Below are 56,547 nucleotides of genomic sequence, written 5' to 3' on the forward strand. Positions count from 1 at the left end.
CTCGCTAGTCTCGTCCTCGCCGGCCGGCCGCTTAAGCCGGCGCGCAACGTAGCGATCGGCATGGACGCAGACTCGGACGCGCCGATTTTGATCTTCGACGGCGACTGTCCGTACTGCTCGGTCGCGGCGCTCGCGCTCCGCCGACTGGAGGGCGTCGTCGCGGTGCCGTGGAGCGCCGATCCGGTCGGTCCCTTCCTCGACGCTCAGTTCGGCTCGCGCCCGTTCGCCATGGTGTTCGTCGATCCCGCCGAGCGCCGCGTGTACGCCGGGCGCTCGGCGGCGGAGGAGCTGGCCGAGCGCGCGGGCACGCCGGGGATCGTCGGCGGGCTCGTCCGCGACAACTACGACCGGATCGCCGACGCGGTCGGATCGCTGTCGGGGCGCGAACGCGACCCCGACGAGTTCCACGAGGCCTACCGGCTGACGGACGACGCTCGCGATCTCGTCGATGCCCTTCGACCGGCCGCGAGCGACCCGCCGGAGGCGCGTTCGTGAGCGGTGGCGGGAGCGACACAGGCGGTGGCGGGAGCGACACAGGCGGTGGCGGGAGCGACGCGATCGGAACCTACACCCTCCTCGTCGATCTCCGCGTCTCCGCGACGATCGAGGTCGGCGCGCTCGGGGAGCGGCGGTTCGAGCCGGGCCCGTACGCCTATACCGGCAGCGCGCTCGGCGCGGGCGGCTTCTCGCGAGTCGATAGACATCGCCGGACCGCCCGCGGTGACCACGACGTCCGCCACTGGCACGTCGATCACCTGCTCGGCCATCCCGGCGCACGGATCGACCGCGTGGTGCGGAGCGTCGGCGTCGACGTCGAGTGCGCGGTCGCCGACCGGCTCCCGTCGGGCCCCGCGGACGGCTTTGGTGCGTCCGACTGCGACTGCCGGAGCCACCTTTCTGCGCTTTTGGGCGGCGGAGTGGACGGAGCTGGTCTCGACGGCCTCACGGAGCGGGTCCGAGCCGCGCACGAGGAGGTGACGACACCGCTCGGCGGTCGTGTCGAGGTCACCTCTGGATCCGACCGCAACGCCGGCGCGACGCGGTAGCGTTTGTTCGCCCCTTATCGTCGTGCGTCTCGGTTCGTCGGAGTTGCGGTCGCCGTCCGCAGTCGTGGCATTCGTCTGTCGTCGTACCGCTCCGCCTAGAGATCGTAGCGGTCGACGACCTCGGCGAGCTGTTCGCGCCGTCCCTCGATCGCGTCATCTCGCAGCGCCTTCTCCTCCGCGGTCGGCGCGGCAAGCTCCGGCACGCTCGCGGGACGGCCGTCATCGTCGAGCGCGACGAAGGTGAAATAGGAGGTGGTGGTGCGCCGCTCCTCACCCGTTCTGGGATTCTCGGCGCGCACGTCGACTTTCACGTCGAGACTGGTGTGACCGACGTTGAACACGTACCCCTCGATCACGGCTACTTCGCCCATCTCGATGGGGGAGATGAAGTCGACGTGATCCATCGAGGCGGTGACCACCTGTCGGTTGCAAAAGCGCATGCTGGCGATCGCGCCGCAGATGTCCATCCAGTGGAGGACCGCGCCCCCGAGCGCCCGCCCGAGGTTATTCGTGTCGTTCGGGAGCAGCATCTCGGTCATTTCAGTGTACGACTCGGCGACGGTTCCCGTCTCCGCCGCCGATTCCGTCTCCGTCTCGTCCATAATCGCGCATCCGTTTCGGGGCGACTTGAACCTCCGGACCGGCGGACGGTCGCAGCGGCCGGGCTCAGCGTCCGATCTCAACGACCCTCTCGCGAGCCGTCGTCGAACCGAACCGAGTCTGGCGAGCGACCGGTCTCGTCGATCACCTCGTCGGAGACGACGATCGGGCAGTCGATCCGAACCGCGAGCGCGAGGGCGTCTGACGGGCGCGCGTCGAAGACGAACCGCTCCGGCTCGCCGTCGTCGTACCGCTCGGCGTCGACCTTCGCGTAGAACGTCCCGTCGCGGAGGTCGTCGATCCGGACGCGGTCGATGGCACCGCCGAATTCGGTGAGGATATCGACGAGCAGGTCGTGAGTGAGCGGCCGGTCGAAGGGTTCGCCCTCCAGCGCCATCCCGATCGACTGCGCCTGATCCGCGCTGACGAAGATCGGCACGTACTCGCCGCGCGCGGAGAGGATGACCGCCGGTACGTCGCCGCCGGGCGCGGAGCCCGTCCCGACTCCAACGACCTCGGCTTCGTGGTCCATACCGGATCGTCGTGGCGACGACATGAATAGCTATCCCACGCGCGAGCGCTGACGGCGGGACGCCGTCACTCGCTGATCACCGACCTGCTCCCCAGTTGATCACCGACCTGCTCCCCAGTACCAGTACGCCCACGCGACGGTGAACGCCAGCGCGGCACCGAAGAAGAAAACGACGCCCGGTTCGAGGAGCGAGACGGCGTAGTCGGCGAGCGGATCGACGACGTACTCGACGGTGCCGTCGATCTCCGATCCGCCACCCTCGGCGTCCGAGGTGGTCTCGATCGACGGACTGTCGGTGGATTCGCCGCCCGCCGCGTCGTCTCCCCCCGCGCCGTCGCCGCTCTCGGCGTCTTCGGTTCCAACGTCTCCACCCGCCGTTCCCGCCTCCCCGCTGGTTTGCGTCACCCGATATCGCGTCGGGGCCGCCACCGAGAGGACGCGCTGTGCCCCGAGGGCGGCGAGCCCGATGAGCCCGTATCCGCCGAGCAGACGCATGAGCGCCGTCTTGATCCCGTGCGATTTCTCGGACCCGCCGGCGAACAACACGAGCGGCTCGTCCGCGGCCGCGTACACGTCCATCTCGCGGCCCTTCTCGGAGTACGTCGTGTCGACGACGTCGACGAGATCGGCACCGTCGAGCTTCGAGAGGTGGTACTGGACGTTCTGGAGCGACGTGTCGACGTCGGTCGCGAGCTCGGATTTCGTCGCCGGCTCGTCGTGGAGCCGCGTGAGGATCTCGCGGGCCGTCTCGGAGCCGAGCGCGGCGATGAGATCGTCCGCGTCTTCGTCGTCGACGCCGACCACGCGCGGCTCCCGATCGTCGGGGGTCGCATCCGGCAGGGAGGGCAACAGCCGGGACATACGACCACGTCTGACCCGTGAGGATACAAATTTGTTGGATCGGCGGGACGGGGGTCGCTCCGATACCGACTCACAAACCCTAAACACGGCGACGGAGTAGGTCGTGGCAATGACAGAGACGCCAGGGGGCCGCGGGGACGCGTCCTCGTCCCCGACGGCGAACGATTCAACGCCGGAGCCGACGCGGGGCTCCGCGTCGGGTTCGGACCCGAGTTCCGATTCGGACTCCGATCCGGCCTCGGAGTCGGCTCCCGATCCGGCCTCGGAGTCGGCTCCCGAGCCCGGAACGGTGACGGTCGTCGGCACCGCGCACGTCTCGGAGCGCTCCGTCGACGAGGTCGAGGAGGCGATAGAGCGGGAGCGCCCCGACGTCGTCGCCGTCGAGCTGGACGAGGGGCGGTACCGGCAGATGCAAGGCGAGACTCCCGACGACCTCGACGCCGGCGATCTCCTGACGGGGAACACCGTCTTCCAGTTCATCGCGTACTGGATGCTCTCGTACGTCCAGACCCAGCTCGGCGATCGGTTCGACATCGAGCCGGGGGCCGACATGCGTGCGGCCATCGACGTCGCAGAGGGACTGGGAATCGACGTCGCGTTGGTCGACCGCGACATCCAGACGACGATACAACGCTTCTGGGCGCGGATGTCGATCACAGAGAAGTTCAGGATGGCCGGCGGGCTTGCGTTCGGAGTCACCGATTCGCGGGTCGTCGGCGTGCTGGTCGGACTGTTCGCGGGTATCCTCGCCGGACCGGTGATCGGGTTGTTCGGCGGTGCCGTCGGTGTCACCGACGCGTTGCTGACGAGCGTCACCGGGGGCGTCCTCGCGGCGCTCGCCGTGGCGCTCGTCGTTGACCAGGTCGGGAAGGCCGGACTCTCGCCTGACGCGCGGCTCTACGCCGCGACCGCCCTCGGCGTCGGTTCGGGGATCACCGTCGCGGCGTTCGGCGTCGCCGACGGGCTGGTCTCGGCGTACCTCGGCGGATTCACCGTGACGGCGATCGGGAGTCTCGGACTCGGCATCTCCCTCGGGCTCACCCTCGGCGTCGTCGTGGCGGCGCTCCTCGGACTGGTCGGTCGGAGCGGAGAGCCCGAACACGGTGGTATCGAGGAGCTCGGCGTCGAAGAGCTCACCGACACCGACGTGGTAACGATGATGATGGAGGAGTTCCGCCAGTTCTCACCGGGTGGTGCCGAGGCGCTCATCGACGAGCGCGACGCCTTCATCGCGCACCGGCTCGTCGCGCTCCGGGACGCGGGACACGACGTCGTCGCCGTCGTCGGCGCGGGGCACCGGGCCGGGATCGAGCGATACCTCGCGAACCCGTCGACGCTCCCCCCGATCGAGGGACTCGTCGGCCGCGAGAGCGGCCGGGGGCTCCCGTGGAAGAAGCTGTTCGGCTACGCGATCACGGTCGGGTTCGTGGGTTTTTTCATCCTCCTCGCGCTCGCCGGAGTCGAGAACGCGTTCCTGTTCCGACTGTTCGGCGCGTGGTTCCTGATCAACGGGGTCTTCGCGTTCGCGTTCGCGAAGGTCGCCGGCGCGCGGTGGACCTCCGCGGGCGTCGGCGGCGCGGTGGCGTGGATGACCTCGATCAACCCGATGCTCGCTCCCGGCTGGTTCACCGGCTACGTCGAACTCCGGAGTCTGACGGTGAACGTCGGCGACATCGGGACGCTCAACGACCTGCTGTCCGACGAGACGCTGTCTCCCTCGGAGCTCATCTCCTCGATGCTCGACGTGCCACTTTTCAAGCTCATCGTCGTCGTCGCGATGACGAACGTCGGCAGCATCGTCGCGAGCTTCCTCTTCGCGGTGTACGTCATCCCCGCGATGTTCGGCGCTGAAGTCGGCGGCGTCGACGAGGTCGGCCGGCTGATGATCGAGGGGGCCCGCACCGGAGCCGAACTGATTCGGAACGCGGTCGTCGGCGGGGGTGGCGCGTGAGCGATAGCGGCACCTTCCGCGGTCGGCGTATCGCCGGGCTCTACTTCAGCGGGACCGAGCTCCGGGACCTACTCGTCGCGTGGCTCGCGCTCGGGGTGGCCTTCACGTTCTTCTTCGTCAACGGGACCGCCGGCTTCGATCGGTTGCTCGCTGCGGGCGTCGTCCTGCCGCTCCTCGTGGGGTTACTCACGGCCGGTATCGCGTTCCTCCTCCACGAAATCGCCCACAAGGTCGTCGCGGTCCGTTACGATCAGATCGCCGAGTTCCGCGCGGACAACGGCATGCTGTTCCTCGCGGTGATGAGTTCGCTCTTGGGGTTCATCTTCGCCGCGCCCGGCGCGGTCCACCACCGCGGGCGGCTGACGAACCGCGAGCACGGGCACATCGCGCTCGCCGGTCCGGTCGTCAACCTCCTCCTCACGCTCGTCTTCCTGCCGGCGCTCCTGCTCGGCCCCGTGGTCGGGAGCCCGGTGATCGAGCTGATCGGTTCCCGGGGAATCGCTATCAACGTCTTCCTCGCGGCGTTCAACCTGATCCCCTACGGGCCGCTCGACGGGAAGACCGTACTCGGGTGGAGCAAGCCGGTCTGGGCGGCCGTTTTCGTCCCGTCCGTGCTGCTCGCGGTCGGGCTCGTCTTCGTCGGCGGGCTCGGATTCGGCGGGCCGTTCTGAGCTGGCTTCCGTCTTTCGGGAGATCCGCGCGTTCCTGTCAAGACCGGCGTGAGTCCCGCGGGGAACGGTGCGCTTTTGCTTCGCGGGCGTCCCTCGACACACATGACCGAGGGCGACGGCGCGGACACCAGCCGCCATGACGGAGACGCGAGCGGGGGCGACGGGGACGACGAACTCACCTACGCGGACGCGGGCGTCGACATCGACGCCAGCGAGGCGGCCACCGCGGCCCTGATCGGCGCGGTCGGTGAGGGCGAGGGCGACTACGCCGGCCTGCTCGACATCGGCGACCGCTACCTCGCGCTCGCGACCGACGGCGTCGGGACGAAGCTGCTCGTCGCCGAGGCGCTCGGCGATTACTCGACGGTCGGGATCGACTGCATCGCGATGAACGTCAACGATCTGGTCGCCGCCGGTGTCCGCCCCGTCGCGTTCGTCGACTATCTCGCGGTCGACGAGCCGGACGAGCGCTTCGCCGAGCAGGTCGGAGAGGGACTCGCGCGGGGTGCCGAGCTCGCCGACATGGAGCTCGTCGGCGGCGAGACGGCGGTGATGCCCGACGTCATCCGCGGGCTCGATCTGGCCGGCACCTGCGCCGGACTCGCCGCGAAAGAGGCCGTCTTCGACGGAGCGGCGAAACCGGGCGACGCCCTCGTCGGGTGGCGCTCCTCCGGGATCCACTCGAACGGCCTCACGCTCGCTCGCGAGGCGGCCACGCGGGACCACGACTACGACGATCCGTGTCCGTTCGAGGGGTACGAGACGGTCGGCGAGGCGCTGCTTGAGCCCACCGAAATCTACACCGACCTGCTCGATCCGATGCGCGAGCACGGTGTCCGGGGCGCGGCCCACGTCACCGGCGGCGGCTGGACGAACCTGACGCGCCTCGGCGAGCACCGGTACGTCGTCGAGGACGCCTTCGATCCCCAGCCCGTCTTCGAGTTCCTGCAGTCCGAGGGGGGCGTCTCCAATGAGGAGATGCACCGGACGTTCAACATGGGGACCGGCTTCGTCGCCGCCGTCGACCCGGACGCGGCCGAGTCGCTGGCGGCCGAGACGGACGGCCGCGTGATCGGGCGCGTCGAAAACGCGGGCGACGGCGACGAGGGGAGCGTCGCGATCCGCGGAGTGGAGTTATAAGTCGGTGACTGCGGATCGACGGTGAACTCCTCCAAATCCCCAGCAGCCGTTGCGCTGCGCCGGCGACGCCACCGCACAGCACGACACCGCCCCGTTCAGTTATACAGAGTCGTCATCATTTTGCGCTGCCTCGACGCGGTCAGCCGTCGAATTCAGCGCGTCAGCGAGCGTGCGGGCTTGCGCCGGCGAGAGATCGATCTCGTCGGCGTGGGCTGGAAGCGCGTCGACCGCCGTGTCGTCGAGTTCGACCTGCAGGGTCACGTGCTCGGGATCTTCCCGGGGAGCGGTGACGTTCACGACGCCCGGAGCATCCGCGGCGAACTCGTGACCGCGGGCGCGGCCGTCGACCAGATCGAGCGTCGTGTACGCGTTGACGCGGAGCAGCCGGTCGGACATCTCAGTCGTCCGCCGGCGTCGGCGGCGCGTCGTCGAGCCCGTCGTTTTCGGCGTACGGGTACCACGTCCGCTTCGTGTTGTGCATCATGGGGTCCTCGTAGTCCGTCTCCTCGGGATCGACGAAGGCGTCGAGCTCGTCGTCGTCGTGGCGCGCGACGAACGACCGGAACGATTCGCCCTCGTCGCGTTCGGTGGCGAAGCGATCGACCAGGTTCGCGATCGCTCCCGGAACCTCGTCGGCTGGGACGCGCTGGGTCACCCACCGGGCGAACTGGGGCGTCTCGCCGAGACCCCCGCCGAGGCCGACGTCGAGCGCCTCGACCGGCTCGCCGTCCTTGCGGGTCTTCATCCCGCGCAGGCTCACGTCGGCGATCTGCGGCTGCGCGCACGACGCCGTGCAACCGGAGAGGTGGATGTGGAACTGCTCCACGTCCGTCGGGAGGTCGACGTTCTCCTTCAGCCACCGCGCGAAGCGAACCTGCCGGTTCTTCGTCTCGACGATCGACAGCGAGCAGTATTCGGTGCCGGTACAGGCGACCGAGCCGCGCATGAACGGCGACGGATCTGGCGAGTAGTGGTCGAGCAGCGGCTCGTCGAGGAAGTCGTTGAGGGCCTCGTCGGGCACGTCGGTGACGATGACGTTCTGCCGCTGGGAGAGCCGGACCTCTCCGGAGCCGTACTCCTCGGCGAGGTCCGCGAGGTCCAGCACGTCTGCCGCACCCATCCGTCCGACGAGCACGTTCAGGCCGACGAAGTTCGTTCCGTCCTTCTGCTCGTGGACGCCGATCAGGTCGTTGCGCTCGCCCGCACCGGCGTTGTACGTGTACTCCTCGCGGACGTCGCGACCGGCGGATTCGAGCTCGAAATCGACGTACTCCTCCTGGAGCGTCTCGCGGACCGCCTCCGCGCCCCACTCGTCGACGAGGAACTTGATCCGGGCGTTGTACCGGTCCTCGCGGTCGCCGTTGTCCCGAAAGAGCGCGGAGAGCCCGCCGGCGACGTCGGAGACGTTCTCCGGGCGAACCCAGACGTCGATGTCGCGGGCGAACCGCGGCTCGTTGCGGGCGAGCCCGCCGCCGACGCGAACGTTGAAGCCGACGACGTCCTCGCTCTCGTCGCCCTCTCCGCCTTTGCCTCCGCCGACCGCCTTGTAAGCGGGCTCGAAGGCGAGGTCGTTGATGTCCCCTTGTCCCGAGCCGTCCGCGGACCCGGTGACCGAGACCTTCCACTTCCGGGGGAGGTTCGAGTGGTCGTCGTTCCCCTTGAACGTCTCGTTGAGTTCGCGGATCACCGGCCACGCGTCGATCACCTCCTGAGCGTCCTTTCCGGCCACGGGGTTGCCGACGATGTTACGCCAGGAGTCGCCACATGCCTGCTGGGCCGAGAGCCCGTTCGCCTCCAGTTTCTCGAAGATAGCGGGCACGTCCGAGAGCTCGATCCAGTGCAGTTGGATCGCCTGGCGGGTGGTGAAGTCGGCGTAGGCGTCCCCGAATATCGGGTTCGTTCCCGGTCCGCGGGCGTACTCGTCGGCGATTTCGCCGACGACGCGGAGCTGCCCCGGCTCCAGCACGCCGTTCGGGGTTCCGATCCGCATCATGAAGTACCCTTCCTGTCCGTTCCGCTGATGGTACAGGCCCCACCATTTGAACCGCTCGAACCACGCGTCCCGCTCGTCGTCCGGGATCGAGTCGAACCCCTGTTCGGCGAACTCGAACAGGTGGTCACGGATCTCGTTCCCGTAGACCTCCGATTTCCAGTTCTCGACGTCGGTTGGCATCGAGTGCGTCTACTCTCGGAACCCACATAGCTGACAGCGTGGAGTCAACCTTCCCCGGTGCTTCACTAATCCGGTAAAATTCACCGGTTCGGTTCCGATCTCGGTCGCCTGACTGCGGATCGGTCGATTTCGGCGAACTCACCGCCGCGAACCCGGCCAACCGAGATCCATCCCGTTTCGCCGGTCGTGCCGCAGGCGATGCACTGACCGTACACGCGAGCCTCAATGGCCCCCTCGTCGACGCCGACGGTCTGGAAGTTCTCGACCAGCAGATCGACGAGTTCGCACCCGCAGAAATCGGGCGCGTCGAGCCGCCACAGTTCGCTAACACGCACTTCGCGACTGTCGTTGACCGAGATCCAAGCCCCGTCGTCGAGGACGCGCAAACGGATCGTCACACCCGACGTTGGTCCGCGTCAACCCAATACGTGACGGTGTGCGCAAGCGGCCACCGTTTCGGTGACACCGCTTTCGGGAAAAATCGGCAGACTGCGCGGATGTTTCGACGCTCCGCGCCGTCCGGAGTACCGGACAGGTGCTCCGGTAACCGGGAGTAGTGGTCCGAATTACTCGTGAACAGACCCTTATGACCCGAGAGGGCGAGGGATCGATCGATGACCGATCCGATCAACGGACCAGAGGCACCCTCCGATCTCCGGACGGGACCGGAGCACAGAGAGCACGCCTCGGCAGACGTCGCGCCCGAGCTGTTCGAACGCGGAACGGCTGGAAAGCGACCATGATCCCGAACACCGAACCGCCGTCGACCGACAAACCGGGAGCCGGAACCGAGAGCGAGTCAGTCGACAGCGAGTCAGTCGAGAGAGACGCCGTCGAGAAAGACGCCGGCGAGAGAAGCGTGGGTAAGGGGGACGAGGCCAAGAGAGACACCGACGAAAGCGACGAGGTGCGGTCGACGGACGGCGACGCGAGCCACCTCGACGACCTCGAGGACGGTGCGGGCTGTACGGAAATTTGGGAGAAGCTCTCAGAAAATCGAGAGTGAATTCCCCGCCGACTGCGAGTCAATACACCTTCATTGGCGCTGGTGATCGATTACGGGAGTATGGATCGCATTGTGTTGAGGTGACCGTTTATAAGTGAACGAGTGGTGTTGTTAGCGGCTGTTTATATGTCGTTGACGGCGCGGTGAATCGCTCAGTGTGTGGCGTCGATTGCTTATAAATGATTGTCGACAGCGCGGTGAACACTTCCAAAGCCCCACCCCGCACCGCTCCGCACCGCAGCCTCACACCTCCCCAGCCTCGCGGCTCCTTTCAGTCGCCGCGTCCCTCGCGGGCTCTTCGCGCTCGCTTAAAAGCGAGCACTCAGAGGCGCGCCACCGATTCACTATTTATAAATAGCCGTCGCCGCCACATTCGTCCGTTTAAGTACCACGTCGTCGACGGCGGTCTGCGATCCTCACTCCCGCAGTCGCTCACCGGCGACAGTACGTGCTACGACAGGTGCGCGGCGATGTCTGCCTCGGTGATGATCCCGACCGTCTCGCCGCCGTCGGTGACCATCACCGCCTTGTAGTGATCGAGCAGGTTCCGGACCTCGTCGACCGTCGCGCCCGGCGCGACCGTGGGGAACGATTCGCTCATCACCTCGCTGACCGGGTGATCGCCGACGTTCTCGCCGGCGTGGATCACGTCGCCCTGGCTGATCGAGCCGACCGGAACGCCGTTCTGAAGGACGGGAAGCTGCGAGTACGCCTCGTCTTCCATCAGATCGACAGCCTCGCGCACCGCGTCGTCGGGGGCGACGCTTATCACGGTCTGGTTCATCAAGTCCGTCGCGCGAACGACCTCGCCTTCCGCCTCCTGGAGCGCGTTGACGATCCGACGGAGCGTCGAAAGCCGGGGGTCGACGTCGCCGCCCTCGATCCTGGCGATGAGCGGCTGCGACACCTCGGCAGCGTCCGCGAGCTCGCTTTGAGTCAGTTCGAGCGTCGTCCGCCGCTCGCGGAGGTCCTGTGGCGTCGGGAGTTCCATACGACGGATAACTCGGGGTTATTAGAAAAGGTTTCGGCGGCGACGGATATCGCTGCGGAACGACCCGGGTGGTCCTTTTAAGAGTGTCCGCCGGGATCCCGGGATATGCGCATCGCGCTCATCGCTCACGACGAGCTGAAAGACGAGATGGTGGACTTCGTCACCGCTCACGCCGACGCGCTGGGCGGGTGCCAGCTGGTGACGACCGGCACCACGGGGAAACGCATCGCCGACGAGACGGGTCTCGCGGTGAACCGGCAGGCTTCGGGGCCGCTCGGCGGCGATCTCCAGATCGGGGCGATGATCGCGGACGGAGCGATCGACGGGGTCGTGTTCCTGCGGGATCCGCTCACCGCGCAGGCACACGAACCGGACATCTCCGCGCTCCTGCGCGTCTGCGACGTGAAAGACGTCCCGCTGGCGACGAACGTCGCCTCGGCGAACCTGCTCGTCGACGGCCTCCTCGACGAGGAGTGACCGACCCGACGACGGTGCTCCGTCTATCCGTATCGCTCTCACCGAAATCCGGATATCAGATCGGATAGCGAACCCCGCGTCGTTTTAACCGCGTCCGTCGTAGTCCCCGTCGATGGATCGCGCTCCACGGACCGCGCTCGTCGCCCTCGCGATCGCGCTGTTGCTCGTGTCGGCGACCGCCGCGAGCGGTGCGATCGTCGCAGGTTCGTCGGCCTCGCAGCCCGCGCAGGCTACGTCGACCGCGCCGTCCGTCGGTGGTGCGTCGAGCGTCGATGCGTCGAGCGTCGATGCGTCGAGCGAAGCGCCGGCTGAGAGCGACAGAGTCGATCCCCTCACGGAGTGTTTCGCTGGCGAGGGATACCCCCTCTCGATCGGCGAGACGGGCGCGGCGATCGAGGCGCTCGTCCACCTCTCGGTGCTGACCGATCCCGCCGTCGGCAACGAGTTCGGCATGGAGGCGGCCGGCACCCTCGACGGTGAGCCGATCGTGACGCTCGCGGCGGGGGTCAGACTGACCGCGCGCGAGGCGATCACCGACGGTGTCGATCCCTTCGCGGCGTTCGACGTGCTGTACACCTACGAACTTCGCCTGCCCATGTTCGACGGCTCTATCGGCGATTCCGAGTACCGTGACAGCGGATCGCCGTTCACATCGGGAGCGGGGATCGTCCCCTGTTGAGGTGAGCTATCCCGCGTCCTCGGGTTCGCCTTCCTCCGCGCTCTCGCTGTCTCCAACGTTCTCGCTGTTTCTCACCTTTTCGCTGTCCCCCACGTTCTTGCCGCCCCCTCCACTCCCGCCGGGCGACCGGATCCCGCGGACGATCCGCACCAGCTCACGACGGGCAGCCTCCGCACCGTCGCCGAGCGGGTACGCGCCGCCTCCGAGCAGGTATTCGCCGGCCTCCCAGACCGCGAGCAGCGCCTCGATCGGGATCAGCCCACCACCCTCGTCTCCACTCGGGGCGGCGAAGCGACCTTCGAACGTCGAGAGCGTCGCCCGCGAGGCGCTCGGATCGTCGACCGATAGCTCGCGATCTCCCCGGTGCTCGATGCCGTCAATGTCGCGCTCCGCGAGCCTATCACGAAAGCCGTCCCTCGCCCGGCGTTCGACGAGCCCCGTGAGGGCGGCGTTCGGAGCGGTAGCGGGGCGGATCCGCAGGCGACTCGCGAAGCAGAACGATCGGGGCTGGGGGCCCGTCGCTCGCTCGTACACGACTGTGCCCGCGATGACGGAGACGGGTCCGGCGGCGAACGGACGGTCCGTCGTCTCGGCGACGCGCCGCCAGCCGTCGAGACGGTCGCTCGGCACCACGGGCGGGTCCATGGTCGGGATTCGCAGCGGAGGCAATTAAAAAGAGCACCGCTGGCGATCGGGGGGTGTTTGGCGAGCGGCAGCGGAGGAGTGGCAGCGAACGAGCGGCAGCGGACGAGAGACGACCGCCGATCAGTGATCGTCTTCGCGCCACTTGTGCTCGCACTCGGTGCAGACGAAAAAGCGGGTTTCCGACTCGTCGGCGGAGCGGATCTGCTGCATGTACCAGTACGCCCGGTCGTTGCCGCACTCCGGGCAGTGCGCGGTCGTCTGCGGGAGGCCCTTGTCCTCGGCGTCGCTCACGTCGACGATCTCCGACTCGACTTGCGACTCGGTGGTCCACTCGCCGTCGCCGTCGTCGCGACCGATCTCGTGGCCGCAGGAGTCGCACACCCAGTGGTCCTCGCCCTCGCCGGACTTCATCATCGAGCCGCACTCGTCGCAGAACTTCATGGCGGTACCAACCGCGGATCGTATATAAGCGACGGGATCGCGGGCGAACGCGCTGTACGGGTTTGGATCGCTACCGCACCTCGCGCCGCCCTCACCGATCGCCGTCGACGTGGTCGGCGAGCGCAAACCGGACGCGCTCTTCGCCGCTTCCCTTCGTCTCGCGTCCGGTGACGACGATATCGCCGATCTCGGCGGTGTTTCCGACGTGCGTCCCCGCGCAGGCGGTTCGGTCGTACGGCTCCGCGTCGCCATCGTTGTCATCGCCCCTATCGCCTCCCTCTGTTCCCCCGGACGCGCCGATCTCGACGATCCGGAGCTCCGCGATCGAGTCGGGCAGCAGATCAATACGGGTGCGCTCGGTGTCGAGTGTCGCCTCGGCCTCCGCGCGGTCCATCGCGTAGCTCCGGACGGGTCGCTTGTCGTCCACGAGGTCGTTGAGCCGCTCCTCGATCCGCGCGAGGTCGCCGTCATCGAAACGCTCGTAGGCCGCGTCGAGGTGCGCGTGATCGTCGTAGAGCTGGTTGCCCGTCGTCGGCGCGTCGAACTCCGACAGAAGAAGCGCCGAGAGGAGGTGCTGGGCGGTGTGGTACCGGGAATGCGCCGAGCGGCGACCCGCGTCTATTTCGCCCACGACCGCGGTTCCGGGTTCCGGTGGCGCGACGGCGTCAACCGCTGCGTCGTCGGCCGCTGCGTCGTCGGCTGCTGCGTCGTCGGCTGCTGCGTCGGCGGCTGCTGCGTCGGCGACCGCGGAAATTTCGTTTCCCGCCGGTTCGAGGATGTGGTACACGGTGTCTTTCTTCTCGACGTCGACGACGCGCCAGTGCCGGTCGGCGGCACCGCCGTCCGCAACGTCGCCGTCGGTCGTCTCTGCGTCCGCGACCCGGATCGTCCCCGTGTCGTGCGGCTGCCCGCCGCCCGCGGGATAAAAGTGCGTCCGGTCGAGGACGATCCGGTCGTCGAGAGCGCGCTCGACGGTCGCCTCGAAAGTCGTCGCGTTGTCGTCGGCGAGATACAGCTCCTCTGTCATACCGTCTCGAAGCGCCGCCGCCGATATATATCGTGCGGCGTGCTCCCTATGTGCCAACAAATCTCGTGCATCGACGACTCTCGACGTCACCGATGGAGCGCGATGTCACCGACGACCCCATCGTCACCGACGCAGCGTGACGTCGATCGCGATCCGGGGAACGTAGACCACACGGTCCTCCGTGAGATCGACCACGACCGTTCGATCCGCCGCGTCGGTCGCGGTTTCGTTGACCGGAAATCCGTCCGTCCGATCGAAGTATCGCTCCCACGCGTCGGCGTAGTCGGACTCGATCCGGAGCTCGAACGGTCCCTCGTCGTCCGCGGCGTAATCGGGGCCGGTGTTCGACCGGCGGCTCGCCGCCACCTGCACCGTCCCGTCGCCGTCTACCCTTGGATCACCGTCTCGAATCAGCAGGACAAGCGGGATCGTCGTCCGATTGTCCGCGGCGACGAACCGCGGCTCCGAGCGCATGACTGCAGCTCCGCCGTCGCTCCGGAACCAGGCTCCCGTCTCGTAGGCGATCGTCGTGTCACCGTTCCGGTACGTCAGCGAACGGTACTCGCGTTCGAGCACCAAGCCGCCGGAGCCGTTGTACAGCTCGAACCGGGTCGTCTCCGCGAGCGACAGCGTACCGCCGCTGAGGCGAAGTTCGGTCGATCGGCTGGGGTCGTCGTACCGTTGGACGTCTCGCAGGTTGTCGTCGAGCACGTCGAACGCGCGCTCGACGTTCGCGACGCGCTCGGCCTCTCGTCTGTCCTCGACGCCGGTGATGCCGACCGCGAACACCGTTCCGATAGTCACGGTTACCAGCGAGAACACGAGCACGTATCCGACGACGTTGCTCACACCGCGGTCGTCGTCCCCGAGTGCGTCGAGCCCGCCGTCGCCCACCGCGACCGTCGGCGCGCGCCGTCCGCGTCCGCTCATCGCTCCGTCACCTCCAGCGTCCCCGGTCCGGCCTCCCCGTCATCGACGGCGTACGTGATCCGGAGCGGCCCCCCGGTCACGGTCGTCGACTCGACGTCTCTGGTCGCGGCGTACGGGATCTCGACCCGGGCGTCGGGACGGTCGGTCCGGACGACGACGGCCTCGGCGTCGTCGTCGATCTCGATCCGATACCCCGTTCCCGCGACCCGGTCCGGGACGTCGACCTCGACGGAGACCGTCACGTTCCCCTCGCTTTCCGGCCGATCCGCCGCCGCGGCGCGGGCGAGACGGTCGGCGCTCTCGAGGTTCGCGACCACCGTCTGGCCGGCGACGGAGAGGTCGCCCTCGACGGTCCGCTGCGTCTGCGCGTCGATGACGCCGCCGACGCCCATGACGACCCCCGAGAGCACGATCGCACCGATCGCGAGCGTCAGCACGTAGCCGACCGTGACGCTCACGGCTCGATCGTCGCCGGCGAAGCCGACGGGAGATCTGCCGCCGATCGATCGCCCGCCGGAACCGCCGTCGCCCTCACGCATCGGGCTCACCCGGGGCGACCCGAATCGTCGTCTCGAACCGGAGGTCCGCGGTCCGATAGCGGAGGTCGATCGTCGCGTCGTACACCGCCGGCGTCACTTGGAGAGCGGTGTCGCTCGTCACGCTGTCGGTCAGGACGGTCGTCGTCGCCTCGACGTCGCGACCGTCGGCGTTCGCGAACTCTATCGCGTACGGCTGATCCGTCGCATACGGCTGATCCGGGTCGATCAGTTCCGCGGGCCAGACCGCTGGACACGGCTCGCCGTCGATCTCCCCGCCGGTGAGATCGAGCGACAGGCGGTCCTTGTCGACGGATTCCAATCGACACGCCTCGATCGCGTCCGTTCCGTTCACACCGGTCGCGACCGCGACGGCCGACGAGTCGTCGTCCGGTTCGTACACGTAGATTTCGTGGGTCGTGTTCGCCTCGGAGCGATTCAACGCGACGGCGAGCGCCTCGTCGGTGGCCGTGGACTCACTCGCGTTTGGCAGGCCGTCGACTGCGACGTCGACGGAGAACGCCCGGGTTCGATCGGCCTCGGAGACGACCGTCGTGTCGTTCACCGGCCCGGTGAGATATCGACCCTCTCGAAGCCCCGGATCGTCGGTCTTTTCGAGGTGCGTGACGCCTCCGCGTCCGGCGTACGCCTCCGCGAGCCGCCCGTCGAGCGCATCGATGCCGGCGGAGACTCCGTCAGACGTCGCGGTGTAGTCGTCGAACTGCCGGCGGTTCGTCGCGTCGATCAGGGTTCCGGTTCCGTCCACCGCGGCCGCCCTGACCTCCAACGCCTCGCCGTCGGCGGACTCGATCCCACGAGTTGCGACGTTCTCGCTGTAGATGCTCGCGTTCAACAGGACCACGAGCGTCACCAGCGAGACGGCCATCACCAGCCCGGCGACCAGCAGGAGCTGGCCGCGATCCGCGTCGCGGAGCCGATCCTCGCCGCTAGAACGACCCACGCTCGGGAGGCGATCGTCGTCCGGCGGATCGACGCTCACATCCGCCATACGACGATGCGCACCTCCACGTGATCGTAGACCCCGCCTGCGGCGGTGTCGGACCGGACGTAGAACGCTCCCGGATGGGTCCCGTCCGCCAGCCTCCGAAGGGTCCTATTTTCGTAGTCCGGTGCGGTCAGGTTCGCGTCGTCCGCGAGCGTAACCGTCCGCGTCGCGGTCACCGCGTTGTCGCTCGGCGACCCCATGTACACCATCCGCGTCCGGTTCTCGTTCGACCGGCCGTGTCGAACCTCCACGTTCGCGGCGATCCTTCGGTCGGTGAACGTCCGGTTCAGCGCCTCGCCGAATCCGCCGAGCCCGCTGCCGAACCCCGTCGGTCCGTCGGCCCGCGTGTAGTATTCGAACTCCGGATGGCTCGACTCGAACGTCTCGTTTTCGGGGTTCCAGTAGAGCAGGGCCGCTTCCAGCTCGCCGTTCTCGGCGCTCGTCGCCAGCAGATCGGTCGCGACCGCGCGCTGTTGATTCTCGATGTGCTGGTTCGACGTGCTGGCCGAAAGCGGCGTCACCGCGGTCGCCTGCAGTGCGAACGTCAACCCGGCGACGAGCAGGATCGCCGCCGCGAACGCTTCGAGGGTGTGCGCCTGTCCGCGGTCGTCGGGTTCGAGCGCGGATCTGTCCGGTGGTCCTCGCATTATCACCACACCCGGACCGTGAGTCGGTACTGTTCGCCGTCGAGCGAAACGAGGCGCTGTGACACGGTGACGTCGTCGCCGTCGACGGTATCGGGGGAGGCGCTCGTCCGATTGAGTTTGATGTTCTCGAAGGTTCCGTGTCGCGTCGCGACGGTGACGTTCGCCGGGCTCTCGCTCGGGTTCGATTCATTCAGCGCGTGGATTACGATCAGTACCTCCTCGTCGAGCCCGAACTGCACCGCGGTGTCGTTTTCGATCCCGTCAGGGCAGCCGGCGGCGTCGGCGAGGGTAGCGTTGCCCTCGCCGTCCTCGAAGAACGCCACGGTACAGGCCGGGGACAACACGCCCGGCTCCGCGGGCGACGCGGCGAGGAGATCCCCGGCGACCCCGGCCGCGACGCGGTCGCTCACGATCGGAGACGCCGTCTCGGCGGCGGTGAACGGGTCGAACAGCGTCGGGACGAACGCGACGACGAACGCGAGTGTCAGGAGGAACACGCCCGCGCCGACAGCGAAGTCGATCGGGGTCTGTGCGCGTCGCTCCGCTCGCGGACGCCGGTCGCGACCGCGCTCACCCCACATAGATCCACACCCCCAGCGCGAGCGTCATCAGGATCACGGCGAACTTGACGCCGGAGACGATGTTGGCGTTCCGGATGTAGCCGCTGATGAACCCGGACAGTATCGCCTGCAGCGTGACGGCGTGGAAGAACAGCATCGAGAGGACATCGGGATCGACACCGCCGCCACCGCCGAAGCCGGCCCCGCTAGCCCCACCGGCCGCCGCCCCGCCGCCGTCCGACTGCGAAGAGAGGCCGCCCATCACGTCGATGAACTGGGTCTGGAGGATCGCCATCACGCCGAGCAGCGTGACGTACGTCATGACGATGATCGCCACCTGCATCCGGGTCCGGGAGATCCGCTCGCGCTCGATGTCGTCCTGGTTCTCCGAGGCCTGCGCCGCCGTCGTCAGCACGTCCGTGATCTGCGAGGACGCCTCCTGCGCCTCCGAGATGAGCTTCACGGTCCGAGCCAGCCGCGGAACCGCGTACTTGTTGTTGAACTCGACGAGCGCGTCCCGCAGGCTCATCCCGTAGTTTACCTTCGCGTGAACCACCTCGAACTCCTCCGCGAGCTTCCCGGTCGACGTCTCAGAGACCGTCTGCACCGATTCGAGCAGCGTCTGTCCGGTGTCGTTGGCGGAGGAGAGCTTCCGGAGGCTCTCCGAGAGCTTCCCCGTGATCGCCCGCTTCGAGCGCTGGTCCCACTCGTGGAACACCGCGAGCGGACCCATCACGAGGTACGCGGGGACGTAGATCCACACGAAGGCTGACCACACCGGACGATCGACCCAGCCGTCGAACGTCGTCGGGGCGCTGCCGGCGGCCGCGGCGACGACAACGACGACGATCGCCGTCGGGACCGTTAGCGCAAGGGTGTACAGGGGATTGTCCCGCAAGAACAGGTGCGGCGCGGCGACGATCTGTTTCGTCTTGTAGGTCCCCTCCCGGTTCCGAATCCGGTCGAAGACGCCGAACCGGCCGACGAACGCCTCAACGAGCCCGAAGTGGAACAGTCCTTCCTTGCTGGTCTGTTTGAGCCGTTCGCTGCCGCCGTTCGGCTGAAGGTAGCCGTCTCCCGGCTCGTCCTGTTTAACGGTGGAGACGAGCACGAGGAACCCCGCGCCGGTCAACGGGATGAGGAGGTACACGGTCGCGTACAGGAGCCGGTCGTCGGACTCGCCCATCATCCCCATGATGACGAGGATGATGATGAGGAGCAGGGGGAAAAGCGAGAGCGTCATGTACATCTCGCCGAACAGCTCCAGCGTCTCCAGGGTCATCTCGCGCTCCTGTTTCGACGTGCGGAGGTGCTTTTCCTTCTTGTCTTTCAGGAAGCTCTCCATGTCGCCCCCGGAGTTGACGATGGAGAGCATGTCCGCGAGGAACTGCGAGAGCTCGTCCGACGGCGTTTCCATCGACTGCTGGCGGATCGCGTTCCGGTAGTCGGTGCCGAAGTACTCCGTCTCGTTGACGATGCTCTGGAACTCGCGGGACACCTCGCCGTAGGTGTCCTCGGCGGTCGCCATCGCGCGGAGGATCTCGAGCTGGTTGAGCCCCCCGACCGACAGCGCGTACATGAACGAGACCGAGTCGGCGAGCAGGAGGTTGATCTCGCGCTCCCGGGCGGACGCCCGCGAGTAGGGAACCGCGATGATGCCGCCGAACCCGACCGCGAACCCCACCGACCCGAAGACGAGCCCGCTGACGAGGATCGCGGTCGGCACGACGAGCGACCGCAACAGGTCCTGGATCGCCGGGGTCGGCGCTGGAACCCCGAGCGAGAGGGCGGTGGGATCGACGAGCCCGAGCGAGAAGACGCCGTAGCCGATCAGCGTGCCCAGCGCCCACAGGAGCCCGCCCGCAAGGAGGCCCGCGCCGAGCGACCGCGAGACGTACATTTCGACCTGATCCGGCATGCGCGCCTCCGCGAGCTTCCGCTCGACGTCTCCGACGAAGTCGCCGTCGGGGTCGAACAGCAGTTCGAAGGCCGGGTAGAACAGCTCCGCGAGGACGTCACCGTCTGCGGAGCCCTCGCCGACGCCCGCATCGAGGCTCACCGAACGCACCCCGCTCGGACCATTCGATTACCGCTCCTCCGGGGGATCGACCGTTCCGAACCCCCAGTCGTCGATGTCGTCGCCATCGGTGTCGCTGGCTTCGTCGGCCTCGGTGTCGTCGTCATCGGTGTCGCTGGCTTCGTCGGCCTCGGTGTCGTCGTCATCGCTGTCGGCGGCACCGCTGTCGCTGGCGTCGTCGCCTTCGGCGGCATCGTCTGCGTCGCCGTCGGCGGCACTCGCCTCCGGCTCCGTCGCTCCGAAGTCGGTTGGAGCGGGATCCAAGACGTCGATGCCGTCGTCGAAGGGCTCGTCGAAGTCGATCTCCCCGCCATCTCCGTCTTCTCTCTCCCCGCTACCGTCCCTCTCGTCGCCACCGTCTCTCTCGCCGAGATTCGTCTCGCGGTCCGTCTGCGTTGCGTCCGCGACACCCTCGAAGGCGTCGTGATCGATCGGGCTCGTCGGACGCGTCGATGACGCCGGATCGGCGGTCTCGCCGTCGGGATCTTCCTTCGAATCCGATCCGCTCATCTCGGGAACGACGTCACCGTCGAGCGCGTCGGCTTCGATCCCCACCGCGTCGACCGCAGCCGCGTCGATCGCAGTCGCATCGACCGCCGCCGCCTCCCGAAGCGTCTCCGTGAGAGTCTCGCGGGAGGCGTCTGGCTCCGCCTCGACGTCGCGGGCCGGGGCGACGTCGAGCAGCGCGTCGGCGACGGAATCGGGCATCCGTCCGCGGTACTCGGCGAACAGGTCCTCGGATCCCTCCAGGATCGCGGTCACCTCCTCGCGTCCCGCTTCGTCAGGCTCCGGCCGCGGAACCATCTCCTCCTTGTCGCGGTCGACGTTGATAAGGACCGACTCCATCTCGCGGAGGTCCTCCAGCGAGCGCTCCAGCTCCTCGTTGGCCATCAGCGCGAGCACGGTCTCCGGGTCGTTGATGAACGCCTGGAACGTCGCGGCCACCTGGGCGTAGCTGTTGAGTCCGCGGTCGATGAGGTACGCCAACACGACGCGACGCTTCCGCAGTTCCTCGTCGAGCGTTTGCCGACTCCACCCGCGGTCGAACATGATGTCTTCGAGGGTGTTCGAGTCGCCCATCTGGAGGAACTCGTCCGTCTCCGCCTGCCACTGGAACACGTCCTGGACGTTGATCTCGTCGTTCTCGGCGTCGTAGTGGTTGATCTCGGTCAGCGACTTGTTCCGGCGGACCTTCTTTCCCTGGACCCGCGTCGAGGTCTGAACGGAGACGAGATCGAGGGCGGTGAACATCGTCTTCGAGACGTTGATCGGATCGGTTGTGAACCGCTTGAGCACCTCGCCGACGGAGTCGGCGTGGAACGTCGTGTAGGTGGTGTGACCGGTCGACATGACCTGGAAGGCGGTTCGACCCTCCTCGCCGCGGATCTCGCCCATCACGATGTAGTCCGGGCGCTGGCGGAGCGCGGCCTCAAGCAGGTCGAACTCGTCGATATCGCCCTTGTCGTCGTCGGAGAAGGAGGGGCGCGTGACGGAGGCGATCCAGTTGCGCTGGGGCAGCTCGACCTCGCGGGTGTCCTCGATCGAAACGATCTTCGCGTTCGAGGGGATGAACAGCGAGACCGCGTTCAGGCTCGTCGTCTTCCCGGATGCGGTGCCGCCCGCGAAGATCAGGCTCTTGTGGTTCTCGATGGAGAGCCAGAGGAAGGCCATCTCGTCGAGCGAGAACGTCTTCCAGTTGATCAGGTCGATCGGGGTGAACGGAACGTCGTTGAACTGTCGGATCGTGTAATTGGTCCCGTGGTCGGACACCTCCCGCCCGAGCGTGAGCTGGGCGCGGGAGCCGTCGGGGAGCGTGGCGTCCACCTGTGGGCGACGCTTCGAGATCCCCTTGCCCGAGCGCTGCGCGAGCTTCACGACGAAGTCGTCGAGCTCGTCCGTTCCGTGGTAGACGTTGGTGATGATCTGCTCGTAGTCGGAGTGATAGACGAAGACGGGGGCGTTGTACCCGTCACAGGAGATGTCCTCGACGTTGATGTCGTACTTGATCGGGTCGATCCGCTCGTAGCCGATAAAGTCTCGTTTGAGGTAGTACAGCAGCTTCTCTACCTGATGATCTGACAGCGTCTCGGGGTCCTCGGCCAGCACCGCGGGCTCCGGCCGGGCGAGTATCTCCGTCCGGGTCGGCCCGGATTCGATCGACGGCTCGTACCCGAGCGACTCGGATATCCGGCCCGCGATCCCCTCCGTGATGTCGAATCCGAACCGATCGACGACATCGTCCACGAGGTCGTCGAGGATCCCGCGGTCGTCGGCCGCTCGCTCGTAGAGGCCGTACCGGTCGAGAAGCGTCAGCGTCTCGTCGACGATCACCTCCTTCCGGAACGCCTCGTCGCCGCCTGCGATCGACTCGTCGGCGTACTTGATCGAGGTCCGGAGCTTCCCGGTCAGGAACTCGACGAGATCGATCTCGATTTCGGTCCGATGCGGTTGGACCGCGTAGTACTTCACCTCGTTTTCCTTCGTCGACCGGAACACCATCACGAACGCGTACGGCTTGTTCACCCAGTACCGCTCGATCTCGCGGAAGTGAGCCTTCTTCGGCATCGGCACCGCCTTCTCCAGATCGTATCGGTTCGCGAGGGTGGTGTGGCCGTCGTCCGTCGAGAAGAACGCATCCTCGTCGACGTCCGGGTTCACGTTCACCGTGCGCTCGTCGACCAGGTCCGCGAGCCCGGCGGCGGCTCCTCCGCCCGCCCCGAGCAGCTCTTCGGTCCGATCGGGGTCGAACCCCAGCGCCTCGGTCTTGTCCTCATGGGTGAATTCGAGAGGCTCGCCCTCCTCATCGGTCGGCGGATCCCCGTCCTCGTCGAGGAAGTACTCGTCCGCGTAGTCTTCCCACGTGTAGTACCCCTTCAGTACTGGTACCTCGTGAAGGTCGTATCGGGCGGCACACCGGTCCCGGAGCACGTCCCCGACCGCCGCACCAGCCGTGAGGCGCGCGCCCATTTCGTTCGGGTCGAAGCCGAGGAACTCGCCCGGATCGACGTCGACGCGCGCCCACTCCTCTGCGGACGGCGCGCGCCGGGGGATCAGCTCGACCGCGTCACCGTCGACGACGACCGCCCCGGCGACGCCTCCCGATCTATCGACGTCGACGATCGAAGCGGCTTCGGGTTCTGAGGCCCCGAAGTCATCCGCGTCGCTCGCGGCGTCGGCGTCTTTCTCCTCTCTCTCGTCGCCGTCCGCATCGTCCGCTTCGCTCTCCTCGTCCGCTTCTCCCTCCTCGTCCGCTTCTCCCTCCTCCTCCGCCTTGACCGGCCCGGGTCGCACCGCTGTCGACGTGCCGTCCGAGACGACGGCCGCACCGCTGAGGACGACGTCGCCGGTGCCGATCACGGCCGTTCCGGCCTCCGGCGTTCCGTGACCGGAAACCGCGGTGTCGCCGTCGCTCGTAAACGGTTCGTCGACGTCGGCGGCGCGGATCACCCGGTCGATTCCCTCCCCGAAGTGAGCGCGGACCGCGTTCGCCGGGACGACGGGCTCGTCGTCGATGTCCGCAAATAGCGCCGTCGCGGCGTCCTCGCGGCCGCGGTCCGCCAGGAACGACCGCCAGGAGTACCGCCCCACGGCGACGGGCGGATCGGACGCCGACGCCGGACCCGCCGCGTCGTCGAGAGACGGGGGCGAGCACTCGGCGTCCTCGGTTGCCATGACTGCGGCAACGATTCGACCGTTGAAAAAGGTGTCTCGCAAAACACCGCAACTGATAATCGCCGCCCGACGTGCCCGCGCTCGACTGACGGTTTTTAAGGCCGTCGCGCGCCGATCGTATCGCGTGTCACGGTCCGATCGGTCTCGATTGCTTCGATCGTTCCGTCGGCTGCACCGTCTCCGTCGCGCGGCGGTCCGCCGACGCGTTCGCGCGGCGTTCGCCGAGGAACTGCTCGGCACGCCGCGGAGCCTCGCGGTCGTCCTCGCGTTCACCGCGTTCATGTTCGCCGTCGGCGTCGGTTACTATGCGCCGACCGCCGCCGACGTCCCGCCGTGGCTGTGGCCGCTGTACGCCGACTCGGCGGTCGCCGTCGCCCTAGGCGGACTCGTCCTCCTGACGCTCGTTCCGACGGTTCGGGACGCCGGGAGCGCGGTCGACGACGCGCCGACCTCGCGCCCCCTCGCGTACCTGCACACCCTCGCGTTCGTCTGGCTGGTCCAGTTCGGACTCTGGCCGCTCGTCTCGCTGAACCTCGCGTTCGGCGAGTACGTCGCCGCACCCGACGCGTGGATCTACTACTGGGGCGTGCTCGGCACGCACCTCTGTTTCGTCGGACTCGCGCTCCTGTTCCCGGCATTCGGTCGGACGACTCGCGGCGCGCTGACGCTCGCGCTCGCGCTCGGCGTCGTCAACGTGGTGATCGATTACGGGATCGGCTACCACCCGCCGCTGTTGTACGAGCCTGGCGCGCTGCTCGCGAGCGCGACGCTGACACTCGCCGTCGTCGCCGTCGCGCTGGCGAGTCACTCGTTCCGGCGGCTCGGGTGATCGGATCCGCTGTGGGTGACCGGATTCGCTGAAGGTGTTCGAATTCGCTGCGGGAGTGAGCGGACGTGGTATGCGGCGTGAACCTCGCGAGCGCGCCGACGCCTATTTCCGGTCCCGTCGCGACCCATCGGCAGGGATGAAACCTCGCCTCGACGATCGGGCGGTCGCCGTGCCGCTGGCGGCGGTCCTCGCGATCGGGTTCCTGCTCGTCGCCGCGGCGACCTACCAGGTTTCGGTCGTCCCCGCGGAGACGGCCGCGTCCGAGTACGAACACAGCGTCGACGTCCGCGAGTCGTTCGTCGAGGCGGCCGACGCCGTGGATCGCTCGGCGACCGACGGGACGGTGGCACCGACGAGCGTCCCGATCGGACCGCGATATCCCTTCCGGGCGTACTTCGTCGGCCCCGCGCCCGCCGACGGGCGGCTCGAAACGGTCGGGCCGGGAACGATCGAGATCCAGAACGCGAGCTACCGGTGGTCGGAGAACCCCGATTTCGACGGACCTGTCGGGCTGGAGCGGGAGTACGAGACCGCCGGACTCCGGTATGAGCCCGACTACGCGGAGTACGCGATCGGCGCGGAGACGCGGCTCGAACACGGCGTCCCGATGCGACGGTCGCCGTCCGGTTCCGGTATCGCACTCGCCGATCAGTCGCTGATCGACGGCTCGTCGATCTCGCTGATCGCCCTCGACGGCTCGATCTCGCGGTCGGGCGGTGGTTCCGCGGGCTCGACCACGCTGTCGAACAGGCCGGTGAGCGTCGACAAGGGGACGAGCGTCACCGTCGAGAGCGACGGCTCTGACCCCCTTACGCTCGTTCTCCCGACTCGACTCGATGAGTCGGCGTGGAATCGATCGTTCCGGGGGGAACTGACCGAAAACGGGGGGAACGTCGCGAACGTCGCGGTCGTGTCCGGTGGCGCGGGTGGCGCGGACCGCCTCCGCGTCGAACTCGCGCCGGGAACCTACGACCTCTCGCTCGCGAGGGTCGCCGTCGGCGACGGCGCGGCCGAGCCCGAACCGGAGTACCTCTATCCGGTCACGCAGAACCAGTCGGTCCGGGCCGGGTCGACGGTCCCGGTCTCGGTGGAGGTGCGAGACGGGTACGACAACCGGGTCACCGGGGTCGACGTGACCTTCTCCGTCGAGGGCGAAAATCGGACGGTCACGACCGACGAGAGCGGCGCGGCGACCTACGAGTACACCCCGTCCGATTCGGGGTCAGAGACTAGGTTGCTGACCGCTCGGGCACCGACCGCCGCGGGGGTCGAAGCGCCGGTTGAGATCACCTTCACGGTCGTCTCGTAACCCGGCCGCGGCTCCGCGGTCACGGCCGCCGGCTCCGCGGTCGGACGGCTCGGTTGGCGCGCCGATCCACCCACAACGTTATTCCGTCCCGGAGGTGTACCCCCGCCAGTGCAGTCGCTAAGGGCCGACGATCGGGCCGTGTCCGTTCAGATCGGAGCCGTGCTCCTGCTCGGCGTGCTCGTCATCCTGCTCGCGGCCAATCAGGCCGCGGTCGTTCCGGCGCAGAACGCGGACGTCGAGGCGGCCCACAGCGAACGCGTCCAGTCCGACCTGCTGGACGCTCGAAACGCGATCGTACGCGCGGCGTCGAGCGGGAACACCCGACCGGTGTCGGTCGAGTTAGGAACCGAGTACCCCGACCGCTTCGCCGCGGTCGACCCCCCGCCGGCCGGCGGCGCGCTCGGTCCGAGCGACGCGAGCGGGAACGTCTCGCTCGTCGGCGCGGAACCGATCGACGGGAACGCCGCGAGCTACTGGACCGAGAACGGGCCGATGACCTACGACACCGCCGGGGTCCGCTACGAGCCGAGCTATCGGGAGTACGGGTCAGCACCGGCGACGGTGTACGAGAACACGGTCCTCTACAACGACTTCGGCGGCGGAACGACGATCCCGCTCAGCGACCAGTCGATCGTCGACGGACGGACGATCTCGCTGATCGCCCTGCAGGACCCGCCCGAGCGGAGCGGGTCACGGAGCGTCGGCGTCGACGTTCACGCGATCAGTCCCTCTTCCACGGAAGTGCGGTCGGTCGCCGTGCGTTCGGAGACCGACGGCGAGCCACCCGAGATAACCTTCCCGACCGGGCTCGGAACCGAGGCGTGGAACGATCTCCTCGAAGACGAGATCGACGACGGCCACGTCGAGAGCGTCTCCGTCGATGAGACGAGCGACGAGGCGACGATCACGCTGGCGACGAACGTCACGTACAACGTCCGGACCGCGGCCGTCACCGCGGGTGACGACCCCGATTCCCCCGACCCGGCGTACGTCACGCTGATCGACGGTGCCAACCGGTCGGTGCCGGAGAACACGACGAACGCGCTGACCGCCGAGGTCCGCGACCGCTACAACAATCCCGTGAGCGGCGAGCGGGTGAGCGCGAACTTCAGCGAATCGTTCCACGGCGTCTCGCCCTCGAACGCACAGTCGACCGAGCTGGGTCGAGCGTCGTTCCAGTTCGAATCGACCGATGCAGACGCGGACGACGGGACCGCAAGTGTCAGCCTTGACGGCGCGGAATCTGCGTCGAATTCGGGTGCGAGCACGTCGCTTTCGTCGTTCGTCCCTGCCGATGTTGCCGCCGTCCTGCCCGATGACGTGACTCGCGCGTCTGGGTCGAGCGGGCGCGTTCGGATCCCCTACGCGGCGAGCGGAACCGGAGATTTCTCCGTGACGCTCGGCTCGCCCGGAGCGTCTTCGTCGGAGACGGACCTGAATGTCTACAGCCTCGAGGACCGACTCGGTGATCTCGACGGTCCGGTCCGTATCGACCCCGACGGCAACATCACCGAGGTCACACACGAGGACGTCAACGGGGTCGACTATTCCAACGAGACCCTCTACGTTCCGCCGAATTCCACGTTCGGTCCCGAGGACGGCGAGGAAGACATCGATTACACGTTCGACGACTACGACCTCGACGGCGACGTGACGACCGCTGGAGGAATCTCGTTGACTGCGACGGACGGGACGGTCAGCGTCGGCGGAACGGGCTCCGTCATCAGCGGCCGGCAGCTCGACATCACCGCCAACGGACCGAACGGGAGCATCCAACTCGACGGCGCGACGGTGACGACGACCGCCGAGGGCGGGAGCCCCGGACAGGGCCAGGGCGTCATCGGAATCGACTTAGAGACCACGGGCGACATCTCCGCGACCGATGCCACGATGGAGACGGCCGGAAACGTCGAGTTCGACGCCGGCGGCTCGATCGATCTCACCGACGCGAGCATCCTCGTGACCGCGAACAATGACATCGCGCTCACCGCCGACGACGACGTCATCCTGGTCCGAGCGACGCTCGACATCGACGGGAACGGTAACGCATTTGCCGAGGCGGTGACGGGCGTCGTCGACGTTACCGACGCACGGTTCCTCGACGGGGCTGACCCCCTAGAGGTCACCGGAAACGAAACCGGAACGCCGGTGGAGGGCGGGACGGCGTGAGGACGATGAACCGCGCCCAGTCCGAAGTCGTGAGCAACGTCCTCCTCGCGGGGCTGGTCGTTCTCGGCGTCACTGCCGTCGGCGTCGCCGTCGTCGGGAGCATCGACACCGGTGGTTCTCCCCTCGCGGAGCTCGACGAGACTGGACCGCCGGAGACGATCGAAATCGCCCACCTCGGCGGGGAACCGCTGACGAACGACTCAGCTCGGATTCTGATCCGGAACGAATCGTCGTCGGTCGCCGTGGCCGTCTCTGACGGTGCCGTCAACGGCGCTCCCGGCGCGGACCGGGTCGCTCCCGGAGACGTCTGGGAGTACGACGTCGACGAGGCGGAGCTGTCCGGATCACGTCTCGAAGTCGTGGTCGTGGTAGACGACGAGGCAATCTTCAGAGCCGAAAAGCCGATCGGCTGAGCGATGCGGAGGAGCGGGCACGGCGGGATCCTCGCGAGCGAACGGAGTGAGCGAGTGTGGATAAGCCGTGCTCGCTCGCTCCACTCGCTGTGCGCGACCGATAGGGATCGAATGGCTCTGTTGAACTCCTCAGCGGGTGGTATCAGTTGCCCCGATCACAGTCACTACGGGAACGGCGACGACCGATTCCGGGAGTGGGTATTGCACGCGGTTGATGTGGTCATTTATAAGTGATCAAGTGGTGTTGCTGGCGGCTGTTTATAAATCGTTGCTGACGCGGTGAACTGCTGTGTTTCTGGCGGTAAGTGTTTATACGTGATCGTTGCTGTCGGCGACGCGGTGACCACTTCCAAAGCCCCAGCCGGCGGCAGAGCCGCCGGCGACTGCCCCTTGGAGTCCCACCCAACCACACCGCAACCGCACCTCACGCCTCCCCAGCCTCGCCGCGTCGCACCTTTAAAAGGCGCTCGCGGCGTCCAGCGAGAATCGAAGATTCTCTGGCAGCCGGCGGCTCCGCCGCCGGCGACCTCGCGGGCTCCTCGCGCCCGTATCGGGCGCTCGGAGGCGCGCCACAGCACCGCATTATTCATTTATAAGCAATCGTTGCTGTCGTGCTCGCCCCTTTAAATACCACGTCACCGGCGGCGGTCTGCAATACCCACTCTCGCAATCGATTAAGAGGAGTGTTCAGCGTCTCACTGTTTCGGACGAGATTGTGTCTGAAAAGCAGATTTTAACAGAGCCATTCGAATCCATGCGCCACTACTGCTCACGTTGTTCGCAATAGCGGGCACGGCGGGATCCTCGCGAGCGAACGAAGTGAGCGAGCGGGGAGCCAGTCGCGCCCGTGACTGAGCGGAGCGAAGAAACGGGCGCGACGGGATTCGAACCCGCGATCGAGAGGTTAGGAACCTCTCGCCCTGTCCGCTAGGCCACGCGCCCAAAACGGTGGAGAAAACGTCCGGCGGGGATCGGTCGGGATCGCCGAACCGGGTTACGAACTCGTCTCTTTTTCGGCGTCGAGGTCTTCGAGCTCCTCGTCCTCGTCGTCGAGCGTCGAATCGGTGTCCTCGCCCTCGCCTTGCATCTGTTTCAGTTCGTCCTCGACCTCCTCGCGGCCCTTCTTGAATTCGCCCATCGCCTGGCCTGTCGACCGCGCGAGCTTGGGTATCTTGTTCGCCCCGAACAGCAGGACCAACACGAGCAGGATGATGAGGAGCTCCGGACCCGCCGGAATGCCGCCGATCAGTGGAATCGCACTTACCATCTCTATACTGGCGTAGCTCTCTGGCGACTATAGTCTTTTTGGACGATTAGTACGGAAGAGATTCAGACCGCGACGCTACGAAAACTCCGTCTCGAGAAGATGGGTTGCAGAGTCAACATTGAATATTCCAGATCCGAAGAACACGGAGAGTGGCAATTCGCGGTCTTTCATCGCGTAATCTTCTCGCCACCGCTCGGCGAGTTCCTTCAAATCAGATGCCCTTATCAACCGGACGTCCTTCTCGACTTGCATCTCCAACTGTTCAGCGTTCGCAGCCGCTTGTTCGGTGAAGTCTGGCGCGATCAACACGAACCATTCGACGTCGTGTTGTTTATCCTTTGTATCGATGTAGCTCTTGATTTTACTGCGCGTGTCGCTACCGAGGCGAAATTTCTGTCGTCGTCGCTTGTTGTCCCAAAGGAGCCAACGGCCGTCCTGTTCGATCTCGCCGTCTGCAACCATTCCGCTCGCCTTCTGTCCGAGCTGCTTCGTACCATCCAGTCCGAACGTTTCTCGGAATATCTCTGCGGTCGCATCCTCAAATAACACGTCGAGCTTCTCTTCCGGATGGTCGGCGTCAACGAGATCTTGGAGTTGCGGCGGAACCTGGGTGACCGATCCGTCCGCGATGTCCTCGTACGCATCAAGATAGAGATCGACCGCCGGCTCACCGTCGTCGACGGACTTCTGTGATTGCTCGAAATAGTCGATGATTGCGGACACCATCTCATCCGTCTTCCGTTTATGTGCATCCAAGCTGTACCGGTCGACAATCTCTTTGAGATCGTCTTTCTCCACTACGCGCTTGAATAGTTCACTCGGGTAAACACCTGCCTCCACGATTATCTCGCGGCGGTTCTGGTTTCGCCCGTAGGTTTTCCCTTCGACGGCGAATTCTTCAAGGGCCGACATGAGAACCGACTGCCGGTCGAACGGTTCGAGGGTTTCGAGCATCCGAAGGAAGTTCTCATCAGACATCTCGTAGTATAACCACCCCCGTACGATCTCGATGTAGTCCTCCGGGATACCGACAAGCTCGTCGTGATCCGAATCAGTCACCTCGTATACGAGCGCCTGCTCTTGAAGCGACCACAGCCCTTTCTCAATGGTATCTCGTGCGTGTTCTGGACTGTCTGACCGTGAGACCTTCGGAAAACGATCGATAGCGGAGAGCCGCTTGAAGAAGTCGAGCCATGTGTAGTACTCATGTTTGCTCTCTGCTGCGCGGTTGTGAAGCTCGAAGTAACTATATACCATGTGAAGCTCAGAGTCGTCGATCTCGTTTTGGTACTCCACGGCGGCCTGAGCGAGGTGATGGAGTTCGTCGATATCTGAAAAGTCATCGTCTTCGTAGCCTCGAATAAAATCGGTCTGCCAATCTTGGACGGCATCAAGTAACTCCTCTTTTTCCGTGCTGTAGTCGGGCTGCTGGATCAACTGTCGGAGAATTCCGTATCTGATGACCAGCGCCTGATACGGTGAATTATTTATCGAACTGAGGCGTGGCGGCGTAAAGTCCCGTAGCTCAGTTTTCAACCGCCCTTCGTCGGCGAGTGCTGGGACGTACGTTTCGAGATACTTCTCTCGATCGCTGAATCCGTCGTGTTTGAACGCTTCAGGATCGAAATTGTCCGTCTTCGCCTTGGTATTGTCCTTGATGAAGCGTTTCCGTTCGTGGCTCTTCCAATCCTTGTCAGCGAGATCACATAATCGCATGTGTAAACACACCATTATATTCAATAATACTTCAATCCGCGTGTGTTTTAGGAGATAGCCACGCCGAAACCGTGATACGCACCGCCCCCGATCGACCGGTATGGCAGACGTCGGCGACGATGCTCCGACCTTCGAAGCTTCGCTCGTGAATGGCGACATCGAGCCGTTCGACTTGGCCGACCGGCTCGGAGACGATCCGGTGATACTCGCGTTCTTCCCGGCCGCCTTCTCGAACACCTGCACCGACGAGATGGAGGCGTTCCGCGACGAGTTCGACCGCGACGACTGCACGCTTCTCGGCGTGAGCACGGACCTCCCGCACGCGCTCGAAGCGTACCGGGTCCAGTACGACCTCCCGTTCTCGCTCGTCGGCGACCCGGATCACCGGGCGATCGAGGCGTACGACGTGATCGAAGATTTCGCACACTACGGCGTAAACACGGTTGCGCGGCGGGCCGTCTTCGTGATCGACGCCGACGGCGTCGTGACGTACCGCTGGCTCGCGGACGATTCCGGACAGGAGCCCGATTACGTCGCGGTCGCCGAGGCGGTCGCCGAAGCCGCCGCCTGAGAGACCGGGAGTGCGGCCGGCGCGTCCCGCTCCTCAGCGGCTTATTCCGGTATCCCGCCCCAGCGTTCCATCCCAACGTCCCGCTCTAGCACCTCGCCCCGGCGTGCCGTCAATCGGGACTCCGGAGGCCCTCCAGCGCCTCTGGATTCTCCATCGACGAGAGGTCACCCGGGTCCTCGCCTCTGTATACCGATGCGATCGCGCGTCGGATGATCTTCCCGGACTGCGTCTTCGGGAATGCGTCGACGAACAGCAACTCGCGGGGACGGAACGGCTTGCCGTGTTCCTCGCCGACGAGCGTCCGCAGCTCCTCGCGGAGGTCGTCGGTCGGCTCGACGTCCGGTTCGAGCACGACGTACGCGACGACGGCGGTCCCGGTGGTGTCGTCGGAGACGCCGACCGCGGCGGCCTGATTGACCGCGTCGTGGTCGATGAGCACGCCCTCGATTTCGGCCGGTCCCACCTTCCGGCCGGCGACGTTGAGCGCGTCGTCCGCGCGACCGTGGAGGAACCAGAACCCGTCGTCGTCCTTCTGCGCGAAGTCGCCGTGGTCCCACAGCCCCGGCCACGTCGACCAGTACTCCTCTAGGTAGCGCTCGTCGCCCGACCAGAGCGACTTCGTCATTGACGGACAGGAGTCGCGGGCGACGAGGTGTCCGCGCTCACCCGACTCCCTGACCGACTCCCCGGTCTCGTCGACGATGTCGATGTCCATGCCCAGTCCCGGGCCGCCGAGCGTGCACGGTTTGAGGGGTTGGTTCGGCATCGGCATCAGGAAGCAGCCGCAGATCTCCGTACCGCCGGAGATATTGATGATCGGGCACTCGCCGCCGCCGACCGCGTCGTAAAACCACCGCCACGATTCGGGGTCCCACGGCTCGCCGGTCGATCCGAGTATTCGGAGACTCGATAGGTCGTGGCCGTCGATCCACCGATCGCCGTGTTTTCGGAGGGCGCGTATCGCGGTCGGCGAGATACCGAACTGCGTGATGCCGTGGCGGTCGATCATGTCCCAGAAGCGGTCCGGCTCCGGGTGGTCGGGCGCGCCCTCGTACATGACCACGGTCCCGCCGAACGCGTGGTTCCCGATAAGCGTCCACGGTCCCATCATCCAGCCGATGTCCGAAACCCAAAAGAACCGGTCGGCGGGCTTCTGGTCGAACCCGAAGTGGATCTCCTTAGCGCACTGTGTCAGGACTCCGGCGTGCGTGTGGACGATTCCTTTCGGCTCGCCGGTCGTCCCCGAGGAGTACAGAAGCATTGATTCCTGCTCGCTCGGGAGCCGCTTCGTCTCGTAGTCGGTCGGTTGCGAGGCGATAGCCTCGGACCACGTGACGTCACGGTCGACGTCCCACGGGATCGGGTTCTCTGACTCGCCGGTCGGAGTCGCACCCAGCCGGTCGTAGACGACCGCGTGCTCGACGTGGCCAGCCTCGTCGATCGCGGCGTCGGCGGTCGCTTTCAGCCGCACCTCGCTGCCGCGACGGTAGAACCCGTCGCCGGTGAAAAGCACCGACGGCTCCGCGTCCTCGATCCGCGTGGCTGTCGCCTCCGTCCCGAACCCGGAGAAGATGGGCACCGCGATCGCGCCGACCTTCAGACAGCCGTAGAGGATCGAGACGACCGCCGGTACCATCGGCATGTACAGCCCGACCGTGTCTCCCGTCTCGATCCCGACCGACTCCAGGTAGTTGGCGACGCGGTCGCTCTCCCGGGCCAGCTCGTGGAACGTGACTTCGCGGACGTCGCCGGGCTCGCCCTCCCATATCAGCGCGACCCGGTTGCGGTTCGGCGAGTCGACCGCGGCGTGTCGGTCGACGACGTTGTCCGCGACGTTGATCTCCCCGCCGGGGTACCAGTCGGAGAACTGCGGCCCGTCGGTGTCATCTCGGACCGCGTCGTAGTCGGTATAAAAATCGATATCGAGGTAGTCGACGATCTCGTCCCAGAACCAGTCGACGCCGGACTCGGGCTCACCCTCAATCTCCGAAGTGGTCCGGGCGATCAGTTCCTCGTAGCCGTCGATCCCGTACTCGCGCATGAACGCGGCGACGTTCGTCGACGCCGCGAACGCCTCGCTCGGCTCGTGTACGATCTCGCCTCTCCCCTCGTACTCGTCCATCTCGTCCGGCCGTTTTCGCGGTGACCGTAAGTAATTTTCCTGATGTTCCACGAACCGCGGCCGCGTCTTCCACCGGCGAGCCCTCCGGCGACGGCTTACCGCGGATCGACGCACTCGCCGGCGACCGAGACGTTCCCGGCATCGACGGTGACCGTCCCGTCGAACAGGCCACAGACGGCGGCGTCCCACGCGAGTCGCCCCTCCCAGTCGTCGCCCGTCACGACGACCTCGTGACGGCCCGTCGCCCCGACGGTCGCCTCTACCGACCGGGCAACACCGGGTTCGATCTGATCGGTCTCCTCCGCGTAGGTCGTCCCGTCGTCGCCGCGGACGACCACGTCCGCGTCGATCGGTTCGTCGCCGTCGTTGCGGACCGTCAGATCGATCCTTCCGGGGTCGCCATCGTCGAGGCCGAGACAGCCCGCGACCGTGCCCACGCTCGCGGTAGCGCTCGCCGCGGCGAGGACACCGCGTCGTTTCATACCACCGAGTCGCCGCCACGGAACATGAATCCCGCGCACGCGACTACTACCGAACGCGGCGCGGGCCGGAAAAAAAAACGGCCGAACTCACGGGATGCGTCGGCTCCGGGCCTCCGGTCGGCGTCTACTCGGCGTCGGAGTCGGTCGTTTCCCCGTCCTCGTCCGCGGCCGCGGCCGCTTCCTCGTCGTCGACGTACGCCGACTCGGGGACGATGTCCACGGAGGCGACCTCGTCGTCCGGTTCCAGGTCCATCACGATGACGCCCATCGTGTTGCGTCCGACCGTCGAGATCTCCTCGACGCGAGTCCGCATGATCTGGCCGTCGGCGCTCATCGCGAGCAGGTGGTCGCCGTGCGTGACCGCCTCGATGGCGACGGCCTCGCCGTTGCGGTCGCCGGTCTTGATGTCGATCAGCCCCTTCCCGTTACGCGACTGGAGCCGGTACTCGTCGAGATCGGAGCGCTTCCCGTAGCCGTTTTCGGTCACGGTGAGCACCCAGTTGTGTCGGTCCTCGTCGACGCCGGCGACGCCGGCGACCGCGTCGCCCTCGCGAAGGTCGATCCCGATCACGCCGCGAGCGGTCCGACCCATCGCGCGAGCTTCGGCCTCGTCGAACCGGATCGCCATCCCGTTTCGGCTCCCGATAACGATGTCCGTCTCGCCGTCGGTCACCTCGACGTCGACGAGCTCGTCGCCGTCCTCCAGCCGGATCGCGCGGATCCCGGTCGAGCGGATGTTGCCGAACTGGTCGACGGCGGTACGCTTGATGTACCCGTCGCGAGTCACCATCGTGAGGAACTCGTCGTCGGCTAAATTCTCCGTGTTGACGACCGCCTCGATCTCCTCGCCGTCGTCGAGATCGAGGAGGTTGACCGCCGACTTTCCGCGAGCGGTCCGAGACATCTCCGGGATCTGGTACGTCTTCAGCTCGTAGATCTGCCCCCGGTTCGTGAACACTAGCAGGTAGTCGTGTGAGTTGGCGGCGAACACGGAGGAGACGCGGTCGCCCTCCTTGAGCCCGGTACCGATGATCCCCTTCCCGCCGCGATTCTGCGCCCGGAACCCGTCGAGCGACATCCGCTTGATGTAGTCGTCCTCGGTCATCACGACGACGCACTGCTCTTCGGGGATCAGGTCCTCGTGAGTCACGTCGCCGACGTCTTCGATAAAACTCGTCCGACGCTCGTCGCCGTACTCGTCTTTCATCTCCTCCAACTCGTCGACGATCACGGCGTCGAGTTCGTCGGAATCCCCGAGGATCGTCTCCAGCCGCTCGATCCGGGCCGTCACGTCCTCGTACTCCGATTCTATCTCCTGCGTCTCCAGCGAGGTGAGCGAGCCGAGCTGCATCCGGACGATGTGTTCGGCCTGCGCCTCGCTGAACTCGTATTCGGCCTCCAGCGCCGCCTTCGCGGCGTCGCGGTCCACGGAGTTCTGGATCGTGTCGACGACGCTGTCGACCTGTTCGAGCGCCTTCAGTCGGCCCTCGAGGATGTGCGCTCGGTCCTCGCGCTCGTCGAGCTCGTGTTCGGAGCGCCGACGCACCACCTCGCGTCGGTGTTCGACGTAGTGTTCGAGCGTCTCCTTGAGGTCCAACACCTGGGGCGCGCCGTCGACCAACGCGAGGTTAATGACGCCGAAGGTCCGTTCGAGGTGGCTCTCCAACAGCTGATTTTTGACGACTTCGGCCATCGCATCGCGCTTGAGCTCGACGACGACGCGAATCCCGTCGCGGTCGGACTCGTCGCGGAGGTCGCGAATCCCCTCGATCGCGCCCTCGTTGACGTCCTCCGCGATCCGCTCGACGAGCCGAGATTTATTCTGCTGGAAGGGGAGCTCCGAGATGACGATCCGGCCCTCCTCCTCGTCGACCTCGAACTCGGCGCGAACGCGGACCCGCCCGCGACCCGTCTTGTACGCCTTATGCACCGCGTTCCGGCCGACGATGTTCGCGCCGGTCGGGAAATCGGGACCCTTCACGTGATCCATCAGGTCCTCGACGCTCGCCTCGGGGTTCTCGATCAGCTCGACCGTCGCGTCGATGACCTCGCCGAGGTTGTGCGGCGGGACGTTCGTCGACATCCCCACCGCGATCCCCGACGAGCCGTTGACGAGCAGGTGCGGCACCGCCGAGGGCAACACCGCCGGCTCTTCCAAGCGGTCGTCGTAGTTCGACTGGAAGTCGACCGTGTCGCGCTCGATGTCGGCCAACAGCTCCTCGGCAATCGGGGCCATCCGCGCCTCCGTGTACCGCATCGCGGCCGGCGGATCGCCGTCGACGGAACCGAAGTTCCCCTGTCCGTCGACGAGGGGGTACCGCATCGAGAAGTCCTGGGCCATCCGCGCGAGCGTGTCGTAGATAGCGCTGTCGCCGTGCGGGTGGTAATCACCCATCGTCTCTCCGACGATGGAGGAGGACTTCCGGTGTGCGGAGTTGCTGGTGACGCCAGCCTCGTGCATCGCGTAGAGGATCCGCCGGTGAACGGGTTTGAGCCCGTCGCGCACGTCGGGGAGCGCACGCCCCGCGATCACCGACATCGCGTAGTCGATGTACGACTGTTCCATCTCGTCTTCGATGCGGGCGTTCGTCACCTGCGCGGCGCGGACGTCGTCGGGATCGACGTCGGGGACGTCGGAGCTCATATGTCCACCCACTCCGCCTCGGTCGCGTGCTCCTTGATGAACTGCTTTCGGGGCTCGACCGCGTCACCCATCAGCACGTTGAACATGCGATCCGCGGCCGCCGCATCGTCGATCGTGATCTGCTTGAGGATGCGGTTTTCCGGGTCCATCGTCGTGTCCCAGAGCTGGTCGGGATTCATCTCTCCGAGGCCCTTGAACCGCTGGACCTGATCCGGGTTGCCGTCGCACTTCTCTTCGACGACCCGGTCGCGCTCCGCCTCCGTCATCGTGTCGTACGTCTCGCCTTTATACCGGACGCGGTACAGCGGCGGCTGAGCCGCGTACACGTAGCCCGCTTCGAGCAGGGGCTTCATGTGGCGGTAGAGAAGCGTGAGCAGGAGCGTCCTGATGTGGGCCCCGTCGACATCGGCGTCCGTCATGAGAATTATTTTATTATATCTTACATCTTCGATGTCGAACTCCTCGCCGATCCCCGCTCCGATCGCGGTGATCAGCGCGCGGATCTCGTCGTTTTCCAAGATGCGGTCGAGCCGGTGTTTTTCGACGTTGAGAATCTTCCCTTTGAGCGGGAGGATCGCCTGATTCTTGCGGTTTCGCCCCTGTTTGGCTGAGCCGCCGGCGCTGTCGCCTTCCACCACGAACAGCTCCGCCTCCGTGGGGTCGCGCGTCTGGCAGTCGGCGAGCTTGCCGGGCAGCGCCGTCGATTCCAGCGCGGACTTCCGGCGAGTGAGCTCTTCGGCCTTCTTCGCCGCTTTGCGCGCTCTCGCCGCCTCGGCGGCCTTGTGAACGACCTTGCGGGCGGTGTCGGGGTTCTCCTCGAAGAAGGTCCCGAGCTTCTCGTGCGTCGCGGATTCGACGATGCCGCGAACCTCGCTGTTGCCGAGCTTCGTCTTCGTCTGGCCCTCGAACTGCGGGTCGGGGTGTTTCACCGAGATGACCGCCGTGAGTCCCTCGCGCACGTCCTCCCCCTTCAGGTTCGCGTCGAGGTCGTCGACGAGTCCGTGCTCGTTGGCGTAGTCGTTGACGGTCCGGGTCAGGGCGGTTTTAAACCCGGTGAGGTGGGTGCCGCCCTCGCGGGTGTTGATGTTGTTCGCGAACGCGTGGACGGAGCCCTGCAGTTCCTCGGTTGCCTGCATCGCGACCTCGACGTGGATGTCCTCGTCCTCGTCGGCGAAGTAGATGACGTCGTCGTGGATGGGCGTGCGCGTCTCGTTGAGGTACGCGACGAACTCCCGGATCCCGCCGTCGTAGAGGAAGGTCTGCTCGTCGCCCGCGTCCGCGGCGTCAGCGGCGTCATCTCCCTCGCCACGCTCGTCGGCGAGCGTGATCGCGACGCCGGAGTTGAGAAACGCCAGTTCGCGCAGGCGATTCGCGAGCGTCGAGAACGCGAAATCGGTCGTCTCGAAGATCTCGGTGTCGGGCCAGAATCGGATGTACGTGCCCGTCTCCTCGTCGTCGTCCATGTCGCGGACGCGCTCGAACCCGTCTTCGACGGGCTCGCCGCGGGCGAACTCGTGGCGGTAGACGCCGCCGTCGCGTTTGACCTCGACTTCGAGCCGCTCGGAGAGGGCGTTGACGACGCTGACGCCGACACCGTGGAGTCCACCGGAGACCTGGTAGGACTTGGAGTCGAACTTGCCGCCCGCGTGGAGGACGGTCATGATCACTTCGAGCGCCGGGCGGTCGTACTTCTCGTGAACGTCGACCGGAATCCCGCGCCCGTCGTCGCTGACGCTAACGGAGTTGTCGGCGTGGATGGTGACGGTAATATCGTCGCAGTGCCCCGCGAGGGCTTCGTCGATGGAGTTATCGACGACTTCGTAGACGAGATGGTGTAATCCTCGATCGTCCGTGGACCCGATATACATCGCCGGACGTTTACGGACGGCCTGTAGGCCTTCGAGGACCTGAATCTGGCCGGCTCCGTACTCATTCTGCTCTGGCATAGAACTTGAAGGAGATAGTCAATGGCGGGTTATAAAGCCGGCGCACGCGCGCGGGCGTGTGAGCGAGTACAGTCTAATCGACAGCCTATCGTCGTTGGTCTGTCTAATCGACAGCCTATCGTCGTTGGTCTGTCTAATCGACAGCCTATCGTCGATGGTCTTTCAGTCTGACCGTCAGCCTATCGTCGATGATCTGACCGGTAGCCTATCGTCAATTTCGGGGCATGGCGACCGAGTATCGTCGATGTCGAATCACCACTCGTCGGTCCGATCGTCGATGAACGACTGTGCCCGTGGGACCACGGCCGATCGGATTCCCTCCGGATCGACGCTCGCTCGGGTTCCGTCGCCGAGGCTGACAGGGGTCTCGCGAGCGAGCGATTCGACGATCCGGTCCGTGAGCGAATCCACCGTCACCGGGTCGCCGTGCCGTTCGATGGCAGCGACGACCCGATCGAAGCGCTCCCGGGTCGCGTGGCTCTCGACGAGCGCGTCCGGGTCGTCGGCGGCGGCGATCGATTCGTCGTCATTCGCCGGTTTGCCGCCGTTCGCGGGTTCGCCGTCGTTCGCCGGTTCGGTCCCGATTTCTCCCGTTATTTTTCCCCGTCCGCCGCGCTTGTTCCGGACGACGACGCCGGCGGCGGGACCGTCTCGCCACGCCGAGTCCGGGATCGCGTATGCGTCCGGATCGAAGTCGCGGGCGTTCACCTCTCGTTCGACGGCGTCGACGGGCGCGAGCCCCACACCCTCGAATATCGCCGCGGCGGCGTCCGGCGGGCGGAACGCGCCCTCGCGGCCCTTCGCATCCTCCGCGGACACGTCCGCTGTGTCCACGTCCTCCGTATCCACGTCTTCCGCGTACACGTCGGTCCCGAGGAACGGCGGGAGGCGAGCCCAGTCGTAGTCGGTCCCGCGGCGGTGGGTTGCGACGCCGAAGAAGGTGATCCCTTCGGGATCGTTCACGGCGGCGCGGAGCGCCTCTCGGTCGAACTCCTCCCGGACGTGGCGGACCGCGGGTCGGAGTTCGAGCGGGACCTCCCCGTCGTCCGCGTACGTCGCCTTCGGGTCGCCGAACCGGAGCAGTCCGGTCTCGTCCATCCGAAACCGGAGGCCGGTCCCGTCGATCAGTTCGAGGATCCAGAGGTGGCCCCGGAGGAGGTCGTCCGGCGCGGCACCGTCGGTGACCGTCGGGAGCGGGGAGAACGCGCGCATGGTGGGAGCGGTCGGTGTCAACCGTATCGAGACCTGCGTCCTCCAGCGGGTTGGCTCTTTGGGGGTGTGCCGAGGTCACCGTACTCGGCTCCGGCGACTGCTCCCACAGCTACAAACCGCTCCCCGGCGTATCGCCGTCCCATGCTACCGATCGCAGACGCCTTCGAACACGACTACCGAGGCTGTGAGATCCTGTACGGTCGCGGCCGAATCGGTGACCTCGGCGAGTACCTCGGCGAGCGGGACCTGACCGACGCGCTCGTCGTTTGCGGGTCGAACGTCGGTGCGAACGACGACCTGCTGGACCCGATCCGGGAAGGACTGGGCGACCGTCTGGCGGGCGTCTTCGCCGGGACGACGCCGGACAAGCGCGTCGAGAGTGCCTTCGATCTCCTCGACCGGCGGGCCGAGGTCGGTGCCGACGTCCTCGTCGCTGTGGGCGGCGGCAGCAGCCTCGACACCGCTCGGCAGGCACCGATGCTCGACGCGGACGGCCGCGACCTCGCCGACCTCCGCGGCGACGCCGAAGCCGGTCCGGACGCTCTCGGCGAGCTCGCGCCCGAGTCGGACCCGGCGCTCCCGGTCGTGGTAATCCCGACGACGTTCGCGGGCGCGGACCTCTCGACCGGCGGGTCACTGGAGGTGCTCGCGGCCGACGCGTCGCCGACCGGTCAGCCGCTGACCGTCAGCGGCGACGCGCCGATGCCGATCGCGGACCTCGCGGATCCGGCGCTGTTCGAGACGACGCCGGAATCGGTGCTCGCGGGCTCGGCGATGAACGGGTTCGACAAGGGGATCGAGACGCCCTACGCCGCCGACGCCACGCCCGTGAGCGACGCGGCCGCACTCCACGGACTGCGGCTCCTCCGCGACTCGTTGCCCGTCGTCGCCGGCGATCGCGCACACGCCGATCCCGCGGCCGCGATGGACCGCGCTGTAGTCGGCGCGCTGCTCGTGCAGCTCGACCGGAAGATCTCGGTCATCCACGCGTTCGGCCACGGCTTCGCGCGACGGTACGACCTCCAGCAGGGCGACGTGCACGCCGTCGTCGCCCCGCACGTCCTCGCGTACCTCTTCGACGAGGTCGACGCGAGCCGCCGCGCGCTCGCGGCCGGGCTCGGCGTCGACGCCGAGGGCCGGTCGGACGAGGCGGTCGCCGAGGGCGTCGTCGAGGCGGTCGCGGCGGTCAGAGACGACCTCGCCGTCCCGTCCCGGCTTCGAGACCTTCCGGAAACCGACGAGGCGGACCTCCCCGCGATCGCCGAGTACGTCGTCGACGACTGGTGTATGAGCCGCGCGCCCGACGGGCTCGACGCGACGCCGGCGGCGATCGAGGGGGTCCTGCGCGCGGCGTGGTGAGCTATTTTGGGAGTGGGGATCGGAGATCGTCGTTAGCGACGTGATATTTAAAAGAGAACCCCCGCAGCGACGATTGCTTATAAATGATCGAGGCGGTGGCGTGCCTCCGAGCGCCCGTTAGGGCGCGAGGAGCCCGCGAGGGACGCGGTGAGCGCTCGGAGAGCGCGAACCGCGAGGCTGGGGAGGCGTGAGGTGCGGGGCGGTTGCGGTGTGGGGTGGGACTCAAAGGGGCAGCTGCGAGGCGGGCGCAGGCGTTCACGAGAGCAGAGCTCTCGTGAGCCAATCAGAACGCAAAGCGTTCTGATGACGACGTAAGCACTGGAGGGAGCGAGTGAAATGAGCGACTGAAGTGCGTGGTTCGAGAGAGCTTTGCTCTCTCGTCATCCCGAAAATCTTCGATTTTCGGGCGACAGCGAGCGTGCGCCCGCCTCGCAGCTGGGGCTTTGGAGGAGTTCACCGCCCCAGCAACGATTTATAAACAATCAATGCCTCAGACACCGCGATTCACCTCGGAGTCAACGATATATAAACAGCCGCCAGAAACCACATTCGAGCACTTATAAACGCCGACTCCAACGCAGTGAGATCCATACTCCCGAAATCGATCAGGAGCCACCGTTCAGCGACCGGCTGTTTCGGACGAGAATGTACCAGAAAAAGCGGATTTCAACAGCGCCCCGCAAACGTGTACGACCGCCAACGTCTGGCTTCGCTCATATATTGGTTATGAACAGTTGAACGGCCTTCGGAAGTACGATACTGATCAGGAGCTGTGACCAGATGGAGAACGTTGCTGGATACTCGTTAGTTTCGCTCACGATGCTCATTCGATGTCTGATTTCCTCGACGACGTCTTCCTTGTCCTGTGAGACGGTGTAGGTCGCGATGTCCCACGGGTTGTTTGTGTACCGTTTTCTGACCTCCTCTAACCGGCGTAGTTCGCGTCGTTTCTCCCGATGCATGAACCGATGAAGGATGAAGACGCCGAATCCGATCGTCGCGATCGTTCCGACCCACGCGAGCGTGAAAAACAGGTTCGTCGCCGCCGTCACTTCGACCGTCGGATCTGAGAGCATCGGCTCATAGACGATGAGTGCGACGATGATCAGTCCAGCGACCATATAGTAATACGCGTGTTTGATGAGCTCTCCGAGCGGCCGAAGTCCGCCTAGTTGTTCGGGGTCGAGAAAGTGGATCCCGATGTCGGATTTCCAGAGACGCCACGGTGCGATGAGAACGATCGAGAGGTAGATCGCGAAAAACTGAGCGGCCATACTCAACCAGATCGGGTTTGCGACTGTGAATCCGAGGAACCCCGAAAGTCCGTAGTCACGGTACACAGCAACCGGCCCACCGAGCGAGAGCATCCGGATATAGGGCACGCTGACCGTTCCAAGGAACAGTCCCCACGGAAGCCAGTTCGGCACGATACGAATCAGCCGTTCGGGGGAACTGGCTCGCTCCGAAATGTTCATTTCCTCCATCACCTGCTGATACCGCTCACATAGCGCCCGTGAGCCGTACACCGCGCCGAGTAGCCCGATTGGCTGGAGAATGAAGAACGGGTTCTGAAAGATGTGTGCCGTACCCGAAACCAGGTAGGATCGTCCCTGCAACGCGATCTCGATGCCGAGAATCATCACGATAGCGTACAGGTACGACGGCCGTATCTGGCCCGGTAATCGGTCGGCGATCCAGCCGAATCCGATTTGCCGGGCCAGCCTATCTAACCACAAGTCCTCGTCGAAGGTCACCGAACGGTCAGCGTCGTCGGCAGCCTCGTTCACGAGCGCACTTTCTTTCCAGTCAAAGGAATCGGGGGATGCGTCACCGGCGTCGCTCATAGATGCCGGTTCACCGACGGAATATAAAAAACCGGTTCCAGCACCGTAAGCGGAGTTACCCGGTCGGGCCTCATCGCGAGCCGTGCTCCGTTCGGGCCCTTCGCGCTCAGCCGTCCGCGGATGCGTCCGGTCGGTACGCCTCGCTTATGGCCTTCCACTTGCCGGAGCGGAACCGCCAGTAGTTGATCGCGGCGGGTATCGTCGTCTCGGCGAGAAACGCCAGGTAGAGGCCCCACAACCCGATCGCGGGCAGCGCGATCTCGGGGATCGTGAGTCCCGTGAGCGGCACGTCGATCGCCGGCGTCGTGTCGTATGCGCCGACGTACGCGAGCGGGATCGACACGCAGAACATCCCGAGAAACTGGCTCGCGAAGGGGATCTTGGTGTCGCCGGCCGCGTCGAGGGGACCGGCCGCACCGCCCGAGACGCCTTGGAAGACGACGGCGACGCAGGCCGCGTACACGAGGTCGACGGCGATCGGTATCTCAGGACTGTCCGGCGTCTCGGCGAACAGGGTGACGATGTCGGTCGCGAAGACCGCCGTGAGCGCCGCGAACACCACGTACGTCGCCACCGAGAACCGGATGATATCGCGTGCGTACGCCGCCGCCTCCGCGGGGTCTTCGCCGCCGAGTTCCTGCCCGACCAGGCTGGAGGAGGCGAGTCCGAAGCCCCAGCCAGGGGCGTTCATGATCCCCCAGATGCGCCGCGCGATGACGAACGCCGCGACGGTGTTCTCGCCAAACACGTCGAGGATGGCTAACATCGGGAACTCCGCGACGGTCCACACGAGGTTCCGAGCGCCGACCGGGAGCCCGATCTCGACGAGGTCCCGGAGCATCTCGGGGTTCAGGTACGAGCCGAACGGGTCGATCGAGATCGGAAACTCGCCGAGACCGGGGAGTCGTCCCCACGCGAGGCCACCCGCGAACGCCGCGGCGGCCGCGACGTTCGAGAGCACGGTCCCGAGGGCCGCGCCCTCCACGCCCCACCCGAATCCGAAGATGAAGAGGGCGCTGAGCACGATGTTCGCGAGTGCGCCGCCGGCGCGGACCTGCATCGCGGTGTAGGCGTCGTCGCAGCCGACGAGCACCCGGCTCCCGACGAGGTTCAACGCCGCGAAGGGGACGCCGAGACCGACGACGCGCAGGTAGGCCGCTCCCAGCTCGATCGCTCGCTCGTTGCTGCTCAGGACGTCGATGAGGGCGGTCGAGTGCGACCAGAACGCGACCGAGACCGGAACGGTGACCAGCACGACGAGGAGGACGCTCGCCCGGACGGCGTCACCGAGCTCGGCGAACGCCTCTGCACCGTATCGCTGGGAGACCAACGCGATGGTTCCGCCGGCGACCCCGCCGCCGATCGCGAACGCGAGCCCCCAGTAGGGGCCGGCGAAGCCGACGCCGGCGACCGCGCTGGTGCCGACCGCGACGCCCACCATCGCCACGTCGACCGCGTTCTTCGACATCCGGGCGATCCCCGTGACGATCCGCGGCCACGCGAGGTCCGCCGTCCGAACCACCCGGTGACGGTCGATCAATCCCGCCCTGGCGAGGGCGAAACCGATGTAGCATATCGCGGCACGGAAGGGGTTCGGAAGGCGGGCCACTGCGGATACGGGCCTTTCTCCGTCGGTAGTAAAGGGATTTCGTCACGCGGCGGGCGTTTCCGGATCGGCCGCGAGGTGCGGCGCTCGACGTGCGTTTCCGGGTCGTGGTCGACAGCTCGCTTGACGAGCGGCGACGCCGTGGATCACGCCCCGGAAACGAGGTACACCGACGCGGCGGCGAGGGCGATCCCGAGCGCCTTCCGCACGGTGAACGACTCTCCCAGAACCAGGAAGCCGATGACGGAGGAGAACACCAGGAACATCGCGAAGATCGGCGTCACCACGCTCACTGGACCGAGCGCGAGCGCGCGGTACAGCGCGAGGATCCCGATGCCGAGGAACACGCCCGCCGCGAGCACGTACGCGATCTTCGGCGAGCCGAGGTGCGCGGTGAACCCCTGATTCGTGTACGCGAGCACGCCGAGCGCCATGCCGACGAGCAGGACGTTCGAGACCACGACGGCGACGTCGCTCGGAACCGCGTCCGGTCCCGTGGTCGCGACCCGCATCAACGGCGAGACCAACGCGTACGCGGCCATCGCGAGAAGGGCGTACGGGAGGTACGTCGGTTGCATACCCGCACCGTCGACGCCGCGCGCGAAGTGCCTATCGGAAGCGGTAGAGACGATGGGGAGTGTCCGAGACGAGGGGGAGTGTCCGAGACGAGGGGGAACCGATCGGTCCGCTCGGGAGCGACCCGCGCTCCCGATACCTACAACGTCGGTTTGTGTCTCCCGTGCTCTTTTACCACGCGCGTCTGTATCGCCGGCCATGGTACGACCCTCCAGACGGGGCTTCCTCGGCGGAAGCGCCCTGACGCTCGCCGCGCTGACCGGTTTCGTCGACCCCGCGACCGACGCGGACGCCCGCTCGCGCTCGAATGACGCGCCGACCGACCTCGACGTCGACGTCTCCGCACCGTTCGCCGACGCGCTCCTTCCGGTGCCGGCGGCGGACGCGCTGTCGACGACGTACGCGACCGTCATCGCCGACCGCGTCGACGCCGACGCGACCGAGGACCTGTCCTATCGCGCCCGGTCCGCCACGGAGACGCTCGACGTGGACGCGGACTCGCTGTCGGCGACGGTCTCGATCGCGCCGACCGACCGTGGGGTCCGGCTGTTGACCGCGGCGGGCTCGTTCGGCCGGATCGACGGCGGGGAGACGCTCGCGGTCGGCGAGGGCGGAGACGATGGCGGCGACGCCGAAACGACGGACGACCTCCCGACCGGCTGGCGGCTCGCGGACGACGGCGAGGCCGCGTTCGTCGCGGGCGACGGCGTGGCGGCGGCGACGATCGGCGGCGGCCCGACTCCGGCCGCATCCGGCGGCGGGGCCGCGTCGAGAGACGACGGGGACGACCGGCGCGTCGAGACCGCTCGAACGGCCGGCCGCGCCGCCGTCGGCGAGGTCGACCGGCTCGCGGAGGGGCCGCTGGGCGAGGCGGCGCTCCCGCGTCTCGGCGGGTTCGAGACGGTTCTTCTCGTCCCCGACGCCGCAGAGGGGCCGTTCCCGTCGGCGGTCTCTGGCGGGGTCGACGCGTTCGCCGCCGGCTTCGAGACGGCCCCGGAGGACCTCCGCGGGTTGGAGGGGACCGCCGAGAACGCCTACGTGATCCGGCCCGACGGCGACGCGCTCGACAGTGGGGGCGGGGCGAACGCGCTCGCGGACGAGGCGGTCGAGCGGCTCGTTCGCGCTGTCGACCCCGCCGTGCCGGTCGAGACCGACGTCTCGCGGACGGACGGACTGGTCCTCGTCGATGTCGTGGTCGAAGCGCCACCGGAGCTGGACGGCGAGGCGGCTCCCGACGCGCGCGTCGGATCTCAGTTCGACCGTGAGGCCGGCGCGGTGACGTTTCACCACCGCGAGGGCGACGCGGTGCCAGCCGACGCGCTCGAGGTGTGGCACGACGGTGAGGAGGTGAGCGACGCGGTCCTCGACGGCGAGGCGTTCGAGGCGGGCGACGAGTTCGTCGTCGACACCGGCCGGATCGGGACCGTCACGCTGCGGTGGTTCGACGCCGAGGAGAACGCCTACTACACGTACGCTCGCCGGCGCGTCGACCGCGAGGCGTTCACCTTCTCCTACGACATGGAGGACGAGACGCTGGAGCTGGCCTACGACGGCGAGAACCCGGCCGATCCGAGCGACCTCCGGCTGGTACACCGCGGAGACGACGGCGTCCGGACGGTCGGCGAATCGTTCACCGACGGCACGCTCGAACCGGACGACGCGGTCACCGTCGAGGACGTGTCGATCGGCGACCGCGTGCGGCTGGAGTTCGACGTGGAGACCCCGCCGGGCGTCGGTGGCGGTTCGCTCGCGCACTACCGCGCGTCGCCGCCGCACGTCTGGATCCACTCGCGCGCCGAGGCGGGGACGGTCGTCCGGTACGGCGGCGAGGCGTCCCGCCCCGCCGACGCGTTCGTGACGCTGGTCGACGGGGAGCCGACCGACGCGCAGTTCGCCGACGAACACGACACGCTTTCGGACGGCGACGAAGTGGCGCTCGACGAGCTCCCGCTGGGAAGCACGGTCGCGGTCGAGTGGCGCGAGCCCGACGACCCGGTTGTCGTCGCCGAGCAGGAGGTCGTCCCGAACACGCGCGCGTCGATCAACTACGACCCGGAGGCCGGCGAAATTGAGGTGCGCCACCGGGGCGGGCGGGCGCTGTCCGCGTCGGAGCTGGAGCTGCAGGCCGGCCGGGAGCCGACCCAGGTGCAGCCCGAAGACGAACTGGACGAATTCGGGGACGGAGACTCCTTCACCGCTTCCGTCCCGCCGCTCTCGCGGGTGCGGCTCGTCTGGGTCGGCGGGCAGCGAGAGCACCACCTCGGCGGAACGACCACGGCTCGCGACGCGGTGACCGCGCGCTACGACGCCGCCGCAGAGGAGATGTCCGTCGAGTACGTCGGCGAGCAATCGGTCGATCCGGAGCGGCTGCGGATCTCGGCGAACGGCCCGGGCTCGCCGCGGAATCGCGAGCGCGAGTCCCTGTTCGCGGCCGAGTACGACGAGCTGACGGCCGGTGACGCGGTGACGGTCGAGGGCGTCGGACTGGACGACACCGTGATCGTCAGCGTCCACACCGAGTTCGAGAACGGCTCGGCGACGAGCTCGATTGCACACTTCTCGGCGTCGCCTCGCCGCGGATTCGTCGTCGAGTCCGACGAGGGCGGCGCGGGGACGACCCTCCGCTACGTCGGCGAGGTCCGCCGCGATCCCGAGACGTTCCGGGTCCTCGTCGACGGCGAACCCGCCGACGCGCAGCCGGCCGACGAAGCGGATCAGTTGACCGGCGGCGAGACGCTCTCGCTCGGCGAGCTGTCGGCCGGGACGGCGGTGACCGTGGAGTGGACCGCCGGCGGCGAGACTCGGACCGTGACCGAGCACGCAATCCCGCCGCAGGCGACGTTCGAGGTGGCGTTCGACCCGGCCGAGGAGGACGACGGCGGGGACGTGACGTTCACCCACGCCGGCGGAGACGCCCTCGACACCGAGCGCGTCGACGTGGTCGTCGAACCCGGGAGCGACGGGCTACGGCCGTGGGACGCCGACGGCGACGAGGTGACGGACGGCGACGAGACGACCGTCGCGGTCGACGAAGAGCCGCACATGGCCGTCGTCGTCTTCGACGAGCGCGAGTCGCTTCACCGGGAGCGGTTCGACCGGGAAGGGTAGCTCGCGGGGCGCGCGAACCACCGACCGCGATCCGCGGCCTTCAGTACGCTTTTGAGGCGAGCGACCGATCTATTGGGTGTTATGGACGGAACCTTCGACCACGTGATGATCCGCGTCGAGGACCTAGAGGAGAGCCTCGACTGGTACCAGACCCACCTGAACTACGAGGAGAAGGGCCGCTGGGAGGCCGACACGTTCACGAACGTCTACCTCGGGCCCGAGAACATGCACGAGGACGGCGCGCGCCTCGAACTCACCTACAACCACGGCGACCACAGCTACGAGATCGGCGACGCGTGGGGCCACATCGCCGTTCGCGTCCCCGAAGACGCCCTCCAAGAGTCGTACGATCAACTGCTGGACGAGGGCGTCGAGGACTATCGCGATCCGGAATCCTGCGGGAACCGCTACGCGTTCGTGAAAGACCCCGACGGCCACGAGATCGAGATCGTCAAGCGGGACTACGGCGCGAAGTGGAGCATCGACCACACGATGGTCCGCGTCGAGGACGCCGACGAGGCCCTCGGCTACTGGACTCGTAAGTTCGAGCACTCGGAGGCCCGCGACCGCTGGGAGGCAGACACCTTCTCGAACTACTTCGTGGCCCCCGAAGACGCCCCCCAAGAGGCGATGACGCTCGAACTCACCTACAACTACGACGGCCGCGAATACACGATGGGCGACGGCTGGGGACACCTCTGTGTCCGCGTCGAGGACCTCGACGAGGCGTGGGATCGGCTGATGGTCCGCGAAGCGTCCGACTACCGCGATCCAGAGTCGTGTGACCACCGGTACGCGTTCACGAAAGACCAGGACGGCCACGAGATCGAACTGCTCGTCCGCGACTGACGCCGCCGATCGACGGCTTCCGACGGCCGCGATCGGTCCGTACCGATCAGTCGACGGTCTCGACGCCCGTCACCTCGAACCGCGCGCCACCGCTTCGTTCCGCCGTGACTTCGACGTTCCAGCCGTGGGCGTCGGCCACCTGCTCGACGATGCGGAGCCCGAAGCCGGTCCCGGCATCCGAAGTCGAGTAGCCGACGTCGAAGACGGTCTCGCGCTCCTCGGGCTGGATCCCGGGTCCGTCGTCCTCCACGAAGAACCCGTTCGCGCCGTCGAGCGATCCAACCCTCACGATCACGTCGTCGCCGCCGTGCTCGACGGCGTTCCGGATCAGGTTCTCTAGCACCTGCTGGAGCCGACTCTCGTCGGCTCGGAACGTCAGATCCCGCTCGACGATCAGCTCGGCGTTTGCGGTGTCGACGTTCGCCCAACAGGACTCGAAAACTGCGGAGAGCCGGACCGGGTGCGTCTCGTTCACGCGCTCGCCTTCCCTGGCGAGCGTGAGCAGATCGGCGATCAGCGTGTCCATCCGCTCGTGGGCCGCCAGCGCGATGTCGAGGTGTTCGGAGTCGCAATCGTCGCGCGCGAGTTCGACCCGCCCCTGCGCCACATTCAGCGGGTTCCGGAGGTCGTGCGAGACGACGCTGGCGAACTCCTCTAACCGGTCATTCTGTCGCTCCAGTTCCGCGCTTCGCTGGTGGAGTCGCCTGGTTCGTGCCTCGGACTGGAACGCGGTCTCCGCCGCGGTCGCCAGTATCTTCGCGAGGAACTCGTCGGTCCCGTCGAACACGCCGGCCTCCGTCTCGCCGATGGAAATCGTCCCGTACTCGCCGATCGGCAGGATCATGAGGCTTCGAAGTCCGGTTCCGGAGTCAAGCGCGCCGGCGGTCTCGATGTCGTCGTACACCGCCGGCTCACCCGCGTCGAACGCCCCCCAGTTGAGGCTCCCGTCATCCGGCGTGAAGATCCCGCGGGGCGGAAGCAGGTCGTCCGCGATCTGCGAGACTGCAACGGGAACGAGCCCGCCCGCATCCTCGTCGTACAGGCGAACGGTCGCCACCGAGAACCCGAGCACCTCATCGGCGGCGTCGATGACCCGGTCCGCGATCTCCTCCCGCGACCCCGCTCGGATCAGGCTTCGGGTCGCGTCGTGGAGCCGCTCCAGCCGGGACTCCCGGGCGACGCGGTCGAGGGCGGCCTCCAAGTGGTTCGCCAGGATCTCGGCGATGAGGACGTCCGTCTCGGTGAACGCGTTCGCGGTCGACGCCGAGATGACGAACAGCCCGTGGCCGCCGATTGGATGGAGCACGAGGCTCTCCGCGGGCGTGTCCTCGTCGATCCGCCCCGACGTCGACAGCTCGCCGATGGCGATCGGCTCGTCGCTCGCGTACGCCTCCCACGCGAGGGCCGCGCGGGTCCCCGGCGGCGCGGCCCGGTCGTAGGACGGAAGCTCGTCGAAGAACGCCGGGACCGACTCCGCGAGCGCGTTCGGTTCGAGCGCGTCCCCCTCGTCGTTCAGGAGGTGGATCCCGCTCAGCTCCGCGCCCACGATCTCGTCGACCGCGTCGACGGCCAGCCGAGTCGTCTCCTCGACCGTTCGGGTGTAGTTGAGTCCGTGCGTCCATTCGCGGAGCTGCGTCAGCTTCTCCTCGCGCCGTTTCCGGTTGGAGATGTCGCGAGTGTTGATCACGTATCCCCCCACCGCGTGCTCGTCCAGCCGGTTACTGCCGATGGACTCGACCCACCGGTAGCCGCCGTCGGAACACCGAAGCCGGTATTCCACCGTCGGGTTTCCGGTCACGTCGGTGAGCGATCTGTTAAACACCTCGACGACGGACTCTCGATCGTCGGGGTGGACGTATTCGAACGCGTGCTCGCCGATCAGTTCATCGGGTTCGAACCCGAGCACTCGCTCGATTGACGGGCTGAGGTACCGAAACGTCCCATCCGCATCGAGGACCGAGACGATGTCGCTCGAGTGTTCGACGAACGCCTTGGTTCGTTCCGCTTCCCGTTCGAGACGGCATTTCTCGACGGCGTCGACGATCCGGTTCGCTAAGAGTTCGTACTGTTCGGTGCCGCTCTCCTTCTGGATGTAGTCGGTGACGTCGGCCGAGATAGCCTCGCTCGCGACCGACTCCGACCCCTTTCCGGTGTACAGGATGAACGGGAGATCGGCGTCTCGATCCCGAACGGCTTCGAGGAATTCGATCCCGTTCGGACCCGGCATGTCGTGGTCGGAGACGATACAGTCGATGTCCCGTTCCGCGATCCACGCGAGCGCCTCGGTCGCGTTCGACGCCGTCTCGACGGCGATCCGATCGTCTTCGCGTTCGAGAAACGATGAAACCAGTTCCGTGAGGTCCGGATCGTCGTCGACGTGGAGCACGCGGATCCGGTCTTCCATGGCCCAAGGTACTGACGACTGCGGTATAACTATTTTGACACCGTAAGCGGATCGTCGACGAGCACACGCCCGCGGCCCGTCGGTCGAGCGTCCGCGACCCGTCGGTCGAGACGCCTACGTCTCGTCGGCCGAGACTCCTACGTCCCGTCGGTCGGCCTGAATACGACGAGCGGCTCCCCGTCGGTCGCCCGCTCCGCGACGTCGACCGCGACCGAGTCGCCGACGTCGACGGCCGCCGCCTCGGAGGCGACACCGCGAACCACTCCAGTGAGACGGACGGGTCCGACGTCGACGATCGCGGTGACGTACGGAGCGTCGTCGGCGAACCGCGGCGAGGGAACGTGGACGACGGTGTACGATTCGACGGTTCCGGTAGCCGGGAGGGACTCCCGCGGAAGGTCGGTCGTCCCGCACTCGGGACACACCCGTCGCGGCGGAAGAGACCCGTGTCCGTCAGGACAGACAAGCGCGTACCCCTCCCCCTCGGCGAGCGCGTCGAGCCACTCGTCGTAGCCGGCGTTGCGGGCGGGGGCCGGGCCCTTACCGCCGTATTCGCCGTCGCTCATTCCGCCACCTCCAGCACGTGGACGACGGCGCTGGCGACGGTCCCGCCGGCGTTGTGGGCGACGCCCACCTCCGCGTCCGCCACGTGCTCGCTGTTCGGGTGATCCCCGCGCAGGAGCCGGGTCAGCTCCGCGATCTGCGACCCGCCGGTCGCTCCGACAGGGTGGCCCTTCGCCTTCAGACCACCCGAGAGATTCACCGGCACGTCGCCGTCCGCGGTGGTGAGGCCGTCACGGGCGGCTGCGATGCCCTCGCCGCGCTCGGCGAGCCCGAGCGACTCCACGGCGAACACCTCCGCGATGGTGAAACAGTCGTGGACCTCGGCGACGTCGACGTCGTCGGGCCCCACGCCCGCCGCCGCGTACGCCGTCTCGGCCGCGTCGTCCGCGGCGGCGGTGCGTGCGAGGCGCTCGCGGTCGGCGAGCGCCAGCCGATCGGTCCCCTGCCCGACGCCGGTCACCGCGACCGGCGCGTCGACGCCGCGTTCGGCGGCGTACTCCTCCGAGACGATCACCAGCGCGCTTGCGCCGTCGGTGATCGGACAGGCGTCGTAGAGGTGTAGGGGCTCGGCGACCGGCGGCGCGTCCATCGCCTCGGCGACGGACACCGCCCGACGGAACTGCGCGTACTCGTTCGGCAGCGCGTTCTCGTGGTTCTTCGAGGCGACGTGCGCCAGGTCGCGGCGGCTTCCGCCGTACGCCTCGAAGTACGCGTTCGCCATCAGCGCGTACGCTCCGGGGAACGTCACCCCGGCCCGGACCTCGAACAGGTCGTCGGCGGCGATGGCGAGTCCCTCGGTCGCCTCGGCGGTCGGGAGGTGCGTCATCCGTTCCATGCCCCCGGCGAGGACCACGTCGGCGTCGCCCGCGCGAACGGTTCGGACCGCCTCGCGGACGGCGACTCCGGCCGAGGCGCACGCCTCCTCGTAGCGCGTCGCCGGGCAGCGCACGCCCGCCGCCTCGGCCATCAGCGGGGCCTGATGACCCTGGTGCTCGGAGAGCGAGCCCATGAAATTGCCGTAGTTCAGTTCCTCGACGTCCTCGCGCGGGACGCCGGCGTCCTCGAACGCCCGGAGCGCGGCCGTCGCGAAGAGGTCGCGGCCCGTCCGCTCCGGGTGGCTTCCGAAGCTCGTGAGGCCGACCCCCGCGACGCGTACGTCTGTCATACACGAACGATGGTTGGGGACCGGTTTATCGGTGCCGAAAGCGGTGAGCGTGCGACGGTCGCGACGGCCCCGGAGTTCGAGCCGGTCGGCCGCTTCGAGCCGACGCGTGGACCGCTGTTCGCGGCGGCAGGCCGCTCACCCGATGTACCGAAGGTCGTCGTCCGGGACCGCCGGCCCGTCCTGCATCTCGCGGATCTTGCCGACGACTTCCTCCATCTCCTCGGCGCGGTCCTCCAGGCTCTCGTAGTCGACGGAGAAGTCGAGCAGGGTCTCCAACGTCTCCAGCACGGCGCGCGCGCTCTTCGGATCGACGAGGTAGCCGCTCGTCTCGCCCATCAGGCACGCGGCGTCGAGGCCGCGGCGTCCGCCGAGCCCGAGCACGAGCCCCGAGACGCCGACGATGCCGCCGGCGGGTTCGTCGGGCCGGAACTCGACGCCGGCGTCGGTCAGCTCGTCGATGAGGCCGCCGCCGGAGACCGCGCCGAGGACCGTGTACTCTTCGACGAGTTCGCCCGTCGGCACGCCGCCGAGGGCGAACGCGCGCCCCGCACCGAACTCCTCCGCGACGTCGAGGAACGTCGAGGTCAGCCGGTAGTGGCCGGCGTTGGAGCCGGCCTGATGGTCGCCGGTCAGCACGAGAAGGTCGGCACCGTCCGTCTCGACCGCGTGGAACTCCGCGCAGGTCAGTTCGGCGACCCCGTCGCCGTCGACGTTCACCTGCGGCGGAAACTCGGTGCTGTACACGCGACGAACCAGCTCCCCGTCGAACTCCTCCAGCAGGTACTCGGCGGCGAGCTTCCCCACGTGGCCGACGCCCGGCAGTCCCTCGATCAAAACCGGGTCGTCGAGCGCCGGTTCCGCGACCTCGTCGATCTCGATGTCCTCCATACCGGATCCGTCCGAGGGGCGCTCACAAGAGGGTGGCTATTCCGGCGTCGCGACGGGGCGGCGTCTCGGCCGCGTCGACGGCGTCATCGGCAACGTCGACGCGAACCTCGACCGGCAACGTCGACGCGAACCTCGACCGCGCTACTCCGCGGTGCGTCGACGAGCCCGGCGTCGGTATTCGCCGTAGGGATCCTCCGGGCTGAAGGGGGCGGGAGCGCTGTTTTCGGTCGGACCGCCGCACTCCGGGCATCGGTCACCGAGCGCGTACACCGGACGGTCGTGGACGGTCTCCCAGTTCGCGCAGACGCGGATATCTGATTTCACGGTGAATTTGTAGAATTAAATGGCGAAACGCCAACCGCGGGTGACTACTCGTCGTCCTCGTGTCGCTCGCGGTGGAATCCGCCGACGCCGCCGGCGGCCTCGATCGCTTCGCGGGCTCGGGCGGCGGCGGCCTCGAGCTGGTCCTCGGCCGTTTTGTAGTCGGGTGCGCGGACCTTGATTCGGTACTCGGGCGAGCCGACGTAGCCGACTTCGAGGTCGACGCCGTCGGGAATCTCGCCGTCGCCCTCGGCCGCTTCGAGGGCGGCCTTCACGTCGTCGACGCCGTCGGAGGCCGCCGATTCGAGGTCGACGTAGCCGGTCACGTCGACGTACGGGACCGAGACGTTGTCGCGGGCGGCCTCGACGATTGCATCGAGGGCCTCGTCGTCGATTTCGACCTCGTCGAGCGCCTCGTCGCCGCTGATCGCGGCCGCCTCGAAGGCGTCGTACAGCGAGTCGTACTCGACGAGGAGCGCGTTGGCGACCTCCGTGTAGCGGTCGTCGTCGACGTCCTCGCCGAGCGCGATGAGCATCCAGTTGTCGGCCTTCTGCGCGTTCTTCCAGGCCTGTATCTTGTCCTTGCGCTGGTGTTCGTTGACGTCTTTGATCGAGAGATCGATCTGGCCGGCGGACTCGTCGACCTCCAGCACCTTGGCGACGACCGTCTGCCCCACGCGGACGTGATCGCGGACGTTCTTGATCCAGCCGGAGGCGACCTCGCTGATGTGACAGAGGCCGCGTTTGTCCTCGTACTCGTCGAGATCGACGAAGACGCCGAAGTCGGCGATCTCGTCGACGTCGCCGACCACCAGCTCGCCGGGTTCGGGCCAGCCGCTGTACTTCATAACGGGGTGGTGAGGCGGTTACCGCGCCTCAACGGTTTCGACGATCTCGCCGTGCAGCTCGGCCTCCCCGCCGGTCGGGGTCGCGAGCGTCGTGCCGCAGACCGCACACGACACCGTGGAGGAGGCTTTGCCGAAGACGACCTGTTCGTTCTCGCAGTCGCCGCAAGCGACGCGGTGGAAGTCTCCCGCCATGCTCACTCCTGGAACGTGAGCCGACCGGCGCGCCAGCCCTCGCGCATGTGGGCCTTGCCGCAGTCGCCGCAGCGGTACTTCAGGTGGGTCTTCTTCGTCGGCTTGTCGCCACCGGGAACCTTCGAGTACCCGCCGGCGTTGCCGATCGTCGCGAGCGCGCGGCGTCGCTGGCGCGCGTCCCGCTTCATTCCGGTCGCTCGACCCGATCGAACCTTCTCCACCTCGTGCTCGTGATGCGAGTCACAGTGCGGACAGTACGTGTTGAAACGACGTGGCATTTCCATGGATATCTACCTTGGAACGCGGTTCGTCGCGGACGCTTAAAACGGGTTTGGTCTGCCCCGGAACCGCCGACTCCCGGAGCGGAGCCTCACACCGATCCAAGCGAGACGTCGCACCTCCCCGAGCGAGACGTCGCGCTCACTCGTCCCACTCAGCGACCGCCCGCACGGGGGACCCGTCTCCGTCGCGAAGC

Annotated in this window: 53 protein-coding genes and 1 tRNA gene (1 of these 54 running past the window's edge); 17 read left to right on the forward strand and 37 right to left on the reverse strand. The window is 66.9% G+C overall.

All coding sequences use genetic code 11. The annotated features are described in order from the left end of the window. Positions 1–60 precede the first annotated feature (60 nt). Together ACFQEY_RS11065 and ACFQEY_RS11070 are read left to right on the forward strand one after the other, a co-directional pair. Positions 61–495, forward strand: coding sequence for a thiol-disulfide oxidoreductase DCC family protein (locus ACFQEY_RS11065; RefSeq protein WP_379768470.1), 435 nt, complete (start codon positions 61–63; stop codon positions 493–495). Then, complete coding sequence (locus ACFQEY_RS11070; protein ID WP_379768472.1) at positions 492–1,046, forward strand: GIY-YIG nuclease family protein; 555 nt, start codon at positions 492–494, stop codon at positions 1,044–1,046. Before ACFQEY_RS11065 ends, ACFQEY_RS11070 begins: the two co-directional genes overlap by 4 nt. 95 nt (positions 1,047–1,141) lie before the next feature. Here ACFQEY_RS11070 and ACFQEY_RS11075 read toward each other — a convergent pair whose 3' ends face one another. From ACFQEY_RS11075 to ACFQEY_RS11085, 3 genes are all read right to left on the reverse strand, one after another. After that, on the reverse strand, positions 1,142–1,648 hold the full coding sequence (locus tag ACFQEY_RS11075) for an acyl-CoA thioesterase (protein WP_379768474.1): 507 nt from the start codon (positions 1,646–1,648) through the stop codon (positions 1,142–1,144). Between the two features lie 77 nt (positions 1,649–1,725). Further along, positions 1,726–2,178: a bifunctional nuclease family protein gene (locus ACFQEY_RS11080; RefSeq protein WP_379768476.1), complete on the reverse strand. Its 453-nt coding sequence runs from the start codon at positions 2,176–2,178 to the stop codon at positions 1,726–1,728. A gap of 99 nt (positions 2,179–2,277) precedes the next feature. Then, a complete protein-coding gene (locus ACFQEY_RS11085; protein WP_379768478.1) occupies positions 2,278–3,039 on the reverse strand; it encodes an ArsR/SmtB family transcription factor in 762 nt (253 codons plus the stop codon). 109 nt (positions 3,040–3,148) lie between these two features. Here ACFQEY_RS11085 and ACFQEY_RS11090 point away from each other — a divergent pair, with 109 nt between their 5' ends. The 3 genes from ACFQEY_RS11090 (at position 3,149) to purM (ending at position 6,801) form a co-directional block, all read left to right on the forward strand. Further along, positions 3,149–4,990, forward strand: coding sequence for a TraB/GumN family protein (locus ACFQEY_RS11090; RefSeq protein ID WP_379768480.1), 1,842 nt, complete (start codon positions 3,149–3,151; stop codon positions 4,988–4,990). Then, entirely contained in the window at positions 4,987–5,661 is a 675-nt protein-coding gene (locus ACFQEY_RS11095) for a zinc metalloprotease (RefSeq protein ID WP_379768482.1), read from the forward strand. Before ACFQEY_RS11090 ends, ACFQEY_RS11095 begins: the two co-directional genes overlap by 4 nt. 102 nt (positions 5,662–5,763) lie before the next feature. Further along, the gene (gene purM, locus ACFQEY_RS11100) at positions 5,764–6,801 is read left to right on the forward strand and encodes a phosphoribosylformylglycinamidine cyclo-ligase (protein WP_379768484.1); all 1,038 of its coding nucleotides are present in this window, start codon (positions 5,764–5,766) and stop codon (positions 6,799–6,801) included. Positions 6,802–6,900: 99 nt separating this feature from the next. On the opposite strand, the gene ACFQEY_RS11105 is transcribed toward purM, so the two are convergent. The 3 genes from ACFQEY_RS11105 to ACFQEY_RS11115 form a co-directional block, all read right to left on the reverse strand. Then, entirely contained in the window at positions 6,901–7,197 is a 297-nt protein-coding gene (locus ACFQEY_RS11105) for a DUF6360 family protein (RefSeq protein ID WP_379768486.1), read from the reverse strand. A gap of 1 nt (position 7,198) precedes the next feature. After that, the gene (locus tag ACFQEY_RS11110) at positions 7,199–8,974 is read right to left on the reverse strand and encodes a nitrite/sulfite reductase (RefSeq protein ID WP_379768488.1); all 1,776 of its coding nucleotides are present in this window, start codon (positions 8,972–8,974) and stop codon (positions 7,199–7,201) included. Positions 8,975–9,054: 80 nt separating this feature from the next. Beyond that, complete coding sequence (locus ACFQEY_RS11115) at positions 9,055–9,372, reverse strand: DUF8134 family protein (protein WP_379768490.1); 318 nt, start codon at positions 9,370–9,372, stop codon at positions 9,055–9,057. A 216-nt stretch (positions 9,373–9,588) separates the two neighbouring features. Here ACFQEY_RS11115 and ACFQEY_RS11120 point away from each other — a divergent pair, with 216 nt between their 5' ends. Together ACFQEY_RS11120 and ACFQEY_RS11125 are read left to right on the forward strand one after the other, a co-directional pair. Further along, positions 9,589–9,717, forward strand: a complete 129-nt coding sequence (locus tag ACFQEY_RS11120; protein WP_379768492.1) for a hypothetical protein — start codon at positions 9,589–9,591, stop codon at positions 9,715–9,717. Continuing rightward, a complete protein-coding gene (locus ACFQEY_RS11125) occupies positions 9,714–9,980 on the forward strand; it encodes a hypothetical protein (protein WP_379768494.1) in 267 nt (88 codons plus the stop codon). The genes ACFQEY_RS11120 and ACFQEY_RS11125 overlap by 4 nt, the downstream gene beginning before the upstream one ends. Positions 9,981–10,431: 451 nt before the next feature. On the opposite strand, the gene ACFQEY_RS11130 is transcribed toward ACFQEY_RS11125, so the two are convergent. Further along, positions 10,432–10,971 (reverse strand): CBS domain-containing protein, encoded by a 540-nt coding sequence (locus ACFQEY_RS11130; protein ID WP_379768496.1) that lies wholly within the window; start codon positions 10,969–10,971, stop codon positions 10,432–10,434. Positions 10,972–11,076: 105 nt separating this feature from the next. Between ACFQEY_RS11130 and ACFQEY_RS11135 the strand changes: the two genes are divergently transcribed. Next, positions 11,077–11,448 carry a methylglyoxal synthase gene (locus ACFQEY_RS11135; protein WP_379768498.1) on the forward strand — a complete coding sequence of 124 codons (372 nt, stop codon included), beginning with the start codon at positions 11,077–11,079 and terminating at the stop codon, positions 11,446–11,448. A 112-nt stretch (positions 11,449–11,560) separates the two neighbouring features. Beyond that, on the forward strand, positions 11,561–12,127 hold the full coding sequence (locus tag ACFQEY_RS11140; protein WP_379768500.1) for a DUF7332 family protein: 567 nt from the start codon (positions 11,561–11,563) through the stop codon (positions 12,125–12,127). A 6-nt stretch (positions 12,128–12,133) separates the two neighbouring features. On the opposite strand, the gene ACFQEY_RS11145 is transcribed toward ACFQEY_RS11140, so the two are convergent. The 10 genes from ACFQEY_RS11145 to ACFQEY_RS11190 form a co-directional block, all read right to left on the reverse strand. Next, a complete protein-coding gene (locus ACFQEY_RS11145) occupies positions 12,134–12,772 on the reverse strand; it encodes a DUF6517 family protein (protein WP_379768502.1) in 639 nt (212 codons plus the stop codon). A gap of 120 nt (positions 12,773–12,892) precedes the next feature. Then, the gene (locus tag ACFQEY_RS11150; protein WP_379768504.1) at positions 12,893–13,213 is read right to left on the reverse strand and encodes a transcription factor S; all 321 of its coding nucleotides are present in this window, start codon (positions 13,211–13,213) and stop codon (positions 12,893–12,895) included. A 91-nt stretch (positions 13,214–13,304) separates the two neighbouring features. Continuing rightward, positions 13,305–14,240 (reverse strand): alanyl-tRNA editing protein, encoded by a 936-nt coding sequence (locus ACFQEY_RS11155; RefSeq protein WP_379768505.1) that lies wholly within the window; start codon positions 14,238–14,240, stop codon positions 13,305–13,307. Positions 14,241–14,363: 123 nt separating this feature from the next. Beyond that, entirely contained in the window at positions 14,364–15,170 is an 807-nt protein-coding gene (locus ACFQEY_RS11160; protein WP_379768506.1) for a DUF7289 family protein, read from the reverse strand. After that, entirely contained in the window at positions 15,167–15,709 is a 543-nt protein-coding gene (locus tag ACFQEY_RS11165) for a DUF7266 family protein (RefSeq protein ID WP_379768507.1), read from the reverse strand. Before ACFQEY_RS11165 ends, ACFQEY_RS11160 begins: the two co-directional genes overlap by 4 nt. Beyond that, a complete protein-coding gene (locus ACFQEY_RS11170) occupies positions 15,702–16,715 on the reverse strand; it encodes a DUF7261 family protein (protein WP_379768509.1) in 1,014 nt (337 codons plus the stop codon). Before ACFQEY_RS11170 ends, ACFQEY_RS11165 begins: the two co-directional genes overlap by 8 nt. After that, positions 16,703–17,359, reverse strand: a complete 657-nt coding sequence (locus ACFQEY_RS11175) for a DUF7288 family protein (RefSeq protein ID WP_379768511.1) — start codon at positions 17,357–17,359, stop codon at positions 16,703–16,705. The genes ACFQEY_RS11170 and ACFQEY_RS11175 overlap by 13 nt, the downstream gene beginning before the upstream one ends. Before the next feature lie 2 nt (positions 17,360–17,361). Further along, positions 17,362–17,940 (reverse strand): DUF7287 family protein, encoded by a 579-nt coding sequence (locus ACFQEY_RS11180; protein ID WP_379768513.1) that lies wholly within the window; start codon positions 17,938–17,940, stop codon positions 17,362–17,364. Next, positions 17,930–19,978, reverse strand: coding sequence for a type II secretion system F family protein (locus tag ACFQEY_RS11185; protein WP_379768515.1), 2,049 nt, complete (start codon positions 19,976–19,978; stop codon positions 17,930–17,932). The genes ACFQEY_RS11180 and ACFQEY_RS11185 overlap by 11 nt, the downstream gene beginning before the upstream one ends. Positions 19,979–20,005: 27 nt before the next feature. Further along, entirely contained in the window at positions 20,006–23,668 is a 3,663-nt protein-coding gene (locus ACFQEY_RS11190) for a type II/IV secretion system ATPase subunit (RefSeq protein WP_379768517.1), read from the reverse strand. A gap of 124 nt (positions 23,669–23,792) precedes the next feature. Here ACFQEY_RS11190 and ACFQEY_RS11195 point away from each other — a divergent pair, with 124 nt between their 5' ends. The 4 genes from ACFQEY_RS11195 to ACFQEY_RS11210 all read left to right on the forward strand — a co-directional run bounded on the left by ACFQEY_RS11195 (position 23,793) and on the right by ACFQEY_RS11210 (position 28,388). Next, a complete protein-coding gene (locus tag ACFQEY_RS11195) occupies positions 23,793–24,497 on the forward strand; it encodes a DUF1405 domain-containing protein (protein ID WP_379768519.1) in 705 nt (234 codons plus the stop codon). 70 nt (positions 24,498–24,567) lie between these two features. Then, positions 24,568–25,806: an Ig-like domain-containing protein gene (locus tag ACFQEY_RS11200; protein ID WP_379768521.1), complete on the forward strand. Its 1,239-nt coding sequence runs from the start codon at positions 24,568–24,570 to the stop codon at positions 25,804–25,806. 138 nt (positions 25,807–25,944) lie between these two features. Further along, positions 25,945–27,975 (forward strand): translocation/assembly module TamB domain-containing protein, encoded by a 2,031-nt coding sequence (locus tag ACFQEY_RS11205; RefSeq protein ID WP_379768523.1) that lies wholly within the window; start codon positions 25,945–25,947, stop codon positions 27,973–27,975. A gap of 5 nt (positions 27,976–27,980) precedes the next feature. Further along, the gene (locus ACFQEY_RS11210) at positions 27,981–28,388 is read left to right on the forward strand and encodes a type IV pilin domain-containing protein (RefSeq protein WP_379768525.1); all 408 of its coding nucleotides are present in this window, start codon (positions 27,981–27,983) and stop codon (positions 28,386–28,388) included. Positions 28,389–29,257: 869 nt separating this feature from the next. On the opposite strand, the gene ACFQEY_RS11215 is transcribed toward ACFQEY_RS11210, so the two are convergent. The 3 genes from ACFQEY_RS11215 to ACFQEY_RS11225 all read right to left on the reverse strand — a co-directional run bounded on the left by ACFQEY_RS11215 (position 29,258) and on the right by ACFQEY_RS11225 (position 31,191). Next, positions 29,258–29,330: transfer RNA gene (locus tag ACFQEY_RS11215), tRNA-Arg, on the reverse strand. 52 nt (positions 29,331–29,382) lie between these two features. Further along, positions 29,383–29,655 carry a Sec-independent protein translocase subunit TatA/TatB gene (locus ACFQEY_RS11220; RefSeq protein WP_379768527.1) on the reverse strand — a complete coding sequence of 91 codons (273 nt, stop codon included), beginning with the start codon at positions 29,653–29,655 and terminating at the stop codon, positions 29,383–29,385. A gap of 75 nt (positions 29,656–29,730) precedes the next feature. Continuing rightward, positions 29,731–31,191: a hypothetical protein gene (locus ACFQEY_RS11225; RefSeq protein WP_379768529.1), complete on the reverse strand. Its 1,461-nt coding sequence runs from the start codon at positions 31,189–31,191 to the stop codon at positions 29,731–29,733. A 280-nt stretch (positions 31,192–31,471) separates the two neighbouring features. Here ACFQEY_RS11225 and ACFQEY_RS11230 point away from each other — a divergent pair, with 280 nt between their 5' ends. Next, positions 31,472–31,942, forward strand: coding sequence for a redoxin domain-containing protein (locus ACFQEY_RS11230; protein WP_379768531.1), 471 nt, complete (start codon positions 31,472–31,474; stop codon positions 31,940–31,942). Between the two features lie 109 nt (positions 31,943–32,051). Here the strand turns inward: ACFQEY_RS11230 and ACFQEY_RS11235 are convergent, their stop codons facing one another. The 5 genes from ACFQEY_RS11235 to ACFQEY_RS11255 form a co-directional block, all read right to left on the reverse strand. Continuing rightward, a complete protein-coding gene (locus tag ACFQEY_RS11235) occupies positions 32,052–34,064 on the reverse strand; it encodes an AMP-binding protein (RefSeq protein ID WP_379768533.1) in 2,013 nt (670 codons plus the stop codon). A gap of 95 nt (positions 34,065–34,159) precedes the next feature. Next, complete coding sequence (locus ACFQEY_RS11240; RefSeq protein WP_379768535.1) at positions 34,160–34,546, reverse strand: hypothetical protein; 387 nt, start codon at positions 34,544–34,546, stop codon at positions 34,160–34,162. Positions 34,547–34,670: 124 nt separating this feature from the next. Beyond that, a complete protein-coding gene (gyrA, locus tag ACFQEY_RS11245; protein WP_379768537.1) occupies positions 34,671–37,190 on the reverse strand; it encodes a DNA gyrase subunit A in 2,520 nt (839 codons plus the stop codon). Then, on the reverse strand, positions 37,187–39,136 hold the full coding sequence (gene gyrB / locus ACFQEY_RS11250) for a DNA topoisomerase (ATP-hydrolyzing) subunit B (protein ID WP_379768539.1): 1,950 nt from the start codon (positions 39,134–39,136) through the stop codon (positions 37,187–37,189). The genes gyrA and gyrB overlap by 4 nt, the downstream gene beginning before the upstream one ends. A 252-nt stretch (positions 39,137–39,388) precedes the next feature. Next, the gene (locus ACFQEY_RS11255) at positions 39,389–40,348 is read right to left on the reverse strand and encodes a hypothetical protein (protein ID WP_379768541.1); all 960 of its coding nucleotides are present in this window, start codon (positions 40,346–40,348) and stop codon (positions 39,389–39,391) included. Positions 40,349–40,489: 141 nt separating this feature from the next. Here ACFQEY_RS11255 and ACFQEY_RS11260 point away from each other — a divergent pair, with 141 nt between their 5' ends. Continuing rightward, the gene (locus tag ACFQEY_RS11260) at positions 40,490–41,707 is read left to right on the forward strand and encodes an iron-containing alcohol dehydrogenase family protein (RefSeq protein WP_379768543.1); all 1,218 of its coding nucleotides are present in this window, start codon (positions 40,490–40,492) and stop codon (positions 41,705–41,707) included. Positions 41,708–42,420: 713 nt separating this feature from the next. Here the strand turns inward: ACFQEY_RS11260 and ACFQEY_RS11265 are convergent. The 3 genes from ACFQEY_RS11265 to ACFQEY_RS11275 form a co-directional block, all read right to left on the reverse strand. Further along, the gene (locus tag ACFQEY_RS11265) at positions 42,421–43,551 is read right to left on the reverse strand and encodes a hypothetical protein (RefSeq protein WP_379768545.1); all 1,131 of its coding nucleotides are present in this window, start codon (positions 43,549–43,551) and stop codon (positions 42,421–42,423) included. A 106-nt stretch (positions 43,552–43,657) separates the two neighbouring features. After that, the gene (locus tag ACFQEY_RS11270; RefSeq protein ID WP_379768547.1) at positions 43,658–45,160 is read right to left on the reverse strand and encodes an MATE family efflux transporter; all 1,503 of its coding nucleotides are present in this window, start codon (positions 45,158–45,160) and stop codon (positions 43,658–43,660) included. Positions 45,161–45,303: 143 nt separating this feature from the next. Further along, the gene (locus ACFQEY_RS11275; RefSeq protein WP_379768549.1) at positions 45,304–45,735 is read right to left on the reverse strand and encodes an EamA family transporter; all 432 of its coding nucleotides are present in this window, start codon (positions 45,733–45,735) and stop codon (positions 45,304–45,306) included. A gap of 196 nt (positions 45,736–45,931) precedes the next feature. Here ACFQEY_RS11275 and ACFQEY_RS11280 point away from each other — a divergent pair, with 196 nt between their 5' ends. Beyond that, positions 45,932–48,841 (forward strand): hypothetical protein, encoded by a 2,910-nt coding sequence (locus ACFQEY_RS11280; RefSeq protein WP_379768551.1) that lies wholly within the window; start codon positions 45,932–45,934, stop codon positions 48,839–48,841. Between the two features lie 81 nt (positions 48,842–48,922). After that, the gene (locus tag ACFQEY_RS11285) at positions 48,923–49,690 is read left to right on the forward strand and encodes a VOC family protein (protein WP_379768553.1); all 768 of its coding nucleotides are present in this window, start codon (positions 48,923–48,925) and stop codon (positions 49,688–49,690) included. A 46-nt stretch (positions 49,691–49,736) separates the two neighbouring features. On the opposite strand, the gene ACFQEY_RS11290 is transcribed toward ACFQEY_RS11285, so the two are convergent. The 9 genes from ACFQEY_RS11290 to ACFQEY_RS11330 all read right to left on the reverse strand — a co-directional run. Next, positions 49,737–52,094 (reverse strand): hybrid sensor histidine kinase/response regulator, encoded by a 2,358-nt coding sequence (locus tag ACFQEY_RS11290; protein ID WP_379768555.1) that lies wholly within the window; start codon positions 52,092–52,094, stop codon positions 49,737–49,739. Between the two features lie 137 nt (positions 52,095–52,231). Continuing rightward, positions 52,232–52,660, reverse strand: a complete 429-nt coding sequence (locus ACFQEY_RS11295) for a Zn-ribbon domain-containing OB-fold protein (protein ID WP_379768557.1) — start codon at positions 52,658–52,660, stop codon at positions 52,232–52,234. Then, positions 52,657–53,823: a thiolase domain-containing protein gene (locus ACFQEY_RS11300; RefSeq protein WP_379768559.1), complete on the reverse strand. Its 1,167-nt coding sequence runs from the start codon at positions 53,821–53,823 to the stop codon at positions 52,657–52,659. Before ACFQEY_RS11300 ends, ACFQEY_RS11295 begins: the two co-directional genes overlap by 4 nt. Positions 53,824–53,958: 135 nt before the next feature. Beyond that, positions 53,959–54,711: a proteasome assembly chaperone family protein gene (locus ACFQEY_RS11305; RefSeq protein WP_379768561.1), complete on the reverse strand. Its 753-nt coding sequence runs from the start codon at positions 54,709–54,711 to the stop codon at positions 53,959–53,961. Between the two features lie 141 nt (positions 54,712–54,852). After that, positions 54,853–55,035, reverse strand: coding sequence for an RNA-protein complex protein Nop10 (locus tag ACFQEY_RS11310; protein ID WP_379768563.1), 183 nt, complete (start codon positions 55,033–55,035; stop codon positions 54,853–54,855). A gap of 44 nt (positions 55,036–55,079) precedes the next feature. Continuing rightward, complete coding sequence (locus ACFQEY_RS11315; protein ID WP_379768565.1) at positions 55,080–55,880, reverse strand: translation initiation factor IF-2 subunit alpha; 801 nt, start codon at positions 55,878–55,880, stop codon at positions 55,080–55,082. Between the two features lie 18 nt (positions 55,881–55,898). After that, positions 55,899–56,072 (reverse strand): 30S ribosomal protein S27e, encoded by a 174-nt coding sequence (locus tag ACFQEY_RS11320; protein ID WP_004595868.1) that lies wholly within the window; start codon positions 56,070–56,072, stop codon positions 55,899–55,901. Between the two features lie 2 nt (positions 56,073–56,074). Then, positions 56,075–56,356 (reverse strand): 50S ribosomal protein L44e, encoded by a 282-nt coding sequence (locus ACFQEY_RS11325; RefSeq protein WP_004595867.1) that lies wholly within the window; start codon positions 56,354–56,356, stop codon positions 56,075–56,077. Between the two features lie 136 nt (positions 56,357–56,492). Beyond that, positions 56,493–56,547 carry the 3' portion of a cyclase family protein gene (locus ACFQEY_RS11330; protein ID WP_379768567.1) on the reverse strand. It continues 617 nt past the right edge of the window, so only the last 55 of its 672 coding nucleotides appear in the window; its start codon lies off the right edge, out of view; it ends in the stop codon at positions 56,493–56,495.

Origin of the sequence: Halorubrum trueperi, assembly GCF_042662525.1 — an archaeon.
In the GTDB taxonomy this organism is placed as follows: Archaea; Halobacteriota; Halobacteria; order Halobacteriales; family Haloferacaceae; genus Halorubrum; species Halorubrum trueperi.

Coding starts and splice junctions, on each gene's coding strand:
- ACFQEY_RS11290 (WP_379768555.1), bottom strand. CDS start 52,094: ATGGAAGACCGGATCCGCGTGCTCCACGTCGACGACGATCCGGACCTC.
- ACFQEY_RS11130 (WP_379768496.1), bottom strand. CDS start 10,971: ATGGAACTCCCGACGCCACAGGACCTCCGCGAGCGGCGGACGACGCTC.
- ACFQEY_RS11190 (WP_379768517.1), bottom strand. CDS start 23,668: ATGGCAACCGAGGACGCCGAGTGCTCGCCCCCGTCTCTCGACGACGCG.
- ACFQEY_RS11260 (WP_379768543.1), top strand. CDS start 40,490: ATGCTACCGATCGCAGACGCCTTCGAACACGACTACCGAGGCTGTGAG.
- ACFQEY_RS11160 (WP_379768506.1), bottom strand. CDS start 15,170: ATGAGCGGACGCGGACGGCGCGCGCCGACGGTCGCGGTGGGCGACGGC.
- gyrB (WP_379768539.1), bottom strand. CDS start 39,136: ATGCCAGAGCAGAATGAGTACGGAGCCGGCCAGATTCAGGTCCTCGAA.
- ACFQEY_RS11220 (WP_379768527.1), bottom strand. CDS start 29,655: ATGGTAAGTGCGATTCCACTGATCGGCGGCATTCCGGCGGGTCCGGAG.
- ACFQEY_RS11325 (WP_004595867.1), bottom strand. CDS start 56,356: ATGGAAATGCCACGTCGTTTCAACACGTACTGTCCGCACTGTGACTCG.
- ACFQEY_RS11105 (WP_379768486.1), bottom strand. CDS start 7,197: ATGTCCGACCGGCTGCTCCGCGTCAACGCGTACACGACGCTCGATCTG.
- ACFQEY_RS11120 (WP_379768492.1), top strand. CDS start 9,589: ATGACCGATCCGATCAACGGACCAGAGGCACCCTCCGATCTCCGGACG.
- ACFQEY_RS11080 (WP_379768476.1), bottom strand. CDS start 2,178: ATGGACCACGAAGCCGAGGTCGTTGGAGTCGGGACGGGCTCCGCGCCC.
- ACFQEY_RS11305 (WP_379768561.1), bottom strand. CDS start 54,711: ATGGAGGACATCGAGATCGACGAGGTCGCGGAACCGGCGCTCGACGAC.
- purM (WP_379768484.1), top strand. CDS start 5,764: ATGACCGAGGGCGACGGCGCGGACACCAGCCGCCATGACGGAGACGCG.
- ACFQEY_RS11235 (WP_379768533.1), bottom strand. CDS start 34,064: ATGGACGAGTACGAGGGGAGAGGCGAGATCGTACACGAGCCGAGCGAG.
- ACFQEY_RS11140 (WP_379768500.1), top strand. CDS start 11,561: ATGGATCGCGCTCCACGGACCGCGCTCGTCGCCCTCGCGATCGCGCTG.
- ACFQEY_RS11240 (WP_379768535.1), bottom strand. CDS start 34,546: ATGAAACGACGCGGTGTCCTCGCCGCGGCGAGCGCTACCGCGAGCGTG.
- ACFQEY_RS11165 (WP_379768507.1), bottom strand. CDS start 15,709: ATGCGTGAGGGCGACGGCGGTTCCGGCGGGCGATCGATCGGCGGCAGA.
- ACFQEY_RS11255 (WP_379768541.1), bottom strand. CDS start 40,348: ATGCGCGCGTTCTCCCCGCTCCCGACGGTCACCGACGGTGCCGCGCCG.
- ACFQEY_RS11145 (WP_379768502.1), bottom strand. CDS start 12,772: ATGGACCCGCCCGTGGTGCCGAGCGACCGTCTCGACGGCTGGCGGCGC.
- ACFQEY_RS11135 (WP_379768498.1), top strand. CDS start 11,077: ATGCGCATCGCGCTCATCGCTCACGACGAGCTGAAAGACGAGATGGTG.
- gyrA (WP_379768537.1), bottom strand. CDS start 37,190: ATGAGCTCCGACGTCCCCGACGTCGATCCCGACGACGTCCGCGCCGCG.
- ACFQEY_RS11180 (WP_379768513.1), bottom strand. CDS start 17,940: ATGTGGGGTGAGCGCGGTCGCGACCGGCGTCCGCGAGCGGAGCGACGC.
- ACFQEY_RS11320 (WP_004595868.1), bottom strand. CDS start 56,072: ATGGCGGGAGACTTCCACCGCGTCGCTTGCGGCGACTGCGAGAACGAA.
- ACFQEY_RS11085 (WP_379768478.1), bottom strand. CDS start 3,039: ATGTCCCGGCTGTTGCCCTCCCTGCCGGATGCGACCCCCGACGATCGG.
- ACFQEY_RS11295 (WP_379768557.1), bottom strand. CDS start 52,660: ATGAGCGACGGCGAATACGGCGGTAAGGGCCCGGCCCCCGCCCGCAAC.
- ACFQEY_RS11265 (WP_379768545.1), bottom strand. CDS start 43,551: ATGAGCGACGCCGGTGACGCATCCCCCGATTCCTTTGACTGGAAAGAA.
- ACFQEY_RS11090 (WP_379768480.1), top strand. CDS start 3,149: ATGACAGAGACGCCAGGGGGCCGCGGGGACGCGTCCTCGTCCCCGACG.
- ACFQEY_RS11210 (WP_379768525.1), top strand. CDS start 27,981: ATGAACCGCGCCCAGTCCGAAGTCGTGAGCAACGTCCTCCTCGCGGGG.
- ACFQEY_RS11285 (WP_379768553.1), top strand. CDS start 48,923: ATGGACGGAACCTTCGACCACGTGATGATCCGCGTCGAGGACCTAGAG.
- ACFQEY_RS11110 (WP_379768488.1), bottom strand. CDS start 8,974: ATGCCAACCGACGTCGAGAACTGGAAATCGGAGGTCTACGGGAACGAG.
- ACFQEY_RS11175 (WP_379768511.1), bottom strand. CDS start 17,359: ATGCGAGGACCACCGGACAGATCCGCGCTCGAACCCGACGACCGCGGA.
- ACFQEY_RS11155 (WP_379768505.1), bottom strand. CDS start 14,240: ATGACAGAGGAGCTGTATCTCGCCGACGACAACGCGACGACTTTCGAG.
- ACFQEY_RS11315 (WP_379768565.1), bottom strand. CDS start 55,880: ATGAAGTACAGCGGCTGGCCCGAACCCGGCGAGCTGGTGGTCGGCGAC.
- ACFQEY_RS11230 (WP_379768531.1), top strand. CDS start 31,472: ATGGCAGACGTCGGCGACGATGCTCCGACCTTCGAAGCTTCGCTCGTG.
- ACFQEY_RS11170 (WP_379768509.1), bottom strand. CDS start 16,715: ATGGCGGATGTGAGCGTCGATCCGCCGGACGACGATCGCCTCCCGAGC.
- ACFQEY_RS11280 (WP_379768551.1), top strand. CDS start 45,932: ATGGTACGACCCTCCAGACGGGGCTTCCTCGGCGGAAGCGCCCTGACG.
- ACFQEY_RS11075 (WP_379768474.1), bottom strand. CDS start 1,648: ATGGACGAGACGGAGACGGAATCGGCGGCGGAGACGGGAACCGTCGCC.
- ACFQEY_RS11150 (WP_379768504.1), bottom strand. CDS start 13,213: ATGAAGTTCTGCGACGAGTGCGGCTCGATGATGAAGTCCGGCGAGGGC.
- ACFQEY_RS11065 (WP_379768470.1), top strand. CDS start 61: ATGGACGCAGACTCGGACGCGCCGATTTTGATCTTCGACGGCGACTGT.
- ACFQEY_RS11200 (WP_379768521.1), top strand. CDS start 24,568: ATGCGGCGTGAACCTCGCGAGCGCGCCGACGCCTATTTCCGGTCCCGT.
- ACFQEY_RS11275 (WP_379768549.1), bottom strand. CDS start 45,735: ATGCAACCGACGTACCTCCCGTACGCCCTTCTCGCGATGGCCGCGTAC.
- ACFQEY_RS11300 (WP_379768559.1), bottom strand. CDS start 53,823: ATGACAGACGTACGCGTCGCGGGGGTCGGCCTCACGAGCTTCGGAAGC.
- ACFQEY_RS11125 (WP_379768494.1), top strand. CDS start 9,714: ATGATCCCGAACACCGAACCGCCGTCGACCGACAAACCGGGAGCCGGA.